Origin of the sequence: Peribacillus sp. FSL P2-0133 (genome assembly GCF_037975445.1) — a bacterium.
In the GTDB taxonomy this organism is placed as follows: domain Bacteria; phylum Bacillota; class Bacilli; order Bacillales; family DSM-1321; genus Peribacillus; species Peribacillus simplex_E.
In genome coordinates this window covers 5,127,243-5,184,913 of record NZ_CP150254.1, presented here as the reverse complement: position 1 = coordinate 5,184,913, position 57,671 = coordinate 5,127,243, and the positions used below count along the sequence as shown (strand labels likewise).

The 57,671-nt window shown below is 42.0% G+C and carries 49 protein-coding genes, 2 pseudogenes, 1 riboswitch and 1 other annotated feature (1 of these 53 only partly in view); of the genes and pseudogenes, 32 read left to right on the top strand and 19 right to left on the bottom strand.

Annotated elements, in window-relative coordinates:
* Nucleotides 1-1,130: the 3' portion of a nucleotide sugar dehydrogenase gene (locus tag MKY17_RS24945; protein ID WP_098369251.1), read on the top strand. 172 nt of this gene lie to the left of the window's left edge; the window shows 1,130 of its 1,302 coding nt (coding positions 173-1,302); the start codon falls outside the window, past its left edge; the stop codon is at nt 1,128-1,130.
* A gap of 119 nt (nt 1,131-1,249) precedes the next feature.
* Nucleotides 1,250-1,465, top strand: coding sequence for a hypothetical protein (locus MKY17_RS24940; protein WP_339201032.1), 216 nt, complete (start codon nt 1,250-1,252; stop codon nt 1,463-1,465).
* A 232-nt stretch (nt 1,466-1,697) separates the two neighbouring features.
* Here the strand turns inward: MKY17_RS24940 and pckA are convergent, their stop codons facing one another.
* Entirely contained in the window at nt 1,698-3,284 is a 1,587-nt protein-coding gene (gene pckA / locus MKY17_RS24935; RefSeq protein ID WP_098369252.1) for a phosphoenolpyruvate carboxykinase (ATP), read from the bottom strand.
* A 430-nt stretch (nt 3,285-3,714) separates the two neighbouring features.
* Nucleotides 3,715-3,876, top strand: a riboswitch (SAM riboswitch).
* Nucleotides 3,877-4,039: 163 nt separating this feature from the next.
* Here pckA and metK point away from each other — a divergent pair.
* A complete protein-coding gene (gene metK, locus MKY17_RS24930; RefSeq protein WP_096340908.1) occupies nt 4,040-5,233 on the top strand; it encodes a methionine adenosyltransferase in 1,194 nt (397 codons plus the stop codon).
* A 529-nt stretch (nt 5,234-5,762) separates the two neighbouring features.
* Here the strand turns inward: metK and MKY17_RS24925 are convergent.
* The gene (locus MKY17_RS24925) at nt 5,763-6,281 is read right to left on the bottom strand and encodes a gamma carbonic anhydrase family protein (RefSeq protein WP_053537396.1); all 519 of its coding nucleotides are present in this window, start codon (nt 6,279-6,281) and stop codon (nt 5,763-5,765) included.
* Nucleotides 6,282-6,491: 210 nt separating this feature from the next.
* Here MKY17_RS24925 and MKY17_RS24920 point away from each other — a divergent pair, with 210 nt between their 5' ends.
* Entirely contained in the window at nt 6,492-7,295 is an 804-nt protein-coding gene (locus MKY17_RS24920; protein WP_098369253.1) for an alpha/beta hydrolase, read from the top strand.
* Between the two features lie 70 nt (nt 7,296-7,365).
* Here MKY17_RS24920 and MKY17_RS24915 read toward each other — a convergent pair whose 3' ends face one another.
* The 3 genes from MKY17_RS24915 to MKY17_RS24905 all read right to left on the bottom strand — a co-directional run bounded on the left by MKY17_RS24915 (nt 7,366) and on the right by MKY17_RS24905 (nt 9,428).
* Entirely contained in the window at nt 7,366-7,761 is a 396-nt protein-coding gene (locus tag MKY17_RS24915) for a hypothetical protein (RefSeq protein ID WP_098369254.1), read from the bottom strand.
* 138 nt (nt 7,762-7,899) lie between these two features.
* Entirely contained in the window at nt 7,900-8,472 is a 573-nt protein-coding gene (locus MKY17_RS24910; RefSeq protein ID WP_141994996.1) for a class I SAM-dependent methyltransferase, read from the bottom strand.
* Nucleotides 8,469-9,428, bottom strand: a complete 960-nt coding sequence (locus MKY17_RS24905; protein ID WP_339201029.1) for a TIGR01212 family radical SAM protein — start codon at nt 9,426-9,428, stop codon at nt 8,469-8,471. The genes MKY17_RS24910 and MKY17_RS24905 overlap by 4 nt, the downstream gene beginning before the upstream one ends.
* 168 nt (nt 9,429-9,596) lie before the next feature.
* Here MKY17_RS24905 and MKY17_RS24900 point away from each other — a divergent pair, with 168 nt between their 5' ends.
* From MKY17_RS24900 to MKY17_RS24850, 11 genes are all read left to right on the top strand, one after another.
* The gene (locus MKY17_RS24900; protein WP_181762338.1) at nt 9,597-10,103 is read left to right on the top strand and encodes an SMI1/KNR4 family protein; all 507 of its coding nucleotides are present in this window, start codon (nt 9,597-9,599) and stop codon (nt 10,101-10,103) included.
* A 95-nt stretch (nt 10,104-10,198) separates the two neighbouring features.
* Entirely contained in the window at nt 10,199-10,462 is a 264-nt protein-coding gene (locus tag MKY17_RS24895; RefSeq protein WP_098369258.1) for a DUF2524 family protein, read from the top strand.
* Between the two features lie 155 nt (nt 10,463-10,617).
* Nucleotides 10,618-10,849, top strand: a binding site (T-box leader).
* A gap of 53 nt (nt 10,850-10,902) precedes the next feature.
* Nucleotides 10,903-13,317 (top strand): leucine--tRNA ligase, encoded by a 2,415-nt coding sequence (gene leuS / locus MKY17_RS24890; RefSeq protein ID WP_339201026.1) that lies wholly within the window; start codon nt 10,903-10,905, stop codon nt 13,315-13,317.
* A 327-nt stretch (nt 13,318-13,644) separates the two neighbouring features.
* Entirely contained in the window at nt 13,645-16,812 is a 3,168-nt protein-coding gene (locus tag MKY17_RS24885) for an Ig-like domain-containing protein (RefSeq protein ID WP_339201024.1), read from the top strand.
* 233 nt (nt 16,813-17,045) lie between these two features.
* Nucleotides 17,046-17,231 (top strand): hypothetical protein, encoded by a 186-nt coding sequence (locus MKY17_RS24880; RefSeq protein WP_339201023.1) that lies wholly within the window; start codon nt 17,046-17,048, stop codon nt 17,229-17,231.
* A complete protein-coding gene (locus MKY17_RS24875; protein ID WP_339201022.1) occupies nt 17,228-17,530 on the top strand; it encodes a DUF2712 domain-containing protein in 303 nt (100 codons plus the stop codon). Before MKY17_RS24880 ends, MKY17_RS24875 begins: the two co-directional genes overlap by 4 nt.
* A 70-nt stretch (nt 17,531-17,600) precedes the next feature.
* Nucleotides 17,601-18,365: a hypothetical protein gene (locus tag MKY17_RS24870; protein WP_098369261.1), complete on the top strand. Its 765-nt coding sequence runs from the start codon at nt 17,601-17,603 to the stop codon at nt 18,363-18,365.
* Entirely contained in the window at nt 18,355-19,086 is a 732-nt protein-coding gene (locus MKY17_RS24865) for a WxPxxD family membrane protein (protein ID WP_339201021.1), read from the top strand. Before MKY17_RS24870 ends, MKY17_RS24865 begins: the two co-directional genes overlap by 11 nt.
* Nucleotides 19,079-19,801, top strand: coding sequence for a DUF2705 family protein (locus MKY17_RS24860; RefSeq protein ID WP_339201020.1), 723 nt, complete (start codon nt 19,079-19,081; stop codon nt 19,799-19,801). The genes MKY17_RS24865 and MKY17_RS24860 overlap by 8 nt, the downstream gene beginning before the upstream one ends.
* 11 nt (nt 19,802-19,812) lie before the next feature.
* Nucleotides 19,813-20,454, top strand: coding sequence for an ABC transporter ATP-binding protein (locus MKY17_RS24855; RefSeq protein WP_098369264.1), 642 nt, complete (start codon nt 19,813-19,815; stop codon nt 20,452-20,454).
* A complete protein-coding gene (locus MKY17_RS24850) occupies nt 20,441-21,088 on the top strand; it encodes a hypothetical protein (RefSeq protein WP_098369265.1) in 648 nt (215 codons plus the stop codon). The genes MKY17_RS24855 and MKY17_RS24850 overlap by 14 nt, the downstream gene beginning before the upstream one ends.
* Before the next feature lie 652 nt (nt 21,089-21,740).
* Here MKY17_RS24850 and MKY17_RS24845 read toward each other — a convergent pair.
* From MKY17_RS24845 to MKY17_RS24835, 3 genes and pseudogenes are all read right to left on the bottom strand, one after another.
* Nucleotides 21,741-22,340, bottom strand: a complete 600-nt coding sequence (locus MKY17_RS24845; RefSeq protein ID WP_098369267.1) for a hypothetical protein — start codon at nt 22,338-22,340, stop codon at nt 21,741-21,743.
* Nucleotides 22,341-22,469: 129 nt separating this feature from the next.
* Nucleotides 22,470-22,961 (bottom strand): annotated as a pseudogene (locus tag MKY17_RS24840) (spore coat protein).
* A gap of 99 nt (nt 22,962-23,060) precedes the next feature.
* Nucleotides 23,061-23,963 carry a LysR family transcriptional regulator gene (locus MKY17_RS24835; protein WP_098369268.1) on the bottom strand — a complete coding sequence of 301 codons (903 nt, stop codon included), beginning with the start codon at nt 23,961-23,963 and terminating at the stop codon, nt 23,061-23,063.
* 133 nt (nt 23,964-24,096) lie between these two features.
* On the opposite strand from MKY17_RS24835, the gene gltB reads away from it, so the two are divergent.
* Both gltB and MKY17_RS24825 read left to right on the top strand, forming a co-directional pair.
* The gene (gene gltB, locus MKY17_RS24830) at nt 24,097-28,647 is read left to right on the top strand and encodes a glutamate synthase large subunit (protein WP_098369269.1); all 4,551 of its coding nucleotides are present in this window, start codon (nt 24,097-24,099) and stop codon (nt 28,645-28,647) included.
* Nucleotides 28,648-28,663: 16 nt separating this feature from the next.
* Nucleotides 28,664-30,145 carry a glutamate synthase subunit beta gene (locus MKY17_RS24825; protein WP_098369270.1) on the top strand — a complete coding sequence of 494 codons (1,482 nt, stop codon included), beginning with the start codon at nt 28,664-28,666 and terminating at the stop codon, nt 30,143-30,145.
* A 448-nt stretch (nt 30,146-30,593) separates the two neighbouring features.
* Here MKY17_RS24825 and MKY17_RS24820 read toward each other — a convergent pair whose 3' ends face one another.
* The 6 genes from MKY17_RS24820 to MKY17_RS24795 all read right to left on the bottom strand — a co-directional run bounded on the left by MKY17_RS24820 (nt 30,594) and on the right by MKY17_RS24795 (nt 36,171).
* Nucleotides 30,594-31,934 carry an MmgE/PrpD family protein gene (locus MKY17_RS24820; RefSeq protein WP_098369271.1) on the bottom strand — a complete coding sequence of 447 codons (1,341 nt, stop codon included), beginning with the start codon at nt 31,932-31,934 and terminating at the stop codon, nt 30,594-30,596.
* Nucleotides 31,935-31,939: 5 nt separating this feature from the next.
* The gene (locus tag MKY17_RS24815; protein WP_098369272.1) at nt 31,940-32,707 is read right to left on the bottom strand and encodes an amino acid ABC transporter ATP-binding protein; all 768 of its coding nucleotides are present in this window, start codon (nt 32,705-32,707) and stop codon (nt 31,940-31,942) included.
* Nucleotides 32,708-32,711: 4 nt separating this feature from the next.
* A complete protein-coding gene (locus MKY17_RS24810; protein ID WP_057279163.1) occupies nt 32,712-33,383 on the bottom strand; it encodes an amino acid ABC transporter permease in 672 nt (223 codons plus the stop codon).
* Between the two features lie 24 nt (nt 33,384-33,407).
* The gene (locus tag MKY17_RS24805) at nt 33,408-34,208 is read right to left on the bottom strand and encodes an amino acid ABC transporter substrate-binding protein (protein WP_098369273.1); all 801 of its coding nucleotides are present in this window, start codon (nt 34,206-34,208) and stop codon (nt 33,408-33,410) included.
* A 19-nt stretch (nt 34,209-34,227) separates the two neighbouring features.
* The gene (locus tag MKY17_RS24800; RefSeq protein ID WP_098369274.1) at nt 34,228-34,761 is read right to left on the bottom strand and encodes a GNAT family N-acetyltransferase; all 534 of its coding nucleotides are present in this window, start codon (nt 34,759-34,761) and stop codon (nt 34,228-34,230) included.
* An 81-nt stretch (nt 34,762-34,842) separates the two neighbouring features.
* Nucleotides 34,843-36,171, bottom strand: a complete 1,329-nt coding sequence (locus MKY17_RS24795; RefSeq protein WP_098369275.1) for an LLM class flavin-dependent oxidoreductase — start codon at nt 36,169-36,171, stop codon at nt 34,843-34,845.
* Nucleotides 36,172-36,614: 443 nt separating this feature from the next.
* On the opposite strand from MKY17_RS24795, the gene MKY17_RS24790 reads away from it, so the two are divergent.
* Nucleotides 36,615-37,757 (top strand): amidohydrolase, encoded by a 1,143-nt coding sequence (locus MKY17_RS24790; RefSeq protein WP_221413576.1) that lies wholly within the window; start codon nt 36,615-36,617, stop codon nt 37,755-37,757.
* A gap of 25 nt (nt 37,758-37,782) precedes the next feature.
* Nucleotides 37,783-38,211 carry a cytidine deaminase gene (locus MKY17_RS24785; RefSeq protein WP_179890955.1) on the top strand — a complete coding sequence of 143 codons (429 nt, stop codon included), beginning with the start codon at nt 37,783-37,785 and terminating at the stop codon, nt 38,209-38,211.
* Nucleotides 38,212-38,263: 52 nt separating this feature from the next.
* Here the strand turns inward: MKY17_RS24785 and MKY17_RS24780 are convergent, their stop codons facing one another.
* The 3 genes from MKY17_RS24780 to MKY17_RS24770 all read right to left on the bottom strand — a co-directional run bounded on the left by MKY17_RS24780 (nt 38,264) and on the right by MKY17_RS24770 (nt 40,030).
* Nucleotides 38,264-38,833 carry an MEDS domain-containing protein gene (locus MKY17_RS24780; protein ID WP_098369277.1) on the bottom strand — a complete coding sequence of 190 codons (570 nt, stop codon included), beginning with the start codon at nt 38,831-38,833 and terminating at the stop codon, nt 38,264-38,266.
* A 145-nt stretch (nt 38,834-38,978) separates the two neighbouring features.
* Nucleotides 38,979-39,614 carry a FusB/FusC family EF-G-binding protein gene (locus MKY17_RS24775; protein ID WP_098369278.1) on the bottom strand — a complete coding sequence of 212 codons (636 nt, stop codon included), beginning with the start codon at nt 39,612-39,614 and terminating at the stop codon, nt 38,979-38,981.
* 152 nt (nt 39,615-39,766) lie between these two features.
* Nucleotides 39,767-40,030, bottom strand: a complete 264-nt coding sequence (locus MKY17_RS24770) for a CD3324 family protein (RefSeq protein ID WP_076370080.1) — start codon at nt 40,028-40,030, stop codon at nt 39,767-39,769.
* A 359-nt stretch (nt 40,031-40,389) separates the two neighbouring features.
* Here MKY17_RS24770 and MKY17_RS24765 point away from each other — a divergent pair, with 359 nt between their 5' ends.
* Nucleotides 40,390-41,034, top strand: a complete 645-nt coding sequence (locus tag MKY17_RS24765) for an SDR family oxidoreductase (RefSeq protein ID WP_098369279.1) — start codon at nt 40,390-40,392, stop codon at nt 41,032-41,034.
* 44 nt (nt 41,035-41,078) lie between these two features.
* On the opposite strand, the gene MKY17_RS24760 is transcribed toward MKY17_RS24765, so the two are convergent.
* Complete coding sequence (locus tag MKY17_RS24760) at nt 41,079-41,645, bottom strand: sugar O-acetyltransferase (RefSeq protein ID WP_098369280.1); 567 nt, start codon at nt 41,643-41,645, stop codon at nt 41,079-41,081.
* Nucleotides 41,646-42,010: 365 nt separating this feature from the next.
* Between MKY17_RS24760 and brnQ the strand changes: the two genes are divergently transcribed.
* From brnQ to MKY17_RS24740, 4 genes are all read left to right on the top strand, one after another.
* On the top strand, nt 42,011-43,342 hold the full coding sequence (gene brnQ / locus MKY17_RS24755) for a branched-chain amino acid transport system II carrier protein (protein WP_339201016.1): 1,332 nt from the start codon (nt 42,011-42,013) through the stop codon (nt 43,340-43,342).
* A 522-nt stretch (nt 43,343-43,864) separates the two neighbouring features.
* The gene (locus MKY17_RS24750; protein ID WP_098369282.1) at nt 43,865-44,731 is read left to right on the top strand and encodes a MoxR family ATPase; all 867 of its coding nucleotides are present in this window, start codon (nt 43,865-43,867) and stop codon (nt 44,729-44,731) included.
* Nucleotides 44,732-44,746: 15 nt separating this feature from the next.
* Nucleotides 44,747-46,663 (top strand): VWA domain-containing protein, encoded by a 1,917-nt coding sequence (locus MKY17_RS24745; RefSeq protein WP_098369283.1) that lies wholly within the window; start codon nt 44,747-44,749, stop codon nt 46,661-46,663.
* 216 nt (nt 46,664-46,879) lie between these two features.
* Nucleotides 46,880-47,575, top strand: a complete 696-nt coding sequence (locus tag MKY17_RS24740) for a hypothetical protein (protein ID WP_098369284.1) — start codon at nt 46,880-46,882, stop codon at nt 47,573-47,575.
* Nucleotides 47,576-47,626: 51 nt separating this feature from the next.
* Here the strand turns inward: MKY17_RS24740 and MKY17_RS24735 are convergent, their stop codons facing one another.
* On the bottom strand, nt 47,627-47,746 hold the full coding sequence (locus tag MKY17_RS24735) for a DUF4023 family protein (RefSeq protein ID WP_061465287.1): 120 nt from the start codon (nt 47,744-47,746) through the stop codon (nt 47,627-47,629).
* A gap of 789 nt (nt 47,747-48,535) precedes the next feature.
* Here MKY17_RS24735 and MKY17_RS24730 point away from each other — a divergent pair.
* The 8 genes and pseudogenes from MKY17_RS24730 to MKY17_RS24695 all read left to right on the top strand — a co-directional run bounded on the left by MKY17_RS24730 (nt 48,536) and on the right by MKY17_RS24695 (nt 57,460).
* Nucleotides 48,536-49,006 carry a hypothetical protein gene (locus MKY17_RS24730; RefSeq protein WP_098369285.1) on the top strand — a complete coding sequence of 157 codons (471 nt, stop codon included), beginning with the start codon at nt 48,536-48,538 and terminating at the stop codon, nt 49,004-49,006.
* Between the two features lie 258 nt (nt 49,007-49,264).
* Nucleotides 49,265-50,641, top strand: a complete 1,377-nt coding sequence (locus tag MKY17_RS24725; RefSeq protein WP_098369286.1) for a sensor histidine kinase — start codon at nt 49,265-49,267, stop codon at nt 50,639-50,641.
* Nucleotides 50,642-50,650: 9 nt separating this feature from the next.
* Entirely contained in the window at nt 50,651-51,235 is a 585-nt protein-coding gene (locus MKY17_RS24720) for a response regulator (RefSeq protein ID WP_098369303.1), read from the top strand.
* Between the two features lie 144 nt (nt 51,236-51,379).
* Complete coding sequence (gene eutH / locus MKY17_RS24715; protein ID WP_098369287.1) at nt 51,380-52,651, top strand: ethanolamine utilization protein EutH; 1,272 nt, start codon at nt 51,380-51,382, stop codon at nt 52,649-52,651.
* 18 nt (nt 52,652-52,669) lie between these two features.
* Nucleotides 52,670-54,076: an ethanolamine ammonia-lyase reactivating factor EutA gene (locus MKY17_RS24710; RefSeq protein WP_098369288.1), complete on the top strand. Its 1,407-nt coding sequence runs from the start codon at nt 52,670-52,672 to the stop codon at nt 54,074-54,076.
* An 18-nt stretch (nt 54,077-54,094) separates the two neighbouring features.
* Nucleotides 54,095-55,459, top strand: a complete 1,365-nt coding sequence (locus MKY17_RS24705; RefSeq protein WP_098369289.1) for an ethanolamine ammonia-lyase subunit EutB — start codon at nt 54,095-54,097, stop codon at nt 55,457-55,459.
* 32 nt (nt 55,460-55,491) lie between these two features.
* A pseudogene (gene eutC, locus MKY17_RS24700) lies at nt 55,492-56,217 on the top strand (ethanolamine ammonia-lyase subunit EutC); the annotation flags it as partial.
* Between the two features lie 802 nt (nt 56,218-57,019).
* Nucleotides 57,020-57,460, top strand: a complete 441-nt coding sequence (locus MKY17_RS24695) for a cell wall hydrolase (RefSeq protein WP_098369292.1) — start codon at nt 57,020-57,022, stop codon at nt 57,458-57,460.
* The last annotated feature ends 211 nt before the right edge of the window (nt 57,461-57,671 follow it).

The window sequence follows — 57,671 nt, the reverse complement described above, 5'->3', positions numbered from 1 at the left end:
TGCTTATTTCCAATAAGTTCCGAGCTGCGTTAAGCCCGGAACATGCGGATGTTTTCATTATCGCGGTGCCTACACCAAATAAAAAGGACATACACCAATCTTGTGATTTAACTCATGTCATGGATGCAACCTCCAACATTCTTCCTTTTATCAAAAAAGGGAATGTCATCATTATCGAATCGACGATTGCACCAAGAAGCATGGATGATCATATTAAACCGATGATCGAGAGGACGGGCCTTACCATCGGAAAAGACATTTTCCTCGTTCATTGCCCGGAACGTGTTTTACCTGGAAGGATTCTTGAAGAGTTGGTTCATAATAACCGTATCGTCGGGGGCATCACGGAAACATGCTCATATAAAGGAAGTCTTGTTTATAAAACCTTCGTTCAAGGGGAGATCATTCAGACGGATGCGAAAACGGCTGAAATGTCCAAACTGATGGAAAACACCTTCAGGGATGTCAATATCGCCCTTGCGAATGAGCTGACGAAAATCTGTTTCGAGCTGGACATCAATGTTTTGGATGTCATATCGATGGCAAACAAACACCCTCGTGTCAATATACACCAACCTGGGCCAGGCGTTGGCGGCCATTGTTTAGCGGTCGATCCATATTTTGTCGTTGCAAAGGCACCAGAGTATGCGAGAATCATTAAATTGGCCCGTGATACCAACGTATCGATGCCTTATTACATCGTTAATTCCGTAAGGATGATGCTAGAGGGGATCCGGAAGCCAAAAGTAGCTGTTTTCGGTCTTGCGTACAAGGGAAATGTAGATGATATTCGTGAAAGTCCCGCCATTGATGTCGTCAATATCTTGATGGGGATGGACAACATGGATGTAGCCTTGCATGACCCTCATGTCCAATCCGGAAAGATGCCAGTCGTATCTGTGGAAGACGCTGTAAATGATGCCGACTTGATACTTGTCCTGACTGACCATGATGAATTTAAACAGATGGATTATGATAAGCTATCGAATCTCATGAGCAATAAATTGATATTGGATACACGCAATTGCATTGATGCAACTAAAACAGATGTCCCGGTGGCCAACCTGGGCAATATATATCAATACAAAACGATGTCCATGAAAAAAGCCAGGAATAAAGCGATCATCTAAAAACTTGGACAAACATCGTTAATGGAATAAGGATAAAGGGGGCGCTGACTATGACAGTGCCCTTTTTCCAATGAAGAAAAGGACCATGCAAGAGCTTGGTCCTTTCAAACTGTAGAAACGTGCCAGTTGGTTTCAGAAATCAGCTTCCTTTCCGCCGAGACTGTCCGTCTGCCAAGCCTCTCGCAGCGGGCTCTGGCGGGGTCTCGGCAAGCCCGTTATTCGACCGCAGACGCCGTCTTTCGCCATATACGGCATTAATCGACCGCAGATGCCGTCTTTCGTCATATACGGCATTAATCGACCGCAGACGCCGTCTTTCGCCATATACGGCATAATCCGACCGCAGACGCCGTCTTTTCGCCATATACGGCATTAATCGAACGCAGATGCCGTTTTACGCCCTGACCAGCACTATATTCGACCGTATACGCCATTTTTCGCCCTACTTGGCTTAAAACCATGAAGAAAAACATACTCTTGTTTTAAAATCAATATTCGGGAAGAGACATTTCCTGTCGACAAACAGAAAGGACCAAGCAAGAGCTTGGTCCTTTTGTGTAAAATTTATTAAGCTGTCGGTCCGCCAAGTTCCTCGATTTCACTTGGAACGCTTTTGAATTTCTTGAAGTTTGCACGGAATTGAGCGGCAAGGTCTGTTGCTGCTTCTTTATAAGCTGCAGGATCTGCCCAAGTCTTGATTGGTTGAAGCACTTCATCAGGAACACCAGGAACATGAAGCGGGATATCCAAACCGAAGATATCATCTTTGATCGTTTCGATGTTCGCTAATTCACCTTCAAGTGCAGCTTGTACCATTGCACGAGTGTAAGCAAGTTTCATACGGCTTCCAGTTCCGTATGCACCGCCAGTCCATCCAGTGTTGACAAGGTATACCTTTGCATTGTGCTCGTCAATTTTATCACCAAGCATCTCAGCATAGCGTGTAGCTGGAAGCGGTAAGAATGGTGAACCGAAGCAAGTGGAGAATGTAGCTTCCGGTGAAGTTACGCCTCTTTCAGTACCAGCCAATTTACTAGTGTATCCGCTTAGGAAGTGGAACATTGCCTGTTCTTTGGAAAGCTTGCTGATTGGAGGCAGAACGCCTGAAGCATCAGCTGTCAAGAAAATGATTGTATTTGGGTGTCCTGCAATACTTGGGTTCACGATGTTATCGATCGCTTGCATTTGGTAAGCAGCACGAGTGTTTTCAGTCAATGAACTGTCATCATAGTTCGCTTCACGTGTATCCGGATCAACAACAACATTTTCCAGTACGGCACCGAAACGGATCGCATCGAAAATTTGTGGTTCTTTTTCACGTGAAAGGTTGATCGTTTTAGCATAGCAGCCGCCTTCGATATTGAATACGCCGTTAGAAGACCAGCCGTGCTCGTCATCGCCAATCAGTTTACGGCTAGTGTCTGCAGACAAAGTCGTTTTGCCTGTACCGGACAGTCCGAAGAATAAAGCGACGTCCCCTTCACGTCCTACGTTAGCAGAGCAATGCATTGGAAGGATTCCAGCCTCTGGAAGTAAGTAGTTCATGATCGAGAAGATCGATTTTTTCATTTCTCCTGCATATTCCGTTCCGCCGATCAGGATGGTACGGCGTTCAAATGAAACGATGATGAAAGTTTCGGATGCAGTTCCATCAACTTCCGGGTCTGCTTTGAAGTTAGGTGCAGAAAGGATTGTGAATTCAGCTTCGTGACCTCTCAGTTCCTCTTCGTTTGGACGGATGAACAACGTATGGGCGAAAAGGTTATGCCAAGCATATTCATTAATAACACGGATAGGAAGACGTGATGATTCGTCTGCACCAGCGAAACCTTTAAAAACAAAAATCTCTTCTTTTGCTTTTAGGTAGTCAACTACTTTATTATATAGTTTATTGAACACATCTTCGGAAATTGGCTGGTTCACTGAACCCCAATCGATTTTATCTTTAACTGATGCTTCTTCAACGATATATTTATCTTTAGGTGAACGACCTGTATATTTGCCAGTTTCAGCTTTTACCGCACCGGTTGAAGTTAGAACGCCTTCATTTCTGCTTAATACTTTTTCGACCAATTGAGGAACTGAAAGTTGAGTTTGCACATTGTTTCCTGTTAATAATTGGTGTAACTCATTAGAAACGTCTACAGAATTCATATATGAGATACCTTCCTTTGTTTAAGTTTTTAGATTACAATTAGTATAACACATTCATCTAATTAGTCTATACTATTTCTTTTAATTTGTGATTATTTTCAGTTGGTTGCGTTAATCATTTTAATCCGGCAGGAACCGATTCAGGATAATCGCATAAACTTTCATGAAGAAAATTTTATTTTAATAGGAAGTAAGTAAGCAATATATGTCTAAAGGGAAAGTCAGGATGTCGTTTCTTTTCGGATGCTCTTTACATTATTATTAATGGCAATTTACAACATTTCTATTCGTATTTTGCATTGTAAACCCTTCTAGGACGTTGTATCAACATGTTTTTTCAAATGAACGCCATTCTGGGTGGAAATGTTCTTTTTAGAAAAGCATTGACAAGTTCCAGCCAGATACGATAATATCTTAAATTGTACGGATTCTCTTATCCCGAGTTGGTGGAGGGACAGGCCCTTTGAAACCCAGCAACCTGCCATATTGAACTTGACTCCAAGATCGATCGCCGAAAATAAAGCGAAGGTCTTCAAGGAATAGTGGTGATGGTGCTAACCTGAGCAAGGTAAAAACCCTTGAACGATAAGAGTGAAAGGATAGAAGACAGAATGTTAAACCTTTCCTCATTTGCCAGGGAAGGTTTTTGTGTTTTTTATAAGTAATTCTGTGTCTATAGTTGAAACTAATGAGGGAAACGAGTTCCGTAAAAATCAGGCTTTTGCCTGCAACATACTAACTTCCAAGGAGGAAATATGATGTCAAAGAAACGTCTATTTACTTCTGAATCTGTTACAGAGGGCCATCCGGACAAAATTTGTGACCAGATTTCAGATTCCATTTTAGATGCTATCCTAGCTAAGGATGCAAATGCACGTGTTGCGTGTGAAACTAGCGTAACTACAGGTCTTGTACTTGTTGCTGGTGAAATTACAACGTCCGCTTACGTGGATATTCCGCGTATCGTTCGTGATACGATTAAAGGAATTGGCTATACACGTGCGAAATACGGTTTCGATGCTGAAACTTGTGCCGTGTTAAGTTCCATTGATGAGCAGTCTGCCGATATCGCAGCTGGTGTCGATAAAGCATTGGAAGCTCGTGAAGGAAACATGTCAGAGGAAGAAATCGATGCAATCGGTGCAGGGGACCAAGGTCTTATGTTCGGATTTGCTTGTAATGAAACAGAAGAGCTTATGCCGCTTCCGATTTCATTGGCACATAAACTTTCATTCCGCTTAGCACAAGTTCGTAAAGATGAAACTCTTGCTTACTTACGCCCTGATGGTAAAACACAGGTAACTGTGGAATATGATGAAAATAACGTTCCTGTACGTGTAGATACGATCGTTATCTCTACACAACATGATGCAGAAATTACGCTTGAACAAATTCAAGCCGATCTAAAAGAACATGTAATCAAAGCAGTCGTTCCAGCTGAATTGATCGATGCCGATACTAAGTACTTCATCAACCCGACTGGCCGTTTCGTAATTGGCGGACCTCAAGGAGATGCTGGTCTTACTGGACGTAAAATCATCGTTGATACTTACGGCGGATACGCTCGTCACGGCGGCGGTGCATTCTCTGGTAAGGATGCTACTAAAGTTGACCGTTCTGCTGCATACGCTGCTCGTTACGTTGCGAAAAACATCGTGGCAGCCGGCCTTGCCGACAAAGCTGAAGTTCAATTGGCATACGCAATTGGTGTGGCAGAGCCAGTATCTATCTCAATTGATACGTTCGGAACTGGTACAGTTAGCGAAGAAGTCCTTGTTGACCTAGTTCGCGCTAACTTCGACCTTCGTCCAGCAGGTATCATCAAAATGCTTGACCTTCGTCGCCCGATCTACAAACAAACAGCTGCCTACGGACACTTTGGCCGTACAGATGTAGATCTTCCATGGGAACGCACGGACAAAGCAGAAACATTAAAAGCTCAAGCGTAATCCATATAAAAAAGGTGTCCCGCAATTAGCGGGGCACCTTTTTTATGGATTGATTTTGCCTTCACCGGGAATAATTCAAGAAATCCCAAAGAAATTCAACTTACGTGCAATACGCCGTGAGTAAGGGGCATTTACAAGTTTGTTTGGGTCAACTACGAGTGAGTTAGAGCGGTTTACTCTTGAGTTAGAGCGGTTTACTCGTGAATTAGAGCCATTTACTCGTGAGTTAGAGTAGTTTACTCGTGAGTTTGTAGCAATTACTCGTGAGTTAGAGCGGTTTACTCGTGAATTAGAGCCATTTACTCGTGAGTTTGTAGCTTTACTCGTGAATTAGAGCCGTTTACTCGTGAGTTAGAGTAGTTTATTCGTGAGTTTTTAGCCTTACTCGTGAATTAGAGCCATTTACTCGTGAGTTAGAGCGGTTTACTCGTGAGTTTGTAGCAATTACTCGTGAATTAGAGCGGTTTACTCGTGAGTTTGGAACGTTTACTCGTGAGTTTCAGTACAATACTCGTAACTTTCAGTCAATTCATTTTATTCGTTCGGCCGTTTTATAGTATTGGCCTTTTTCGGCGTATTCACGTACGATGCGTTCCATATCCTGGCGATCTTCTTCGTTGATTTCGCGAATGACTTTAGCTGGACGTCCGAATGCCAACATGTTCGGTGGTATGACTTTACCTTGGGGAACGAGACTGCCGGCACCGATGAAGGCCCCTTCGCCGATTTCGGCTTCATCTAGTACGATCGATCCCATGCCAATCAAAGCTCCTTTGCGGATTTTACAGCTATGTAAAATGACCTGATGGCCAATGGTTACTTCATCCTCGATGATCAATGGATTATTTGGGCTTTGGTGCAGGATGCTGTTATCCTGTATACTGACCTTTTTCCCAATGATGGTTGGGGATACATCACCGCGAATGACGGAATTGAACCAAATGGATGTTTCGTCGCCGATTTTGACGTCACCTGTCACGACAGCATTTTCAGCAATATAAGCGCTTTCAGCGATTTCAGGTTCTTTGCCTTTATACGGATAAATAATCATTTTCAATCATTTCCTTTCCGAAGTGAATGTTTTTATGTATTATTTTAATATACCGTATGCAAATACACTTGGCTATTTATAATAGCAATGTACAACTTGTTAGATTTCTTTTTTGTCGAAAATCACGAATATGGTTATAATTTATATATATTATTTTGACTATCATGGATCGTATACATCAAGTGAAAAGTGAAAGGGGGATTTCGTATGTGGAAATGGGAGACAGAAGGAGACGCAAAGGGCGTTATTGTCATCATTCATGGGGCAATGGAACATCACGGACGTTATAAGTGGGTAACACAAATGTGGCTTTCAGCTGGATACCATGTCGTCATGGGCGACCTTCCTGGGCAGGGTATGACAACTCGCGCCTACCGGGGACATATCGATTCCTTTGATGAGTATTTGGACGAAGTGAAAAGCTGGATAGAAGAGGCTTACGAATATTCGTTGCCGGTCTTTTTACTTGGACACAGCATGGGCGGTTTGATTTCGATACGCCTTCTTCAGGAAGAGGAATGGGACATTGCAGGGGTGATTCTTTCATCTCCATGCTTGGGCCTCGTGACGAAGCCGCGGAAGTTCCTTACAACCATCTCGCATGGTTTGAACATCATGATGCCTATGTTCAGGGTAGATTCCGGATTGACACCTGAAATGGCGACGAGGAGTGCGGAAGTTCGTGAATCCGATAGAAACGATACATTATATATCACAAAGGTTTCGATTCGTTGGTATCGGGAGCTTGCACAGGCCATGAAGGATGCTTTTGAAGAGATTCCTGAATTTCAGGATGTGCCGCTTTTGGTCATGCAGGGCGGAGATGACCGAATCGTGAATAAGAAGGCGGTTCGTGAGTGGTTTAATTATAACTTGGCCAGTGAAAAGCAATATAAGGAATGGCCGAAGCTTTATCATGAAATCTTCAATGAACCAGAGCGTGATGATGTATTTCAATATGCGCTGAGTTTTGTTGAGAACCGTTTAAAGATATTAGGGTATGTCGTTTGATCAGTACATACTGTCACGATAAATGAAAAAGCTGCCGAAGTTAGATCTCGGCAGCTTGTTTTTATTTGGTTCAGCCTGCGTTTTTAAGCATTTCGTTCGATTTGATGACCGGTGCCCAGAAAGTAACCGGATACATAAATTGGTTTAAATGTGTAAGTTCTTTTTTATTGGATAATGCGGTCGATAGAAGATAAATGGATTTGAAGGTCAAGTCATTGGCGAATAGGTCCAAAAGCGTCGCTTTCATATTCATGATTGCTTCATGGTTTTGGGTGGAAATCATTAAATCGAGCTGTGGCAGGAACTTATCAAAATGATGATCGAATTGTTTGAGGTCCTCCATGGTTTTTTGTTTTTCTGTCAACGAGTTAAGCGAGCTGACAAAATTCCCGTATTGCTCACTTGAATCCCTTTTGATTTTTTCAGTCAGTATATCCGTCAGTATTGAAGTAGGCAAATGTTCCATCTTCTGCACCCTCTTATCTATTTTCTATCATTATAATCATTATAGACGAAAAATTCAAAAAGTTATGATTGGTAATTCTGCTGCCTGCGTGGTGGGATTGAAAAAACACCGTTCGTATTGAACGGTGTCAAAAGTCTTTCATCTCTTTTCAATCGCGACAATGAATGGCGGATTGTTTGCTTGGTTGATGAACCCGTATTTCAGGATATGGGCTTTTTGTTGAGGGAAGTTCTCTACATAATCCATCAATGCATCCCGTTCTTCCGATCCCCCCGGATGACCATGGTAAATGACGAGGATGATGATGCCTTCAGGTGCCAGCAGTTCGAACAGCTGTTCAATGGCTGATATCGTCGTATCGGCTTGGGTGATGATTGATTTGTCTCCGCCAGGAAGGTAGCCTAGGTTGAAAATGGCACCTGTGATCTTTCCGGAATGTTCTTTCCTGATGTATTTGCTTATATGTTCATGCCCATCGTGAATGAGGGTGCAGCGCTCTTGTAAATTCTCCGCGTTCAGTTTCGCCGCTGTGGTTTGGATCGCTTCTTTCTGAATATCAAAACTATAGACATGTCCGTTTACACCTGTAAGCCCTGCAAGAAAGGCCGTATCAAAACCGTTGCCCATCGTGCCATCTATGGTTATATCCCCGGGGCGGACCGCTTTTTCCAGCAGAATCCTGGCGAATGGCAAAATTCGATCAAGCTTCATGATTGTACCTCCGTGTGATGATTTTTTCCCTGCCAGCTATTGCGGCGTTTCAATTCGGCGTCAATGGCATTCAAGACATCCCATTTATTAACGCTCCACATTGGACCGATCATCAAATCGATCGGACCGTCACCCGTAATGCGGTGAACGATCATTTCTGGAGGGATTATTTCGAGCTGGTCACATACCAGGCTGACATAATCGTCACGGTCAAGAAACTCGAGCATGCCCTTTTCATATTGTTTGACCATCGGTGTTCCTTTTAATAGATGAAGTAAATGGATTTTTATCCCCTGCACATCGAGTTTGGCAACTTCACGGGCTGTTTCCATCATCATGCCGTAATCTTCCTGAGGAAGGCCATTGATGATATGGGAGCATATGCGGATGCCGTGTTTGCGCAGTTTATCGACGCCTTCTTTGTAGCAATCGAAGTCATGGGCACGGTTGATCATCGTTGCGGTCTTTTCATGAACCGTCTGGAGACCAAGCTCCACCCAAAGGTAGGTGCGTTCGTTCAATTCCGCTAAATACTCGACTACATCATCTGGAAGGCAATCCGGGCGTGTCGCGATCGAGAGTCCGACGACACCTTCCTGGGTCAATACACTTTCATATTTCTCGCGAAGCTCTGCCACGGGTGCATGCGTATTCGTGAACGCTTGGAAATAGGCCATATATTTTCCATCTTTCCATTTATGATGCATCCGTTCGCTGATCTTCTTAAACTGGACGTCGAGGGGTTCAACCCTGTTGCCCGCAAAGTCACCAGAGCCTGAGGCACTGCAGAAGGTACAGCCGCCATGTGCGACGGTGCCATCACGGTTCGGACAGTCAAAACCGCCATCCAGGGCAACTTTAAAGACCTTATGTCCAAAATGTTCCCTCAGGTGGTAATTCCATGTATGATATCGTTTGTTATCCGTTGCATATATAAACGGGTTTGCTTGATTCAAATCAGCAACCTCCTAAATAAAATAAAGCGCAACATATATTATACAACATTCTCGCAGCTAGGTCTTTTTTTGAAAAATAAGCGTATACTGTATACTTGAAGGCTAAACATTTTGCTGCTATTTCCAGTATATCTTTGAATGACTATATCCAATCGGGAGCTGATGGACATGACCGGTCAAGTTGAAGAAGCAATTAATCAAATGAAAAAGAAATTAGCCGAAAATAATCAGGTGATCGAAGTAAATGAAGATGGGTTCATATACAAAGCCACTTGCACCTTCAATTCACCTGCTTCGGATGAACAAATTCATTCCTTTGAAAAGAAAACCGGACTGCTTCTGCCCGAGGATTATAAGGAGTTTTTAAAAATAACCAATGGATGCCGTCTGTTCGATAATGTGGAATCGGGTGGGGAAAATGATTTATACAGTCTGGATGATATTATTAATTACACATATGAAAATTCCTACGAGGGATGCTATAAAGTGGCCTGCATTTATCAAGATAATATCGTCATCGATGGGGAAGCCGTCGCTAAAGGCGATAAGGAGTATTTAATGGTAAAAGGCCATATCGATGATTTTGAAGAAGGCGAGAAACTCCATATGGGCTTTGCCGAATGGATCGAGCGGTTCATTTCACATCAAGGGGAAAAGTTTTGGGATAAAGGATGATTGCTCAAAAAAAATGATAATCCACTCGTTAATTGCTCAAACTAATGAAGATGATTCCGAATCATCCAAATGAGACGCGAAGGAGAGGGTTTGTAATGGCAACCAGACAATCCGTCGATCATTTTTTAGAGCAATGTGAAGGAGCTCTCCATTTTGCAGAGTATGAATTTAACGAAGCCTCACGGCAGGAGCATTATGATGATGAACAATTTCAAAATTCGCAGAGGTATATCGAAGAGGCATTGACGGATATGGAACGATTATACAACAGCGCTAATGCCCAACAACGGGATATGCTTACTCGGATGCAGCAGCAGTTGAATGAATTGAGGAATGAAATGATTTTACTGCGACATTAAAGGGAAGCAAGGGAGCTATGAATGAATAGCTCCCTTTTTTTGCACAATTTTTCTTGAATTCGCATATATAATGAAAAACCTGTCGATAATGTTTATGTACGGCTATTGCAATTATCGGTGAAATTGACTAGAATGAAATAAAATGCAATATTCTCATAAAGACTATGATGAGGAATAGTAGCGGTTTAAACCAGTAAAGAGAGTTGACGGGTGGTGCAAGTCAACCTGGGATGGTCGTGAACTCGCCTTGGAGTCCCGGGTGTGAAGGTGAAAAGTAATGCCTGGCGTTTCAATCCATGTTACGGATGTTTTAAGCTGGGCGGATTTTAGCTATCGCCAATGTGGGTGGTACCGCGGGAAGATATACATAATCCTCTCGTCCCTATTTTGGGATGAGGGGTTTTTTATTGTTTTTTATACGGAAATTAGGAGGAAATCATATGAGTTTTGACCATAGAAGCATAGAAACGAAATGGCAAAAGTATTGGGAAGGCAATAAGACATTCAAAACGGGTGAAGAAAGCGGCAAACGCAAATTCTACGCCCTGGATATGTTCCCGTATCCTTCAGGGGCCGGTCTTCATGTAGGGCACCCGGAAGGTTATACGGCAAGCGATATCCTGGCACGGATGAAACGGGCGCAGGGGTATAATGTATTGCACCCGATCGGCTGGGACGCTTTTGGACTTCCTGCAGAGCAATATGCGATCGATACGGGAAATGATCCGGCTGAATTCACGGAGCACAACATCAACACGTTCCGCCGCCAAATCAAAGCCCTTGGTTTTTCTTATGACTGGGATCGCGAAATAAACACGACAGATCCCGACTATTACAAATGGACGCAATGGATCTTCTTGAAATTATATGAAAAGGGCCTTGCATATATTGATGAAGTGGCCGTTAACTGGTGTCCGGCACTTGGCACGGTATTGGCTAACGAAGAAGTCATCGATGGGAAAAGTGAACGTGGGGGCCATCCGGTCGAGCGCCGTCCGATGAAACAGTGGATGCTTCGTATCACGGCGTATGCGGACCGCTTAATCGATGATCTGAATGATGTGGATTGGCCGGAAAACATCAAGGATATGCAGCGTAACTGGATTGGCCGTTCTGAGGGAGCGGAGGTTACATTCAATATCGATGGCTTCGATGAATCATTCACGGTGTTCACGACTCGTCCGGATACGTTATTCGGTGCAACATATGCCGTATTGGCACCTGAACATCAGTTTGTCGATAAAATTACGACGGCTGATCAAAGGGCGGCAGTTGAAGCCTATTTAGATGAAGTGAAACATAAAAGCGACTTGGAAAGAACAGACTTGGCAAAGGATAAATCAGGCGTGTTCACGGGGGCTTATGCCATTAACCCGGTAAACGGCGAAAAAATGCCGATCTGGATTGCCGATTACGTGTTGATCAGCTACGGAACAGGAGCAATCATGGCCGTTCCTGCCCATGATGAGCGTGATTATGAATTTGCAGTCAAGTTCGACTTGCCAATCAAGGAAGTCGTAGCTGGCGGAGACGTTACAAGTGAAGCATATACAGGCGATGGACTTCATGTGAATTCGGAATTCCTTGATGGATTGAATAAAGAAGAAGCCATTACGACCATGATCAAATGGCTGGAAGAAAAAGAAATCGGAACGAAGAAAATAACATACCGCCTTCGCGATTGGTTATTCAGCCGTCAGCGTTACTGGGGTGAACCGATTCCAATCATCCATTGGGAAGACGGCACGATGTCTCCAGTGAAGGAAGAAGATCTTCCGCTGATTTTACCGAAAGCTACGGACATCAAGCCTTCAGGTACAGGCGAATCACCACTTGCGAACATATCGGAATGGGTGAATGTAACGGATGAAAACGGACGAAAAGGGCGCCGTGAGACAAACACGATGCCACAGTGGGCAGGCAGCAGCTGGTACTTCCTACGTTATATCGATCCGGACAACAAGGAAGCACTTGCAGATCCTGAAAAATTAAAAGAATGGATGCCGGTCGACATTTATATCGGCGGCGCCGAGCATGCGGTGCTTCACTTGCTTTACGCTCGTTTCTGGCATAAATTCCTGTATGATATCGGTGTCGTGCCAACGAAGGAACCATTCCAAAACCTATTCAACCAAGGAATGATCCTTGGCGAGAATAATGAAAAAATGAGTAAATCCAAAGGGAATGTCGTGAACCCGGATGATATCGTTGAAAGCCATGGTGCCGATACACTTCGCATGTACGAAATGTTCATGGGGCCATTGGATGCTTCGATTGCCTGGTCCACAAACGGATTGGACGGTTCTCGCAGATTCCTTGACCGTATCTGGCGTTTATTGGTCAACGATGACGGTACGATCACAGATAAGATGACAGAGACGGATGACACGGGCAAGCTCGAAAAAGTCTATCATCAAACGGTTAAAAAAGTGACCGAGAACTATGAGGAATTGAAATTCAATACGGCGATTTCACAATTGATGGTATTCATTAATGATGCTTATAAAGCGGATTCGCTTCCTAAAGTATATGTCGAAGGCTTCGTAAAACTGCTTGCACCAGTTGCACCGCACATCGCCGAGGAAATTTGGTCTAAACTGGACCATTCCGAAAGCATCACATACGGAACATGGCCGGCTTTCGACGAAGCGAAGTTAGTGGATAACGAAGTCGAAATCGTCATCCAAATCAACGGAAAAGTCAAAGCGAAATTAATGGTGCCGACTGACACTACGAAAGAAAAACTGGAAGAAATCGCGATGGGTGATGATTCCATCAAAGAACAAATCGATGGGAAAACCATTCGTAAAGTGATTGCCGTACCAGGCAAATTAGTCAATATCGTCGCAAACTAAATAAAAATGATTGCAAGCTGTCCCGCATATTTTAACTGCTGGGGCAGCTTTTTTTTCGCAGTCATTGGCCGGCCATTAGGAAATAGGTCATGTTAGGATTTCCACCGATTTGAATCTATCAGATGTTGGCAACGACTATCGTCATGAGATGACCATCGGAACTCAAATATCTTGCTTAATTGGTACATGTGAATCATTTTTTGGCTTGATGGACAAATAAATCAAGCATTTGACATAAAAAAGGGAAAAAATTGGTTGATAAAATTTTACAGTGTGATAGTTTGGTATAGTACTGTTATTTTTTAACCAATTATTGGAGGGGAAACCGTGAAATTTAAGAATGTGAGTCGAATTACGGCGTGTGTACTAATTTTTGCACTGATTTTCAGCTTGATGGTACCGCTAAATTCTCAAGCTGCACCTGCAACACCCATTGAAAATGTAAAAACGATCAAAAATGGGGACACTCTGGACGGAAAGTTTGAAAAACCGGATGTTCAATGGTATCAAATCAGTCCCACAACAGAAGAAATACAAAAGTTCTCCCATATTGAGTTCGAAGTCAATTCGGACAAAATCTTGAATATCTCCGTATATCAAGATAAAGAAAAAGCAGAAAAAGATGAGAGCAATTATATTGTCTCTTCTTATCCTGATGAAAAAGCTGTAATCGATTTCCCATATGCTTGGGAAGGCACATATTATGTTAAAGTTGAATATTTCGGCGATACGGATGATGAGGGAAATCCGATCCCGGATGCGGAAAATGTAGCTGAATACTCCATCAATGCGCATTCAGTAACATTGCCACCATCTGCCGGGGACGAAGGGGAGGATCTCGAATCATGCCCGGTTGAAGTGAGTGTAAACGATAAGAAAACGGGAGAATCCATGTTGAAAACACTCCGCGTGTTTAGAGATGAGGTTCTCACGAAGTCGCCTGAGGGACGTACCCTTTCCTCTTTATACTATAAAGCTTCGCCATTCCTGGCTCTTCATCTTGCCGGGAATAAAACGGCAAGGGAAGCCGTTTATAATCACTTAGTCGAGGTTAAGCCCCTTATTGAGGATCTTAATGAAAATGGAGCAAGCAGTACGGCAGTCATTAGCAACAAGCAGCAAGAAGCAATTAAGGCCTTATTCAAAAAGTCGACAGACGTCGCTCCAGCCGGATTGAAAAAGGATATGGAAGCCATTGCAAAGAAAGTCAATCTTGATAAGCTTGCAGGTGAAAGAATCGTCGACATCGCAAGCAAAGCGGGAATCGAACTTCCGGCTTCGAAAAATGTAAAGAACAAATATATCGTCAAACTTAAACCAGGGAAGTCATTAAGCGCTGTCCAATCCAAGGTAAGTGGAAAAGGATATGGAACATTATCGGCACCTAAGCAACAAGAGGTTCTGTATGATGATATGTATGTAGTAGAGTTAAAGAACCAAGCTAAAATGAGCACAGCAGCACTATCCGGTATCGAAAAACTTCCAGAAGTGGAATATATCGAACCGGTAAAAACGTACAAAGCATTTTCTGCCGACATACAATCACCGTATCAATGGTCTTTAGATAATGCCGGTGGGGAAGAAGGCATAAAGGGAGCGGACATCGATAACGAAAAACTGCAGAACCTTATTAAGAAACGTAATTTAAAAGATACATTGGTAGCGGTCATCGACACAGGTGTCGATGATTCACTTGCAGATCTACAGGGTGTCGTTGAAATGGAGTCAGGTAAGAACTTCATCGATAAGAAAGAAAAAGCAATCGATGACAATGGCCATGGTACACATGTATCCGGAATCATCGCTGCCAAAGCGGATAATGGATATTCCATGCAAGGAATCAATCCAGTAGCTAAAATCATGCCTGTGAAGGTCTTGGACTCTTCAGGATTTGGAGACAATGAGAAAATTGCACTAGGCATTAAATATGCCGTGGATCATGGTGCAAAGGTCATAAACCTTAGCTTGGGCGGAGAATATAGCAGGACGATTGAATATGCCTTGAAACATGCCGCTGCCAAGAATGTAATGGTTGTCGTAGCAAGCGGTAATGATGGGATGGATGGTCTTTCTTATCCTGCATCATCTAAATACGCCATATCCGTCGGTGCAACCAATGCTCTTGATTTAGTATCCGATTATTCCAATTATGGATCGAAATTGGACATGGTCGCTCCAGGGACAGGCATCCCGAGCCTTGTGCCTAATGGGAATGTTACCTATATGGATGGTACATCAATGGCAACTCCCCATGTTGCGGCAGCTACAGCTCTGTTATTATCCGGAAACCCTGGGTTGAAAGTGAATGAAGTAAGGGAAATCCTTCATGAGACATCGGAATATGTCGCTTTTGAAGAAGAAGATAATGTAGACCCTTATGAGGACTATCAACCAGAAGATGGAGAAATCATAATCCCGGAAGAAGAACTGCCTGTCGGAAAAGATTTAGTATCTGGATATGGAAGGCTTAATGCGTACAGTGCTCTTAGCGCCGTGGATTTACAAGCTAAAGTCAATCTTGTGATGGATACGCAAACAAAACTGACTGGTTCAGCTAAAAAAGGTTCAGTAATCGAAGTGAAAAGCGGAAACAAAACGCTCGGTAAAGGAACGGCGGCAGCTAATGGAACGTTTACCGTTAGTATTCCGGTCCAAAAAGCTGCGCAGCTGCTTACTGTGAATATCTCTGATTCTTCCAAACTAGCAGTATCTTCAATCAAAGTATACGTGAATAAGGGTGCAACCCCTAACAAACCAACTGTTAAAGCTTTGAGTGACAAAGATACGTATGTAACGGGTCAATCGCAAGCGGACATGAAAATCACGATCAAAAATAGCGCAAAAAAAGTGATTGGTTCAGGTAACACGGACAGCAAAGGGAATTTCAAAGTGAAAATCAGCAAGCAAAAGGCTGGCACAAAACTTTCAGTCACAGCTACAGACTTAGCAAAACGTGAAAGCAAGGCGGCAACCGTGACTGTTCTCGATAAAACAGCCCCAGATGCACCGAAAGTGAATGAAGTAAGCGATAAAGCTACTTCAGTAACTGGTAAAGCGGAAATCGGTTCAACCGTTACCGTGAAATACAACAATAAAAACGTCGGAACGGCAACCGCTGATAAAAAGGGGAACTTCTCCATTAAAATCAGCAAGAAAAAAGCAGGGTCCGCATTATATGCCTCAGCAAAAGACAAAGCGGGCAATACAGGAAAAGCAGCAAAAGTAACGGTTAAAGATAAAACCGCTCCAGGTGCACCGAAAGTGAATGAAGTAAACGACAAAGCAACAAAAGTAACTGGTAAAGCGGAAATCGGTTCAAGCGTAACCGTGAAGTACAGCAATAAAAACATCGGAACGGCAAAAGCTGACAGTAAGGGGAACTTCTCCATCAAAATCAGCAAGAAAAAAGCAGGATCCGCATTATACGTCTCAGCAAAAGACAAAGCGGGCAATACAGGAAAAGCAACAAAAGTAACCGTTAAAAAATCTAAATAGCAGTGAAGGCCGTTTAACTTACATGTTAAACGGCTTTTTTTATGGGAAAACGAATGAAAACACCGCTCGATGATGAGCGGTGTTTTTACCATGCTTTGTTTAAGAGTATTCATCTGTGCATTGTCACTCCCATGATTTCAGATCTGGTGTTTCGCGTTTTAATTCTGAAACTTCACATACTCGCCGTTCTTATATCATTAATCTGTTCAATAATAAATTTCAGGAGGAATTTTATGGGAAAAGTAAGAGTAATAGCATTAGGTACTATTTTAGCTTGCTCAATCGGGTTAGGAACGCTTTCAGTTGAGGCTGGGAATGAGAATACGAATTATTCATTTACGATTCTGAAAGATCAAGCAAACTGTACACAGGCACAGAGTATCGCCAAACGACTACAGAACGGAATACATGGAAGGTGAGAATGTATAAATCAACAGAAGGAACTAATACGGTAACGACGTATTGGCTCGAAAAAAGCAACGGCACGAACGTATCTCCTTCAGTGAAAGTTACAGCTGGTAGCGGCGGTTTAAATAGTGGGCGCAATCATTATGTTAAAGGCAATGCAGGTGCGAATGCCGCTAATGTTAGGTTAACGGCTGAGAATAATAATGTAAGTTCTAGCAGCTATTCCGTAAACGGATATTGGGATGAGGAGACAGGGAGAATATTACCTGGACAGTATAAAGAATCTTACACCACGGAATATAATAAATAAAAAATGATGAATATGGTGAAGCCACCTTGGATGATTGTTGATTCATGGTGGCCTTATAAAGGGAGACAAAATGAATAGTTATTATTATCGATTAACAAATAATAAAAAAACAAAGTTCATCGTTTTATGTATTGTGGCGATTGTTATTATTGATATTTTTATTTTGATCGGCAATGTTTCAGAGTCATGGATCATGCCCCATCTAGCCACTTTTTTAGCGGCAAGTTCATTAGGTCATATGATGCAAATACTACTAATCTGGTTTTTGCCCATTTTTCTATTGATCATGTGCGCCGACAGCTATATTCAAGACTATAAAACAGGCTACCGTTATATCGTAGCGACCACAAAAGGGCGATATTCTTATTATAAAACGATGTTATTAGGAAATATGTCATTTTCCTTTTTAGTGATGGTTGGTTGCTTATTATTTAATATGCTCATTGCATATATGGTTTTCATGAATGGTGAATTTGACACTGGGTTGACCCCAGATTTATTCCCGGAAAATCCTTTATACACACTCGCCAACAAAATGCCTGCTGTCAGTAATGTGGTTTATATCATCATTTTTGGTTTTTTCACTAGTTTATGCGCAGGGATGGCTACTGTCCTTAGTTGGTGTTTTCCGGATATAAAGTATACGTATCCGTTAAGCTTTGTTATTTGGTTTTCACAAATTTTAGGACTGAATTATTCATTAGCAATGATCATCCAACCGTTTAACGAAGTGACCTTGGAAGCTTTCATTTTTATTTTCTTTAAATCTACCATCCTTTTTTTAGCGATTATCACGGTCGGGTTCATTTATAAGGTGAAAAGTGATGAAGTCTAATCCAAAAAAAGTGTATGTATTCAGGCTGCTTTTACTGTTATTTGGATGTTTATGGATGATCTATAATATTCATTATTTGAAAATAAAGCAACTAGACCCATCGTATCCATTGATCATTGATGTAAGTGCGAGTGTAGATGGCTATCTCTCAATTAAAAATTTACTGATCACATATATTATTCCTTTGTTACTATTTTATCGCTTTTTTATTGAAGATGAGCATCCACACATTATCGTTCGCTTAAAATCAAGAATCGACATGTACCGGAGACGGACTATCCAAGTTTTTATAAGTTCGTTTATCTTTGCGTTCAGCATTTTATTGATTAATTTCGCAGCTGTTTTCTTATTCGATAGATTTCACTTTATTTCATCAAATTATTGGAACCTATGCCTTCTTAATCTAGCACTATTAACGTGTATTTATTTCTCGATTGGAATGCTTTATTATTTTATTTTTGATTATTCCAATTTAATCATAGCGATGGCAGGAACCTTTTGTATATGTTTTCTCTTATATATGATGAAGAGTCAGCTAAATATTGCTTGGGGCCCTGCCAGCGCCGCAAATGTTATCGATCCTTTATTAAGCAGCGGAATTACAGGATATTATTCGCTAATCATGATTGGAAAAGAGTTATTGCTATCAATTGTAATGATTTTACTTGGGCTATTTGCGATCGAGAAAAAAGATTTCATGTTTGGTGTTTCTGATGACTAAACGAATTTTCTTAACCATGTTGATCGTAATATTGTTACAAATTTTATTATTTCATTATTTTGATGGCTCTAAAGCCGATCTTACGGGATATATGATCGTTAGCGGAGTTCCGATCAGTAATAAATTTGTTGTATTGGGAACATGGTATATGTTCTTTGCTGGATTGAGTTTTTTATCGTTAGGTTATTTGCGGCAGTATATTTCCGGTTATGGAATATACCTGATGATTAGGGAAAAAAGCAAGGTGAAACTTGGGTTTAGAAGAATCGGGAACTTAATGATCCTTATATCTGGGTTATCTTTAATCCAACTTCTTTTCTCTATCGTATTCGCTTATATAAATAATGTGGGTGAGGCATTTTTTTATGATGATTTCCAATCATTTATTTGTATAGCAGGTCTGTATATTATGTCCAATATTGTCCTTATTTTTATTCAAATGGCACTCGAACTACATTTTGCGGAGGAAGTATCCTTATTACTGATAAATGTTTATGTGCTTTTTTCGGTCACTTTAGGCGGAGTTCTTTTATCAGTACAAAAGCTGACGTGGATTTTATATTTTTTGATTCCCAATTTCGGAATGTATGAAAGGGTGCATTTACCTGAAGTAGGTGGATTATCGCTGGCACTTGCATATATGGTTTTAACCATAATAACAATCATTTTATGTGTTTTATCATTTATACGATTAAAGAAAATGGATTTAACTTAATGAGGTGCACAATGACAAAAATACAAATTAGCTCTTTAAATAAACGGATGAAGAAGAAGACGCTCTTACATGATATTAATTATGAGTTTAGCGGCGGGAAAATATATGGTTTGTATGGAAGAAATGGCTCTGGAAAAACGATGCTGCTTAGAGCGATTGCAGGGTTAATCATGCCCAGCTCAGGTGAAATTTCGATAGATGAAAAAATCCTTCATAAGGAAATCTCATATCCTGCTAATATTAGTGTCATTATTGAAAACACGTCCCTGCTTCACCAGTATGACGCCTATACAAATCTAAAAATTTTAGCAAAAATCAGGAACATCGCGACTGATGAGGATATCAAAATGGCGATAAAAAGAGTCGGCCTTGATCCGGATTCAAAAATGAAGACAGGAAAATTTTCGTTAGGAATGAAACAACGTCTAAGCGTCGCCCAAGCGATATTTGAAAAACCGGATATTTTATTATTGGATGAACCAACAAATGCAATCGATGAAGAAGGCGTCATTCAAGTCTATCAAATCTTGAAAGAGGAGAAAGAACGCGGGGCACTCATCATTTTGACAAGTCATCATAAACAGGATTTAGAAATGTTAGCGGATGAATATATAAACATGGATAATGGAGGAATCGTTCTTGACTCTAAATAAAAGAATGGCAGCATTAAGCTTACTCGTATTAGTAGGCGGATTCCTTATATATAAAGTGTACTTTGTTTCATCAGCAGTTAGTGCCGATAATAGAAATACGGAAAATAATGCAGCATCCTATAAGGTTTTGGAATCACAAAAAATCATTGTCGGTAAAGGTATCGATCCAGGCTATTATGATATCAAAGCCCTCGATAATGAAACGGAATTTTTTGGTGATAAAATGCACAAAAATGCCGTTTTACATGCAGAGCCCTTTCATATGAATGAAAATTTCTCGATTAAAGGAAAAATGGAATTCAGGCCTTCTGAATTTGAAAAACTAGAGAATAAGGATCAAAAAATCATCATTAAAAATCCTGGTCATTATGTGGTCGGTACAGAAATACAAGCGGGGAATTATGTACTATCAAGGACAAACGACAAAATCCGAGTGTTTGTCGATATAAAAGATGAAACGGAAACCGAAAGTTTGCAAACCATTCAATGGGAAATAGATGAAAAAGTAAAAAGGCCAATCGAAATTGAACTGAAGAATGGGTATATCATATATATTGATAAAACGGGAAAAGATGGTTATATATCAAATGAGAGTGACCTGTTATTGGAGAGAAATAATGAGGATAGTGAGTAATTTAATGGGATTAAATACTTCAGAAAATATTAGGAATCCAGCTCAAAAATGGCGGATTCCTTTTTTAAAATGCATATACCTATGACGAGATTTTCGAGGGTCCATATATCCGCCGTTTATTTGATGTCCGAGAGAGCTTGCAATGACTACTGCTGCAAAGAGGAGGATGATTTTCTTCAATTAAATATCTTCTTTCCGGTTTTTTATTTTTAAAGATTACACCCAAATGCCTCTTCCTTCAACCCCCTTTTTATGGATGTCGAATTAATTGTGACAAACATTAAATGATCTTTTTTAACTAATGTATCAAAGATAAAGTAGCTGGTATTAATTTAGAAGTGAAAGACTTTAAATAATTCACTAAAAGAGATGAGAATAATAAGAGGTTGTCAATTTATGGGAGTCAGCCTCTTGGCGGACTCTCATTTGCTTTTGGATCGCCAAATCCACCACTTCGATCTTGAATTGCTCTTAAAGCATGAGTTTTTCTCTAGCTTGATACAGGATATATGTAATTCGTCGGGCGGCTATTGGGATTACTGTAAGGCTAGGGAGATGACTGTAAGGGGAGGTCTTGATGCGGTAAATAGGGCGGAATGAAAAAAACAATTAAGGGGCAAGTTCGATTTAACTTGCCCCATAATTTTTCAGCTCATTTAGTGAATTCACTTCTCAGAAGATAGACGACATCGTATTTCTTCAACTCGTCCATATGGCCATCACTATCATCATAAAAATCAGTGGAAAGTGAATATATGCCTTCATTTCCGCTTGAATAACAAATACTCGCCAATGCAAGCTTGTTGGTGCTGTTTATTTTGAGGTTCCCAGCACTGCCCCATACGCTGGACTCCATTTCATCAATGGTTTCAGGATAAGTAACTGTATCCGTACCATCGTCGTTTTGAATGCTGATGTTGAACATCGATTGATTTTGATCAGCAACCGTTTTGGAAGTCGTAAAGATGATTGTCCCATTATCTTTGATGGCAGTTGTCATGCGTCCCATTTGAGGTTCGACAAGTTTGCCAAATTCATATTTTTCGACCCAGACGGACATCTCCTCGTATGTATCATCAACATTGAAATCGATAAGAAAGGAATGTTCACTTGAATTCTCCAGGATGGCTTTTTCCCTTGCCGTCAACTCAGGAACTGAAAGGTTATTCCCGGATTTTGGCTCATTAGCCTTACAGGCGACTAACGAAAATGAGATCAGGGATAGGATGATGGATAAAAAGATCTTCTTCATGATTTTCACCTCTTGAATACTATTTGCCTAATTAAAACCAATTCTTATATATTATAACATTATAATAAAAAACGGAATCGGAACGCGGCAAAAAGGCAAGCAATCGATATGCTTGCCTTTTTGTTGCATTTAGAATGGTTGTGAAAGAGCTTTATTGGCATCATCGACGTCATTTTGAAGCAATTGGTTCAAGTCGTATGCAGGATAGAGGTTTCGTTCATAAAGGTAGTGGAATATCTTGGCATGGGTATCGATGGCTCCATATAAATGTTTCTTAAATACTTTTCGAAGGGAAGGGGTGGCTGTTTCAGTAATGGCACCTGCATAATTTTTGATGGATGATTTGGCAAAGCCAAGCAATTCCCCGGCAGCAACGGCCGATGCGTCATCCCTTGTTACATCGTCATCCTTGCCCGTCTTAGGCGTCAATGGGTAAAGCAGCAACTCCATGATGTTTTGGGTAAGGGAATCGATCGTTTGCCTATATATCGTTTTTTAAATGGGGTCTTTTATTTTCGGATAAGCTTTTTTGAACTTCATAAGAGCATTGGACTGGGCGGCGACCAATTCATGAAGCTCGAGTGTTTCATGCCAAGCAAGATGTGAATGGGTGGGTTTCATGTATATTCCTCCTGAACGAATAATTGATACGTTATTCGAACAGTGGGCTATAGATAAGTTGCCCCATCTACCTTCACAGTTTAGAAGGATCGTCATGTTTTATTGATATTGCTCGAGAACAGAGAAGAACTTCTTGGCAAATTGGTAAAAAAGTTTTTCTGATGGTGCCAAGTCCCTGTTTTTGGGAGTGATGATGCCGACAGTCCGTTTGACTTCGGGTGTATCGATCGGGATTTTGACAGTCAGTCTTGGAATGACTTCATAAAAGGTACTGTCAGGGAGCAGACTGACTCCGATTCCGGCAGATACGAGCCCTTTTATGGAATCCATGTCTTCACCTTCCGAGGCGATGTTCGGTGCGAAACCGGCCGCTTTGCATGCTTCGAGAGCGATAGTATGAAAGATGTATCCTTTTGGAAACAAGACGAAGGGATCATTTCGCAAGTCACTTAGACGCAGACTTTTCCTTTCGGCCAATGGGTGCGTTATCGGCAGTAAAGCGGAAATATTTTCCGTGAACAGGATATGACCTTCGATATCTGGATCGTTTGTCGGGATAGGTCCAAGGAAGGCTAATCCGATTTCGCGATTTTTGACAGCTTCCTTTAAAGAGGAATAAGATCCCTGTCTTAAATGGAAGCCGATATTCGGCTGCTCATCTTTAAAAGCGGATATGACGGTAGGGAGTAAATGGGTGGAAAGGCTTGTCGGGAACCCGATTTTAATGCTTCCGTGTTCAGGGTCCAAAAACTCATCAATTTGATATTTGGCATATTCTATCGCCTGTATCGCCGTTTTTGCATGAATCAAGAAAATTTTACCAATTGGAGTTAGCTGGATATTACGGCCGATTTTCTCGAACAACAGAACGCCAAGCTCATCTTCCAGTCTGGAGATTTGCCGGCTGATTGCTGATTGTGCAATATGCAGGTGCTCTGCGGCCTCAGAGACGTGTTCCCTCTCGGCGACTTCAACAAAATAACGTAATTGTCGTAGTTCCATTTATTCATCCTCCTGGCATTCATCTCAAAGTGAGATAGATTCTACTAGAATTATATATTGTTTATATCGATTTGAAAACCTAGAATAAATGTAAGTGACATAACGGTGTAAGAATACGATGGGGGCGATTAATATGACATACAATCAAATACCAAAAGCACAAGGGCTCTACCATCCTGAATTTGAACATGATGCATGTGGGATCGGTTTATATGCTCATTTAAAAGGGCTTGCTACACATGACATCGTCAAACAAGGACTGAATATGCTGTGCCAATTAGATCATCGCGGCGGACAAGGCAGCGATCCCCTTACAGGAGATGGCGCAGGATTAATGGTGCAGATTCCTGATGAATATTTCAGGCTGGCATGCCCGGAAATGAACTTGCCGGCAAAAGGACGCTATGGTGTAGGCATGCTCTTTTTCTCTAACAATGATGATGAACGGAATGAAATCGAAACTCGTTTGAATGCATTTATCGAACAGGAGGGCCAAACGCTATTAGGTTGGAGAACGGTTCCGGTTGATGCAACGAAAATCGGGGAGGTCGGCAAGGAGACATGTCCGACGATCCGCCAAGTATTCATCGGGGCAAGCGTTGGGATGACAGATGATTTAGCTTTTGAGCGTAAATTGTTCATTATCAGAAAACAAGCTGAAAACTGGGCTCGTGAACGCGGCAATCGTTTTTATTTTGCCAGCCTTTCAAGTGCTACGATCGTATACAAAGGATTATTGACGCCAGAGCAGGTGGATGCTTTTTATCTTGACCTTCAACAAGAGTCTTTCGTTTCGGCTTTCGCTTTAGTGCATTCCCGCTTCAGCACGAATACTTTTCCTAGTTGGGAACGGGCACATCCAAACCGTTATCTGATCCATAATGGCGAAATCAATACGCTTAGAGGTAATGTGAATTGGATGAAAGCGCGTGAGCAGCAGTTTGTATCGGAAGCATTCGGGGATGACCTGCAAAAGGTCCTGCCTATTCTGGATATAGACGGCAGTGATTCCTCGATTCTTGATAATGCACTTGAATTCTTCGTGCTTGCCGGCCGTAAACCGGCACATGCGGCGATGATGCTCATTCCTGAACCGTGGACGGAGAATCCGCATATGACGAAGGAAAAGAAGGCATTTTACGAATATCATAGCATGCTCATGGAGCCATGGGATGGTCCGACGGCCATATCCTTTACGAATGGCAAGCAAATCGGTGCCATCCTTGATCGAAATGGTTTAAGGCCGGCAAGGTATTATGTGACAAAAGATGATTACATCATTTTCTCATCCGAAGTCGGCGTGATCGATGTGGAGCCGGAGAATGTATTATATAAAGATCGTTTAAGCCCAGGCAGAATGCTTTTAATAGATTTAGAGGAAGGCCGTATTGTTTCCGATGAAGAGATCAAGTCGGAAATGGCTCAGGAAAATCCATACCAGCAATGGCTGGACGAACAGCTTGTTCAATTGCGTGACGAAGAACCTGTGCTCGAAGGGGAGCTGTTGAGTGATTTGTTATTCAGGCAAAAAGCGTTCGGATACACGTATGAAGATGTCCAAAAATATCTACTGCCGGTCATTATCGAAGGCAAAGATCCACTTGGCAGCATGGGGAATGACATTCCATTAGCGGTCTTATCAGATCGCCCGCAATCGCTATTCAACTATTTCAAGCAATCCTTTGCACAGGTAACCAACCCGCCAATCGATTCGCTTCGTGAACAGATCGTCACGTCAACGATGACATTTCTGGGTGCGGAAGGAGATTTGCTAAATCCGGATGAAACGAACAGCCGCCGCATTCAATTGGATTCACCTGTTTTGACGCCAGGTCAAATGCAGCAGTTGAAAGAAAATGCCTATCCTGAATTCAGGAGCAAAGTCATTCACACTTTATTTTCAGAAGATTTAGAGAGCGAACTCGATCGCATCTGCAGTGAAGCGGAACAAGCGATCGCTGATGGTGTCAGCCTTTTGATATTATCTGACAAGGATATGAGCAAAGAAAAAGCTGCGATTCCTTCCCTGCTGGCTGCGAGTGCCCTTCATCAAGAGCTGATCCGTCATGGGAACCGTACGAAAGTGAGCATTATCGTTGAATCGGGGGAAGCAAGGGAAGTCCATCATTATGCGTCCCTGATCGGGTATGGAGTGGATGCGATTTACCCGTACCTTGCTTATGAAACATATAAGCAGGCGGTATTGGAAGGCAGTTTGTCCATCAGCTACGAAGAAACAGTAAGGAAATATGTACGCTCGTTGACAGAAGGTATTGTAAAAGTGATGTCGAAAATGGGGATTTCAACGATTCAAAGTTATCGCGGCGCACAAATTTTCGAAGCGGTCGGAATCGGTGCTGAAGTGATCGAACGCTATTTCAGCGGTACGGCATCGCAGCTTAGCGGGATCGATTTGGAAACGATCGCAGATGAAGCGTTGATTCGCCATAGGAAAGCTGCAGTCGATTCACTTGACCAAACTCTTGAAAGCGGAAGTGATTTTCAATGGAGAAAAACAGGGGAACATCATGCTTTCAATCCTAAAACGATCCATACACTGCAATGGGCCTGCCGGAAAGGCGACTATAATTTATTTAAGCAATATTCAAACTTGGCGAATGAAGAGAGACTCGGGTTTTTAAGGAATTTATTCTCGTTCGATCAAAAACGCCAAAGCATTTCCATAGATGAAGTGGAATCCGTGGAATCCATCGTCAGCCGATTCAAAACGGGCGCGATGTCATTCGGTTCATTGAGTCAGGAAGCACATGAAACATTAGCGATTGCGATGAACCGTTTAGGCGGAAAAAGCAATAGCGGTGAAGGCGGGGAGCACCCTAGCCGTTACCAACTGGATGAAAACGGCGATGACCGCCGCAGCGGAATTAAACAAATTGCATCCGGTCGTTTTGGAGTGAAAAGCCACTACCTTGTTAATGCCGATGAACTTCAAATCAAAATGGCGCAAGGTGCAAAGCCGGGTGAAGGAGGCCAGCTGCCAGGGAACAAAGTATATCCTTGGGTCGCAGAGGTCCGTGGTTCCACACCAGGTGTTGGCCTGATTTCACCGCCTCCGCATCATGATATCTATTCGATTGAAGATCTGGCACAGCTGATCCATGATTTGAAAAATGCGAACCGTGATGCCAGGATCAGCGTCAAGCTTGTGTCAAAAGCAGGCGTAGGCACGATTGCAGCCGGTGTCGCCAAAGGTGCCGCGGATGTCATCGTTATCAGCGGGTATGATGGCGGTACGGGGGCATCACCAAAAACGAGTATCAAACATACAGGTCTTCCTTGGGAGCTGGGCCTTGCCGAAGCACACCAAACATTGATGCTGAATGGCCTGCGCAGCCGTGTAGTCCTTGAAACGGATGGAAAGCTAATGACGGGACGCGATGTGGTCATGGCAGCTATCCTTGGAGCGGAAGAATTCGGCTTTGCTACAGCACCGCTAGTGGTTCTTGGCTGTGTCATGATGCGTGCTTGCCATTTGGATACATGTCCAGTCGGGGTAGCTACTCAAAACCCTGAGCTTCGCAGCAAATTCACAGGAGATCCGGATCATGTCGTGAATTTCATGCGCTTCATCGCTGAGGAAGTGCGGGAAACGATGGCTGAGCTTGGATTTAGAACACTGGAAGAAATGGTCGGCCGCACTGATGTTTTACAAGTGAGCGAGCGGGCACAAAACCATTGGAAAGCGAAGCATCTGGACTTGACGACACTTCTTTTCCAACCGGAGGGGATACGCACGTATCAACTTCCTCAAAATCATAAAATTGATGAATCCCTGGATATCCGTGAGATTTTACCGGTTGTGGAGCCTGCCTTGAATGATCAAACCCAGGTGGATGTCAGCTTCCCGATTACAAACGTGAATCGTGTGGTCGGAACGATTGTCGGCAGTGAAGTATCCAAACGCTATGGGGAAGAAGGGTTGCCTGAAGATACGATCACACTTCGTTTTACGGGATCGGCGGGCCAGAGCTTCGGTGCGTTCATTCCTAAAGGGATGTCGATGTATTTGACAGGTGATGTCAATGACTATGTTGGGAAAGGCTTATCTGGCGGAAAGATCATTGTCACGGCACCTGCTGGCAATCAGATTGAGGCTGGGGACAATGTAATTGCCGGAAATATCGCCTTATATGGCGGAACAAGCGGCGAGGCCTACATTAATGGCCGTGCGGGAGAACGATTTGCAGTACGGAACAGTGGAGTCAACGTCGTCGTTGAAGGAATTGGAGACCATGGCTGTGAGTATATGACAGGCGGACGCGTGGTCATTCTGGGCGACGTCGGCAAAAACTTTGCGGCAGGCATGTCAGGCGGCATCGCTTATGTACTTGCTGATGATGCAAAAAAATTCAAGGCATTATGCAATGGTGAAATGATAGAATTCGAGACGCTTGATGATATGGATGATGCAAACGAGGTAAAAGAAATGCTTTACAACCACGTTCATTATACAGAAAGTGCCAAAGCATCGTATGTTCTGGAGAACTGGGCGGATTTCGCTAAGAAATTCGTAAAAGTCATTCCGAAAGATTACAAACGGATGATCGAAAGCATCAATGAGCAGAAGCGTGCAGGGCTAACGGATGAAGAAGCGATCATGAGTGCATTTCAAGCAAATGCCGTTCAAGATAAAAAAATCACTAAACAAGCTGTGATGCAGTAAGGAAGGGGAGAGAAAGATGGGAAAAGCAACAGGATTTATGGATTACCCGCGAGAAAAACCAAAAGACCGGAATCCTCTCACTCGTTTAAGCGATTGGAGAGAATATACAGCTCCTTTCTCTGATGAAAAGTTAAGTACACAGGGAGCGCGGTGTATGGACTGCGCCACCCCTTTCTGCCATATGGGCATGGAATTGAACCGGGTCACAACAGGCTGCCCGATTCATAATCTGATCCCGGAGTGGAATGATTTGGTGTACCGCGGCAGATGGAAAGAAGCATTGGAACGTTTATCGAAAACGAATAATTTCCCTGAATTCACCGGGCGCGTCTGCCCGGCCCCTTGTGAAGGGTCTTGTACGGTAGCGATAAGCGATCCTGCCGTTACCATCAAGAACATTGAACGGAGCATCATCGACAAAGGATTTGAAAATGGCTGGATCACGCCTCGCATCCCTGAAAGCAGGACCGGCAAGAAAATTGCCATCATCGGTTCAGGCCCGGCAGGATTGGCGAGTGCCGACCAGTTGAATCAAGCAGGTCATTCGGTCACGGTTTATGAACGCTCAGACCGTGCAGGCGGGCTGTTGACATACGGCATCCCGAACATGAAACTTGAAAAAGATGTCGTTGCACGCCGAATTAAATTATTGACCCAGGAAGGCATCGATTTCATTACCAATACAGAAGTAGGCAAAGATATAACTGCCGAAGAACTGCAAGATCAATATGACGCAGTCATCCTTTGCACAGGTGCCCAAAAGCAGCGTGACCTGGTAATTGAAGGACGCGAGGCATCAGGCATTCACCTTGCAATGGATTACTTGACGACTTCGACTAAAAGCCTGTTGGACTCCAATTTTGAAGACGGCAAGTTTATAGACACTAAGGGGAAGGACGTCATCGTCATCGGCGGCGGGGATACAGGAGCTGACTGTGTAGCAACTGCCCTTCGCCAGGAATGTAAGAGCGTCGTACAATTCGGGAAGCATCCAATCCTTCCGACGGCCCGTACATCTGATAATATGTGGCCAGCCTACCCGAATGTATTTTCCCTTGATTATGCGTATGAAGAAGCGGAAGCGAAATTCGGTGCAGATCCGCGTCAATATTCAATCCAAACAAAAAAAATCGTAGCCGATGAAAATGGCAACGTTAAAGAACTGCACACAATCTCAATGGAAAAAATCAAAGGTGAAGACGGAATGTACATTTTCAGGGAAGTTCCAGGAACTGAAAAAGTATGGCCTGCACAATTCGTTTTCATCGCAATCGGTTTTGAAGGAACCGAAATGCCGCTATTAACTCAATTTGGCGTAGAAACAGTAAATCAAAAAATTGATGCCGTCCATGGCGAATACAAAACGAATGTCGAAGGGGTTTTCGCTGCCGGAGATGCAAGGAGAGGGCAAAGCCTCATCGTTTGGGCAATCAATGAAGGCCGTGAAGTAGCGCGAGAAGTGGACCGCTACTTGATGGGCGCAACGGTATTGCCTTAATAGAAAAAAAAGAAGTGCCATATGGTGCTTCTTTTTTTATGGTGGGAAATATGGAATTCACGAGTAAATGGTCAAAACTCACGAGTAAAACACCGAAACTCACGAGTAAATGGTCAAAACTCACGAGTAAAACGCCGAAACTCACGAGTAAATGCACAACTCACGAGTAAATGGTCGAAACTCACGAGTAAAGCGCCGAAACTCACGAGTAAAACGCCCCAACTCACGAGTAAAACGCCGAAATTAACAAGTAGGTGCACAACTCACGAGTAAAACGTCAAAACTCACGAGTAAATGGCCGAAACTCACAAGAAAGTGCACAACTTTCACGAGTAAAGCGCCGAAATTCACGAGTAAAACGCCAAAACCCACGTGTAAAAATACCGTATTGATGGTATACAAATTAGGCGAGCAGTATATAAATACTGTTCGCCTAATTTACTTTCAGTCAGCTTCTATAGTCAGCTTCTTGAAGAACGCCAAGTGATGTGTGATTCAGTGCATGGACAGCTGCTATTATTTTCTCTGTCTCTACTTCATCTCCTATGGCTTTATGCAATTTTTCTATTAGCTGGGGTTTTGTTAATGGGTTTCCAGGACTTCCTTTAGGTGTATCGATTCGTTTCGATAGTACATCCCCACTCGTTGTGGTCACGGTCACAATTGTAAATCGTCCCACTGGGAGTGCTGCTTTGGAAGGCTTGATCTTTGCATCCGTCTCCCTATTTACTTTTTGAAAAGATTTTCTCCATGAATGGGGAATAGGTTTCGATTCAAAAGAAGCAAAGGTCAGGGGTTTGCCTGTAAGCGCGAGCCATACAATATACTCAATCGAAAATCTTCCTTCTTCACCGGTGGAAGGGTTATGGTGAATCAAAGCGGAATCACCATTTGGAGGAAAGCAAACACTCACCGATTCAATATCTTCTTCCGACAAATCGTACGTCTTATGTAAAAAGACAGCTGCATCAGCGCCATGTGTCGCAGCAGAACAAAAAGGGTACTGTTTAAACCATAATCCTGGTGTTACGATCCGCCATGTCTTTCCCCAATCTTCCGTCAAATCGGGAACTCCATTTTCTGCATATACCTCAAAGAATCCATTCTTATCATTCAAAAAGTCGGGGTTGCTATGTAAACCCATCCGAATCCAATCTGCGGAATCCACAGCGTTTTTAGCAGCAATCCCTACATGGAGCGGCTTTACTACAGTGCCAAATTGGAGTCGTAAACCCGCCGATTGGGTAGCGGCAAGACTCATGGTTTCAGCTATTAAGCGTGGTGAGTATTCCCGTAAATACGCAACCGCACCAGCTGCAGCTATTACGCCAAGTGTAGCTGTATTATGCCAACCTTTTGTATAATGATATGGGTTCATTGCTTCTCCGAACCGAGCCATGATTTCCACACCAACCACATAGGCAGCTAAAAAACGTTTCCCGGTCATTTCAGGTTCTCCAACTGCTAACAAAGCAGACAAAATGACTGCGCTTGGATGACCTCGTACATCTGAATGTACATCATCATAATCTAGTAAATGAGCTTGAAAGCCATTGAAGAGTGCGGCCTGGGATCTTGTTGCATGTATGTGACTTCCAATCAAGTAACTTGTCCCATTTCCGCCTTCTTCCAAAATGATTTGCTTTAAAATCGTAATTTCCTTTTCGGATTTCGTTTGATAGGAAACAGCAAGATAATCAAGAAGTCCTTCGATTGCAGCCTGTAATACTACTTCATTTACCAACGGATTGGAATGATAAATCATTTCAGATAACCTTTCCGTGTTCATGCACTTCACTTCCTTTTTTGCCTGGCAGATCCGTCCTTTTCGTCTCCCATTTGCCGTAAAAAACGCTGAGTTCGCGGATTAAGAGAATGCTCAATCACTTGTTCTGGGGTGCCTTGTTCGATAATATGTCCGTCTGCCATGAATATGACGTGGTCAGCAACTTCCTTCGCAAATTGCATTTCGTGCGTCACGATCACCATTGTGGTATCCTCTTTCGCTAATTCCCGTATTACTTGTAAAACCTCATTAACCAATTCGGGATCTAGAGCGGAGGTAGGTTCATCGAATAAAATGGCATGTGGTTTTACAGCTAATGCTCTAGCGATACTGACACGTTGCTGTTGTCCGCCAGATAAGGTAGCGGGGTATTGTTTGGCTTGTTTTTCCAAGCCAACCCGTTTCAATAAATCCACGCCGATTTGAATGGCTTCCTCTTTTTTCACCTTTTTGCTGACAAGCAAAGCTTCAATCACGTTTTTTAAGGCCGTTTTATTTTTAAAAAGGTTATAGTGTTGAAATACCATCGCTGTTTGCTGTCTTAATTGGTACGCGTCTTTCTCTTTATATTTTTGGGTATCCAATTTTACATCCTTGATTTCGATGGTGCCGCTGTTGGGCTTTTCCAACAAGTTCAGACAGCGTAATAACGTTGATTTTCCAGAACCTGAAGGGCCAATAATGGCGACAACTTCCCCGGTTCTTATATCCAAGTCAATATCGTTCAATACTTGTTTATCATCAAAATATTTAGATAAGTTTCTTACTTTTATCATATGATCACCTTCTAAGTGGTTTGCTGAGCCAAATTTCCAGGTATTTTTGTATCCAAGAATAAAGAATAACCAATAGCCAGTAAATCAAGCCAACCACCAAATACGTCTCGAAAAAGCGCATGTTAGCGGATGCAATAATTTTTCCCTCTGCAAATAGTTCCGTAATTCCTAATGTAAAGGCAAGGGACGTTTCTTTAATCAAAGATATAAATGTATTCCCCGTTGCTGGCAATGCATTTAAAGCAGCTTGTGGTAATATGATTCGCGAGTAAATCTGCACTCTTTTCATGCCAGTTGCAAGGCCCGCTTCCATCTGCCCTTTGTCCACGGAATTCAATCCAGCTCGGAAAATTTCTGCTAAATAAGAGGATTCTTTCAAACTAAATCCAATGATTGCCGCCGTCATTGCTTCCATCGTTGACAACGACGGGAATAACTGTGGTAAACCGTAATAAATGATGAATAATTGTACCAATGTTGGCATTCCTCGGAATAAAGAGATATATAAGCCTGCCAATTGTGTGATTCCAAAAATATTGCTATTTCTTATTAAGGCTACTACAAGTCCGATAATAATGGCTAAAGCCATCGAAATGATGGCTAAAACCAGAGTGATTGGAATAAATTTTGCGATTTGCAGGGAAATTTCCAACATATATTGTAAATCAAAATTCATAATGCTTTAAAACCTCCGCTATGCTTATTCGCCGGAATTCTTGGTGATGTCTTCACCAAAATATTTATTGGACAGCTTCGCTAATGTACCATCTTCTTTAAGTTTTTTGATTTCTGTCGTGAATTCATCATTTAATTTTTTGCCTTTTTCTGTTTTGGTAAATGGATACCCTACATTTTCATAGGCCACTGGATCACCGACTAGCTTTAACGGAAGATCATTTTTCTTTATTTCTGCAACCAGGATTGGGCGGGAATTGATATATCCATCTACACGGTTGTTAATGGCATCTTGCATCGCGCCATCCCGGGTTTCATAGGTTCGTATTTTGATATCGCCATTTTTATCATACTTTTCTAGGTTTGTGACGTTATTAGACCCCAGCACACCGGAAACGGTTTTGCCTTTAAGATCAGCCAAACTTTTAATATCATCGTTTTTTGTGCTTGATACAATTTGTGCACCATAATAGCTATATGGCTCTGTAAAATTAAATTGCTCTTGGCGTTCTGGTGTTATAGCAACGGCATTCGCAACGGTGTCCAATTTACCTGATCCCAATTGCCCCATTATCCCACTGAAATCAGAAGTGACCCACTCTACCTTGTAACCTAAATTCTTGGCGATGAGTTCTGTAAGTTCTACGTCAAAACCTATTAATTTACCATCCTCTTGATAACCATTTGGATAGCTTTGGCCAGTGGACCCCACTTTAATTGTTTTTTGTTCGGAATCATTGGCAGCATTCTCTTGTTTTGAATTGCCACATGCCGCAAGTACTAATATGAAAAGTAAAGAGATTCCAAGGGAAAGAATTTTTTTCATCGTTATTTTCCTCCTATTATTAAATGGTTTGATTATGTTTTTCAGTCCAAGCTTGATATTGTCCCGGATGCAAGATTTTCCTTAAATATATTGTGAGATGACCTTTGCCTAAATCTTTTTGCCCGATCTCTTCAAATCCACTTTTTTCGTACATTTCCTTTAGCCATGGATGATTATCCGCGGTTCCGAGCGTAACCGCGGGGGCTCTCAATTGCTTCTTCAAAATTTCTTCTTCGAGCCATGACAGAACTTTTTTCCCTATGCCTTGACGCTTATATGCAGGGTTTGTAGCGAACCAGCCTATGTGTGGCAATACGAGCGGGCCAGGATTAGGGCCCCAAGGTAACCGAATCGAAACGGTCGAAATAAATGTCCCATTTTCCTCCAGAACATATACCTGATTTTCTGATATATGCTTAATCGCTTCCTCTCTCGTGGCGGTTGCCGCAGAGAAGTGAATATCCAACTCTCTTATACTCGCATAAGCATCCAATGTTAATTGGAGGAATTTATCCACATCTTCTACACGTACTTCACGAAATATTTGACTCATCTTGCGCCTCCTATACTCTATCTAGTTAATTCCTCTTCGGTTCGGTGATTCTGTCTATGAGATCAGCCAGGTGTAAGGTGTTTAAAGCTTATGGGAATATTGGTTGGCCGGTTTATCCAGGCCAAGGTTCCCTCGTAATGTGTTACTTTCATATTTAGTACGGAAAATTCCTTTCGATTGCAGTTCAGGGACAACAAGTTCTACAAAATCCGTTAAAGAATCAGGCAAGAGGGCTGGCATGATATTAAAGCCGTCAGCCGCATCTCCATTCACCCAATCTTCAATCTTATCCGCAATCTGCGTTGGTGTTCCAATTGCTATATGATGTCCACGTGATCCGGCAACCCACTGATATGTCTGACGTAACGTCAAATTTTCATTGATCGCCCGTTTAACGATCAAATCATATTTACTTTGGATGCCATCTACATGTTCTGGTAGCGAAATATCAGCAAACGGAGTATCCAAAGGGATGTTCGAAAAATCCACATTTCCAAAATACCTTCCCATAACAGCCAATCCTATTTCGGGAATGATCAGCTCCTGCAATGCCTCGTACTTTTCTTGGGCTTCCTTCTCGGTCTGTCCCACAATCGGGAACAAACCTGGCATGATGCTCAAGCTGCTTTTCTCCCGATTAAAAGCGGCCAATTGACCTTTTAACTCATGGTAAAATGAGATCGCGTCCTCCTTGTTCTCCTGGGCAGTAAAGACAATCTCTGCGTGCTTTGCTGCAAGCAATTGCCCAGCGCCAGAAGAGCCTGCTTGTACAATGACCGGATGCCCCTGAGGGGAGCGGGAAATATTTAATGGTCCTTTTACATTGAAAAACTCACCTTGATGATTGATTTCATGAAACTTGCTTTCATCAATGAATTGGCCTGTTTCTTTATCGATGACCAATGTATCGTCTTCCCATGAGTCCCACAATTTCTTGGTAACTTCAACAAATTCAGTCGCCCTTTTATAACGGAGACCATGTTCTAAATGTTCTGATTTATTGAAGTTTACTGCAGTAGAGGCAAGGGACGTTGTGACTACGTTCCAGCCAGCGCGGCCGGAGGTAATATGGTCTAAAGAAGCAAATTTCCTAGCCACATTAAAGGGTTCTTCGTAAGTGGTGGAGGCCGTTGAAACCAAACCAATATTGGAAGTCGCCGAGGCTAGATAAGATAACAAGGTCAATGGCTCGAATCGAGTCAGAATATTAGGATGCGAGTCCTTTGCAACTGACAAACTATCTGCCAAAAATAATAAATCAAATAAACCTTTTTCGGCAGTCTGGGCCAACCCTTTAAAATAATCGATGCTCATATTAGCTTTCGGATTGGCGTTAGGATGTCTCCAGGAAGCAACGTGATGTCCTGTTCCGGCCAAAAATACACCAAGCTTTACTGTTTTCTTTTTCATGCGTCAATTGCTCCTTTATGTCTTCACTTTTAAACGCAGGGGATTTATAATATAAATATCCTTACTGGTTTACTATGAATTAATGCTGAAATAAAACCCCTTCCAGTTTAGAAGAGGGTTCCTTCCGACTATATATATCCTTACTTGTTTTCTACTATAGAAATTGAATCCTTTTTTGGATTGATACGTTAATATAATATAGAAATTAAATCAAATGGTAGCATCTTATATAATAAATTGTCAATGTTAAATATTCGGAATATACACACTTATCATTTCCGGGAATTCATTGTTATGATGCTCAGGATGCGACCTAAATTAGAACTCGTTCTTTACACGTTTATCAAATAGCTTATTTGATAGCTGTTTCACTTGATATTCCTTGGCTATTAGCTTTCGTTCTTTACTATTCGGATTTTTAAGGAGATGGACAACCGTTGACCATAAGCAATGTAGAATTGGAAAATTATTTATTGGAATTCAGACGCGATCTTCATATGACACCTGAATTATCAAACCAAGAATTTGAAACGACTAAAAAAATTAAAGAAGCGCTTCAATCTCAAGATATTAAGATACTTGATTTCCCATTGAAAACTGGTGTCGTAGCTGAGATAAAAGGGAGTAAGCCGGGTCCTACGATAGCACTTCGCTCCGATATTGATGCTTTACCAATTTTAGAGCAATCTGAGGTGGATTTTCCTTCAAGGCACATCGGCGTGATGCATGCATGTGGTCATGATTTTCACACTTCCGTCATTTTGGGGACTGCTTTTTTATTAAAAAAAGAAGAAAGAGATCTTTCCGGAACGATTCGCTTGATTTTTCAACCTGCGGAGGAAACGGGACATGGAGCAAGTGCTTTAATGGAAACCGGTGTGCTGGAAGATGTGGATGTGATTTTTGGCCTTCATAATGATCCGACATTGCAAGTTGGGGAGTTAGGGACAAAACATGGCGCACTGACAGCGGGAGTCGATCGCTTTGAAGTGCATGTTAAAGCAACTGGCTCACACGCGGCCAAACCGGAAGAGGGAAATGATCCTATTATCATAACAGGACATATTATCTCAACGTTGCAAACCATCATCAGCCGCAATGTGGCACCAAAAGAGTCCGCGGTTTTGAGCATCACTCAAATTCATAGCGGTTCAACGTGGAATGTTATCCCGGATAGTGCATATTTGGAAGGAACCGTCCGCACCTTCAGTAAAACTCAACGAGAATTCATCCAGAAACGTATGAAACAAGTCCTGCACGGTATAGGTGAAACTTTCGATGCAAATGTTGAACTATCATGGCATCCTGGCCCGCCATCAGTTGATAATACGCCTGAATGGGCAGATTTGGCGCTTCAGGTTGGAGACTCAGCAGGTTACACGACAAAAACCTTGGAAGCTAGCTCAATAGGGGAAGACTTCGCTTTTTACCAAGAAAAAATACCAGGTGCTTTTGTAATGATAGGGTCGGGCGGTCCATATGACCTGCATCATCCTAAGTTTATAGTAGATGAAACGGCACTTTTTCCAGCTGCTTCTTATTTCCGCTTATTGGCTTTAGAAGCGTTAAAAAAAATCCCTGAATGAATATATTAGAAGAGAAGGAGGTCCAATCATCAAAACTTATCCATTGAACGAGTCGGATCGTGATTTAATAGAAGCTGCAAGTGCAAAAATTAGGGATCTTTACGAGGAAAATAGGCATCATGTTGGCGCTGCATTAAAAACGAGTTCAGGAAAAACCGTTGCTGCCGTACATATTGAAGCATATATTGGCCGGGTTACCGTATGTGCAGAAGCCATTGCGATCGGCAAGGCGATATCGGACGGGGAAAAGGGATTCGATACCATCGTGGCGGTTAAGCATCCCTATTCCGATGATGAAGACAGAGCTTTAAAAGTGGTTAGCCCGTGTGGGATGTGTCGGGAATTAATCTCAGATTATGCAAAAGAGTGCTTTGTCATACTGAATGTTAATGGGGAAACGGTAAAGACGAAAATCGGTGAACTGCTGCCGTATAAATACACGAGGGATTCATGATAAATGCAACGGAAAACAACACGCTTAGGAGAATTCATAAGCGTGTTGTTTATTATTTCAAACTAGATGGCAAGTATTGTTCACAGATGATGATATCATCGTCTTTTAGAACATAAGGATGTGTTTCCAACAATATGGTTTTCAGGTAGTCTGGCATCCTCTCACCTTTGTACGCACAAATTAATGGAAACGACAGCAGGTTTACAGCTTCATCTACTGTTCTCTCAAAATCCTCTATGATATGCAGCGGTTCTTCCATGGTTGCCCATTCAACATGTGCCCATGATCGGAAAGAGATTTTATTTTCCACATAGGGCTGTACCGTTTTATTAAAGTATTCTTCGATTGCAGGAGGATGATAACTGCCGCTTGAACAATAGAAATCGAAGTTGTTCACAAAGTGAATGAACTCCATTTGATCTTTCGTATACCGAGTGCTCAGTTCTTTATGAATGATGGGGTAAATACGGTCATTTTCAATAAGAATGACATAATCTCCCGCTGCGATGCCCTCTTGGATAAAATTCAAAACTTGTTTAATATAATTTTCCATTTCATTATAGGAATACAGCACATGAACGTTTTTTTTGTCTTCAAACAACTGATTCATTTTGCTTTTCAATATATCATTCCTTCTTTCATGTATCGCTTCAATTATACTTGAATTCCATAAGCAGGACAAAATGAGAATTTTTTTAACTGACGGCTTCGGTGCTTGACAAAAACAAAAAAGCAATCCTTCGCCATTGAAGGATTGCTTTTCCTAATTATTTCAGCCGCTCGATTAGGTCGGTCATTTTATCCAAAGTCGTTACGTTCTGGTTGCATTTCATACTGTCCAGACAAATATAATTACCTTTTTTTATGAATGTCCCTTGGACGGTTCCTTTTGTTTCAGACATGAACATCCCTACTTCTTCAAAGCGGCTGCATATGGCACAGATCCCTTTTTTGTTGGCAGGTTTAATGGTTCCATGCAATCCGGTGAGTTTATTATGATGGGGTGCAATGATGAATTTCTTTCCGGAACCGACATCATCCCATCCCAAGTATGAAATCTCTCTCAAATCAATGTTTTCCAACAAAGGGGCTTTTAATTTCTTTGCTTTAGGAAATAATTTTTTTATCGTTTTTTCGGTTACTTCTTTAAATGGGATTACAAATGGCTTTACCTGTAAGAGAAAGACTTCGGCTTGTGCGGGATCTTTAATGGTATCTACTGGATCCAGCAGTTGTTTTTGCTCTTCGCTCAAGGCACTGAATAAGCTTAATACTCGTTCTTTGGCGACTGTCTTCAGGGTGTTGATTACATCCTTATCGTTGGCCGTCGCGTGTCCATTTATGAGAATCTGTGTTTGGGATTTTATGAAGTTATACTGCACGCTCCTGATAAAAGGTTCCATTTTCTTCACTCCTGTTTCTGTTGCTGCGATACATATTACGTTTTTATTTACTTTACAGAAAATGCATCCTCATTAAAAGGGGGAAAACGACTAAGAAACATACTCGGCATACAAATAGCACTGATATCATTATCAGTGCTACTCATGCAATCCTATTTGGAATAAACGATTTTCTTGATGGTTTCCGCGGAGAGAAAATATTCCTCTGCTAATTGATGGATGGTATGACCGTCTTTGAATGCATATTTTATAGATGCATTTCGGTCATCGATCAATTCCCTTGATCCCGAACGGGTTCCCCATTTGTGATGGGCCTTTTCAGGTTTAGGGATATATATGGTTTCACCTTGCACATACTTTTGAATTTCAACGATCAGCTTTTCAGGCAAAACGGCCGTCGCTTTTACATATTTCATTTCTGCCAGCCCCTTATTCTTTTTTAAGAATGAAATAAGGTGCAAAGCCGAATATTAGAAATGATAAGGCGGGCGATTAAGTTTAGCTTAATTCAACCCCATGCAAAGTATCGCCTCCAATACTAGGCTTTGCATGAGATGCTGCAGAAGGTGGCATTAACATTCTTATTGCCATCTTTACACCTCCCCGTTGTGTCCCTGAAGAACACGTATTGTTCTTATTATAAAATATATAAGGGTGGTTGCCAAACTATTTCCAATGTTAAAGATGACTCGGCGGGCTGATTGTTTGATAATGTTCTGAGTCCATGAAATAATTTGAATGGAAACCAAACTAACCATTATGGGAGCTGACCTTTATGAAAGTATTCGTAGTTGGGGCAAATGGGCAGATCGGTAAATATCTTGTAGATTTATTAAAAGATAGCCCGGAACATAGTGTACGGGCAATGGTTCGTAAAGAAGAACAAAGTAGGCATTTAGAGAAAAATGGAATTGAATCTGTCGTCGTGAGCTTAACCGGATCGGTGGAAGAGATTACGAATGCGGCAAAAGGCTGCGATGCCATCGTGTTTACAGCAGGATCCGGAGGAAGCACTGGTGCTGATCAAACACTGTTGATTGATTTGGATGGTGCTGTTAAAACGATCGAAGCGGCAGAAAACTTGGGAATCAACCGATTCATCATGGTGAGTGCTTTTCAGGCCAATAATCGCGAAAACTGGAATGAAGCCATCAAACCGTATTATGTGGCCAAGCATTATGCGGATAGGGCGTTGTTACAAAGCGATTTAAATTATTCCATCATTAGGCCAGGCGGTCTGGTGAATGAACCGGGGACGGGCAAAGTGGCCGCCGCCGAAGAATTGGAAAGAGGTTCGATTGCCCGTGAAGATGTGGCTCGAACGATTTTTGCTTCTTTAACTGAAGAAAATACCTACAAGCGTTCATTTGATTTAATCTCTGGTGATACTGCAATCGCGGAAGCATTAAGGAAAATTTAACGAAAAAAAGGAGGCAGGGTCACTCAGGGGGAGTGAGCCCTGCCTTATTTAATTCCTTCAATATGCTTGATGACCTTCGCTGGGTTTCCGCCGACAACGACGCCTTCAGGAACATCCTTTGTTACGACTGCCCCTGAAGCGACAACGGAATGATTCCCTATAGTTACGCCAGGATTGATGATGGCCCCTCCGCCAATCCATACATGATCCCCGATCGTAACCGGTTTTCCGTATTCCACTCCAGAACTGCGTTCAAAGGGATCCAGCGGATGTGTGGCTGTATAGATATGCACTCCGGGAGCCAACATGCAGTCCCTGCCAATTTTCACTTCACAAACATCCAAAATGACACAATCGAAATTAGCATAAAAGTTTTCCCCGACAGAAATGTTGTATCCATAGTCACAACGGAAAGTGGGTTCAATATATACATTTAGCCCAGTGGAACCTAAAAGCTGTTTCAGCAGGGCAGTTCGTTCATCCCCTTCGCTTTCCGTTGTCTGGTTGTATAACCGGGTCAACTTTCTGGCATTTTCCCTATCTCTTACTAATTCCGGATCAGCGGCCATGTAAGGTTCCCCGCTCACCATTTTTTCTTTTTCAGTATTCATGTTAATTCCTCCTATTTTCTTGTTTTTTAGATAGTTTTAATGAATATCTGAATATTAAAATATTTTTTCCGCAAAATAAATTGCAGTACTTTTTACTCAATTTTTCCGTTGAATCTGAATGCCTCGCTCATTTTCTTAAAAAGAAGTAAGAAAAGAAAGATTTTTCCGAATAATTAATGAAATAGCTTTGACAAACTTTCTGCCTGATTTTATAGTAAGGAGAGTTATGGATGATTGATAGTTTCATAAAGGTACATTTTAACAGATAGGTAGAATACGTTCGCAGTTCTTGTCACTTTTTTTACGGAAAATTGATGGACAACTCTTTTCTTCGTTAAGATAATCAACACAATGGAGGGCTCTATATGACACAGAAAGCACCACTTTCTTTTATCATTGTAACAGGGTTAATGCTTTTTGCTTTATTTTTTGGTGCAGGAAACTTAATTTTTCCTGCCATGCTCGGGCAATCCGCGGGGACTAATTTATGGTCGGCCAGTTTAGGATTCATCATTACTGGGGTGGGTTTGCCATTCATTACAATATTGGCATTTGGTTTTTCGGGAAAAAATGATGTTCAATCGCTTGCAAGCAGGGCACACCCGTTATTCGGCATCATCTTCACAGTCGTTCTTTATTTGTCTTTGGGACCGCTTTTCGCACTTCCTAGAACGGGGAGTGTATCCTATGAAATAGGGATTAAACCTTTCCTTTCTAATGATGTCGGCTTTTTACCATTGCTGATATTCACGATCATATACTTTGGAATTGCCTGTTTATTATCCATCAATCCATCAAAAATGCTGGATATCGTCGGGAAAATATTAACACCATTATTATTGATTTTCATCGGGATCCTCATTGTGGTCGCCATCATTAACCCAATGGGTGAAATCCAGTCACCAGCGGCTGATTATTCAGATAATTCTTTCTTCAAGGGATTCAAAGAAGGATATTTGACTATGGATACGCTGGCCGGATTTGCATTTGGGATCATAGTCATCAACGCAATCAAAGATAAAGGGGTAACATCAAGAAAAGAAGTGTTAGGATTTTGTATGAAAGCCGGCTTAATAGCTGCCACTTTGTTGGTGATCGTTTATGCGTCTATAACTTATGTCGGGGCAACAAGTGTGGAAAAGCTCGGTCAGCTGGGTAATGGAGGAGACGTTTTGGCTCAAGCCTCGAATCATTTCTTCGGATCGGCTGGTGCTGTGTTGTTAGGGTTGATTGTGATCGCTGCATGTCTAACGACAAGCATCGGTTTGATAACGGCTTGTGCTACGTATTTCAATAAAATACTGCCTGCTGTATCGTATAAATCATATGTTGTCATCTTTTCTGTTTTTAGTGCGGCTGTTGCCAATGTAGGTTTGACCAAGCTCATTTCCATTACAGTGCCTGTGTTAACGGCTCTTTATCCCGTAGCGATCGTTTTGATTGTTCTAACATTCTTCCATTCCTTTTTTAAAGGGAAATCGGAGGTGTATTTAGGAAGCTTATTATTAACGGCCATCATCAGCATAATGGATGGAATAGTGGCATCAGGCATTAAAATGGAATCTGTTTCGGACCTTTTCACTCAATACCTTCCACTATATAGTGTAGGGGTAGGATGGGTGATTCCAGCCATCATCGGCGGTGTATTGGGCTATATGATATACCTAATGAAAGGTGACCCTAAGGAAGCCTATTAAGGGTCATCAGAATGAACTTCGAATAACGTTGCCTCCAGGCACTCGCTTTCCGCGGGAGGTCCGGGAGCCTCCTCGGCGCTCTTTGCGCCTGTGGGGTCTCCCTTGGACGCGCTTTTCCCGCAGGAGTCTCGAACACCCGCTTCAATCAACTGGATTGTTTTTTAAAAAAACTGTAGTCTGGTTTCATCTCGAACCTTGATTAAGACAAGGTTACACTTTTGTTTTTTTATTATTTTATAACCCTTATTGGATTGAAGTAATTTGCGACACTCTTGCCGAATAACTGGTTAGCCGAGACCCCACAGGCGCTTGCTTTGACGAGGCTTGGCAGACAGTCGGCGGAAAGGGAGCGGATTTCTGAAATTAAGCTGGAACGTCTTTTAAATAAAAAACTGCAGGCAAACTAGCTTTTCTTCTAGTTTGCCTGCAGTCTGGGAGCTGTCTTGATGCAGCTCCTTTTCTTAGTGTTTGTTTTTAATGGGAAAGAGCCTTAAAATGTTCAGAAAGGGGTGTAGGAACACAATGATCAATCGATTACCAATAGAAATCGCAAATATATTACAAGCAAGCAAAAAAAATCCTGCTCAATTCGAGGAATTGATCAGGAGCGGCGGATATCTGCCTCCCGAGATGGAGCTGATGGTGGATGCCATCACGGCCTTAAGCATGGGGAAGAATATCCTTTTGAAGGGTCCGACAGGGGCTGGAAAGACAAAGTTTGCCGAGACATTATCGAATTTATTCAACCAGCCGATGTTCAGTGTCAACTGCTCAGTCGACTTGGATGCCGAAAGCTTATTGGGCTTCAAGACATTGGCTTATAAAGAGGAAAAACAAGTGATAGAATTCGTACCTGGACCAGTGACCAATTCGATGAATCACGGTCACTTCCTATATATAGATGAAATCAACATGGCAAAACCGGAAACTCTGCCGCTTATCAATGGTGTGCTTGATTACAGAAGGACGATAACGAATCCGTTCACGAATGAAGTCATAAAGGCAAAAGATGGCTTTAATGTGATTGCTGCAATCAACGAAGGGTATGTCGGTACAGTGCCGCTGAATGAAGCGCTAAAAAATAGGTTTGTCGTAATTGAAGTTCCTTATATCGAAGGGGAGCAGTTAAAGCAATTGATAGAAACCAATACAAAGTTGAAGGATCCAAGAAGCATTGAATTGTTCGTTAAACTGTCGAGTGATTTGATAAATGCCGTGAATCAAGGGAAGGTGGCTGAAGATGCGGCATCGATCAGGGCTTTGCTTGATGCTTGCGATCTGAGTGTGTTGATCCCGCCGAAACGGGCGATTCTTCGTTCCATAGTGGATAAGTTGGACGAGGAACGGGAGCGTGAGTTTGTGAAGAACTTGGCTGACACATTATTCTAACTAGGAGAATGCCTCATGAAGTATATCCGTTTCAATGATTCAATAATAGATACGGCTCTTTTTTTACAGCTGCAGGATCTCTCGACTGTTTTATCCGGCATTCCTGAGCTGGAATTCGAATACAATTATGGTTCCTTCATTGATCTTATCGAGAATAAGGTCACAGCCAGCCATTTTTGGGAAAATGGCAATAAGGAAGTGAAGGAAGCGGGACTGAAAACGGACGTGCTCCTTAGGACGATAGGTACGCTGCATCATTCAACAATCCAGAGCATGAAGGAGTACCAGGATATCATCGGGGAAAGTTCGCTTCCGAAGTTTGCAGCCCAATTATTCGCTTTACTGGAAGACTTGCGATTGGAAGAATTGGTGAAGAAGGAAAGGCCAGGCACGAAAAAATGGTTTTCGGTAAGAGGGGCTTACCTTAAACAATATTTCGAAAGCCAATTGACGACGAATGTCACAAGAAGTTTTGCACTGGATGAATTATACTGCCTCATATATTTACTGCTTCAATCTGACAGGCCGGACCCGATTTTCCCAAGAGCCAATGTAAGGCAGCTGGAAGAACTGGAGAAACTCAAGCCGTTCATCCATTCTGTCTTTGAAGCCACTAAAACCAGTGACATCACGAGGATTTGTGAGCAAATCGTTTTCCGTGTGAACGATGGATACGAAGATACGATGAATGAATATTTCATCTTTCCCATTGCAAATGTGGAAAAGTATAAGGCAAATACCTTATTTGATGAACTGACTAGAAATGATGAACTGTTGAACGATGATACAGAAGATGCAGATGAAGAAAAAAGTGAGTTCATTGATGAAAAATTCTCGACATGGCACCGGGAGAATAAGAACGGCGAGAGTAATTCGACTTTTCTTCAATTTGAATTGGAGCAGGGAACGAAAACAAGTCTGATGGGCGGAGGTGCACGGGAAGCGGAAGATGCCGACCAAGCACTGGCTTCCATCCAGGGTTCATCAGGGGAAAGTAAACAAAAGGAATACAATCAGCAGGAAACGCTGGAGAAGAAACAAACGAATATGGGCAAAAGTGGTGAACATCCATTTGGTGAAGAAAACAAAGACGTCGTTCAGGTAATTAAGGAAGCGAAAATACCAACACTTACGGAAGAGAAACGCTACCGTGAATTTGTTGCGGATATCGAACCGTTCAAGAGAAAACTCTCCAGTACAATTGAAAAGACACTGGAAAATAAAAAGAACGCACCAAGAAAAGATTTGGTTTTTGGCCGCTTATCGAAGAAATTACTGCCGCTTGTTTTTGAAGAAAATCCTCGGGTCTTTTATAAAAAGAACCAGGATTCAAATGAAATGGATGCCGTATTCACATTGCTGATCGATTGCTCCGCTTCCATGCATAACAAAATGGATGAAACGAAACGAGGGGTCGTCCTGTTTCATGAAGTACTGAAAAAATTAAAGATCCCCCACTCAATCGTTGGATTTTGGGAAGATGCAAATGAAGTGAGAGAAGGATATCAGCCGAACTACTTCCATGTGATCCAGTCCCATTCCGATTCTCTTTATCTAAACTCAGGAGCTAAAATCATGCAGCTTGAACCAGAGGAAGACAACAGGGACGGATACAGTATCAGGGTTGCCGCAATGGAATTGGAAAAAAGGCGGGAAAAGAACCGGTTCTTGCTCGTGTTTTCCGATGGTGAGCCGGCAGCAAGCGATTATGATCAAAATGGCATTGTCGATACACATCTTGCTGTTTCGGAAGCCAGGAAAAAGGGCATAGAAGTCATCGGCCTGTTTTTAGCGGATGGAGGCATCGAGGAAAGTGAAGAACTGACGATGAAAAACATCTATGGAAAAGAGCGCCTAATGATTCCGAGTGTAGCTGAATTGCCAGAGCAATTTACACCGCTGTTAAAAAAACTGCTGCTGAAGACCATATGAGAAACGAAGTTCCCCCACTCGTCATTTAAAACGGGCAAATGCATTTGATTAGAATATTAGTAAAAAGCGCAATAGGATTCAATGGATCTTACTGCGTTTTTTTTTGTAATGGAAGTTATTTGAAGTAAGTGAATATATTGGTGGAAATTTGAAAGAACGAATGCGATTCTTTTGGCGGGATTAGGGTAAATCCTAAATGAGGAAGTGATCGTTTTGATGAATTTACTTTTTATGTTGCTTTATTTTATAATCATCGTTCTTGTTATTGAAATATCGGTTACCTTGCTGAAATTGACTGGATTAAAAAGCACAGTGGCCAGATTTCAGGTTATCTCCATGCTGACGGGTACTGGTTTTACAACTGACGAGTCAAAATCCATCATTGATCATCCCGTTCGAAGGAAAATAAGCATGTTTTTAATTTTATTTGGTGCTTTCTCACTTGCTGTCATCATTTCATCGATCAGTACATTGCTTACGGATGATCTGCGCTTGATGGAGTTAAGCATCATTATAGGAATACTGGTGGTTCTAGTCGTATTAGTGAAATCTCCATTCCTGCATAATAGAATATCGAATAAGATGAAAAGTGAAATGTACAATCATTATGAATTATGGGAACACCCGATAGAGGAGGTCCTCTTTTTAGAAGATGAAGACGTGGTCATGGAAATCGATATTTATGAGGAATCAGAATTCATAGATGTCAAAGCCTTTGATGTCATATCACAGGGAGCGGACATCAATATCTTATTTATTGAAAGCGGAGAAGTGAAAATCAGGAAAGAGTTATATGAGTATAAAATCAAATTGGGCGATAACCTCTTTTTATATGGAAATAAAAAAGAGATAGAAGACACATTCTCAAAAGAAATTGAAGAGATGAAGAAGAAAAATAGTACATCGGAGTGAAAAGAATCCCAGCCCTATGTTAAGGCTGGGATCTTTTGAAGATGGGCCTCATTAATGTTTTTTATTAGGTAATTTCTGAGCGGGATTCCCGTTGCCTTGACGGCGGAAATTGCCTTCTTCCTTTTTCTGCTGCTCTTGAATGCTTTCAACAAATTCCTTTGAACTTTTCATGGAATGTACCTCCTCTGATATTTTCTTCTTTACTATAACCAGAAGAGGTGGAATTCATGAGTATGGAAGAAATGTTGACTTTCTTATAAATAGGATAGATGGTAATGTGTGGAATTAAAATATTTTTTATGAAATGAAACCACCCCGACCTACTAGCATAGCACCAAACGAGACTTCTCTAAACCCTTCCTTAATATCCTTCGTGAATTCCTGTTACGTTTAACCCGGAAATTAAACCAACAACGATTACTATTATAAAAATATCCTGCCATTTCTAACATGAACAAACAACCTTATTCTAAAACGCCAGATACTTGTCTCAAATTTGGGGAATTAAATTTCAAAAATGAAACACCATGATGCGATTCAGATGATTTAATTGAATTATAAAAACAGGTACTCCATTAAAGCGAACCAAAAAAAATGGAGTAGACCTGCTATCTATGGAGATTCATTTGCTACCAAATTTCGAATGAAATCATAGACGGGAGCTGGAAAACTAATAAGCACAACTTATGTAACGTACTATCAAACAAAAACTTTTTTTGGAATTTTAAACTAGGAGATGAATTAGTTGAAAAAAATAATTTCATTCTGTTGGTGGTGGTCAAGGAGGAGCATTTTCTTATGGAATTTCCACAGGATCAGGTAGAGACTACGCGGACAATCCTCCAATTAGCAGTGTGAAAAGTTACTAAAAAAATTAAGAGAGAATTTACCTTTTTTACTCTTTCTTTCTCATCAAAGCTTTTATTGCAATATCTAATGGTTGAAGGGGGAGGGGGGAGCGTGCGAAAGTTAATTATTGGTACTATTATTGGTATTGTGTCAATTTCATTAATAGTATATGGATATTACTACTACATAGCTCAAATGGATAAAAAAACCAATGCAATTGAACTTAACGTCGAACAATCACTTGAACATCAATTGACAACAGACGACTATGAGAGTTTTATTTATAAAATTACCAATCATACAAATAAAAATGTTAATCTACGATTTGCTACAGGTAATGAAATAGACGTAGAAATCCATACTTTAACGGACAGTCCAATTAAAGAGGGTACTATCATTACTGTTGAACCTCAACCAACTGAAGAACACTACAAGGAATTTAGTAAAGGAGAAACATGGGAGTATACGATAAGAATTAATTCAAAGTTGCTTACAAAAGGTGACTATCAATTAACTGCCCAATTTACTCCAAGTAATGCTATATCTCATAATAAAGTTGAGCAAATAATAACTCAACCTTAACAAATATAAAAACAAACTTCACAAATATGCTACTAAGTATCCACTAGTAATGTTCACAATCAAAAAGGGACAAACAATAAAAAGACGGAATTGCTCCAAATTCGGGGAAATTCGGTCTTTTTACGTTTGGAAAATATCCCTTTAAATATCGCTATCTAATGTTAGAATACATTACGTTAGAATATTTTGAATATTGACAAAAATAAAGGCGAAATCTATAATAATATCCATGAATAAACATTTATTGGAGTTTTGCCTATGGAACGGACAATGACTGTCCGAGAATTATGTGAGATGCATACTCATTTACTGGACAAGGATATTCAGATTCTTGAAAATCTATCAACGAATTTATCGTTAATAGCTAATTTGAATAAAGCGAATGTGTTTATCGATTGTCCGGTGCTTGAAGGGAAGCATGCCATTGTCGTCGCAGAGGCATGCGGACATTCAGTGAAATCGGTTTATGATCATCCGGTTGTCGGGAAATTTGCCTATGAGGCTTTTGAACCGGCAGTATTTTATGTATTGCGGACCGGTAAGGACATGTTCGTGAATCGGGCATTGACTCAAGAGGGAGCAATGGTCCAGCAAAGTGTCGTTCCAATCAAGGGGGAATGCAATCGGGTCATCGCCGTTTTAATCATGGAAAAGGTGATTCATGAAGAACCTGAAACTTCAAAACAGTTTGATAGGCAAGATCAACAAAATTCCTTAGTTCCTGAATTTATCGAGGAGTCCATTTTCCTGATTAATAACCAAAACCGGCTTGTCTATACGAATCCAGCTGCCATTAATCTAGTATCGGATATATGTATGACGGACTGTGTTTTAGGTGAATCCATTTTCGATTATTTTCCTGGCTTTGCCGATGTTCTTGCTTCAAAAGAAGACATTTTAATGAAGGAAATGAACATTGGTAAAAAGATTTTCCAAATAAAGAAATTCCATTTGGGCAACAAGAATTCCGATGAAACGTTCATCATCATCCGGGACCTGACAGAACTGCGGGATAAAGAGAGAGAGCTGATTAGCAAGTCAGTGGCCATTCGTGAAATTCATCATAGGGTGAAGAATAATTTGCAGACAGTCGCCAGTTTACTTCGGCTGCAAATGAGGATAGGAGCCCCTGAAGAGAGCAAGCCTCATTTATTGGTCAGTTTGAACCGGGTGTTAAGCATATCGTCGGTTTATGAAATCATTTTGGCAAGCAGTCAGGTCGATCATGTGGACCTGCTGGAGCTTATTAGGAAAATTGGCGATATGATCGTTCATACGGAGGGTCATGCCCGTCAAAGCCTGAGCATTGAATATAGTGGTGATGAGCTTCATTCCATTGATTCCGACATTGGCATTTCTGTCGCGCTGGTTGTGAATGAGCTCATTCATAATTGTGTGAAGCATGCTTTCAAGGAAGGGACGGAAGGGAAGATTGCCGTATGCTTTCAAAAGGATGGTCCTGAATTGGAAATTCAAGTAAAAGATGATGGCATCGGATATTCACCGGCAGTGAAACCAACTTTAGGGCTGGATATCATCCGCATGACGGTGGAAAATGATTTGGATGGGGAGTTTTCGATTCATCGGATTAAAGAAGGTACCCTGGCTTCTGTAAGATTTCCATACAAGAGGTAGGTGGGAGAAGTGGTCAAGAGGATTTTGGTCGTGGAGGATGAATCGATTGTTCTGCTTGATATAACGATCATGCTCAAGGATGCAGGCTTCGACGTGGTAGGACATGCCCGTAACGGCGAGAAGGCGATTGAATTGGCACATGAACTACAGCCGGATCTCGTTTTGATGGATATCAAAATGCCAAAAATGAATGGGCTTAAGGCTAGTGATGTGATATCCAATACCTTTCAGATTCCGGTCCTGCTTTTAACTGCATTCAGCCAGCGTGAATACATTGACGAGGCGAAGCGCGCGAATATCGTCGGATATCTTGTAAAGCCAATTACGGAGGCGAATTTGATTCCGGCGGTGGAGATAGCTTTGCTGCAAGCAGCCAATACAAAGAAGCATCAGGAACGAAATGCTCAATTGGATGAAACGCTCACAAATCGTAAAGTCATTGAAAAGGCAAAAGGAATTATCATGAAAAGGAAGAATGTAACGGAAGAAACCGCTTACATTAAGCTGAGAAGGCTAAGTATGGATAAGCAGCTTTCCATGGAGACGGTGGCACGTCGAATCATTGCAAATGATCAAAAACAAGTAAATAGATGAAGCAATGGCGCTTTGATGGACCAAAATGGTTGAAGGCAGGCATTTCTGCCGAGCAACCTAAGTTTGGGCTATAAGAGGCGTCTTTTTTATACCCTTTTTTTAAGTCGATAGGCCAAAATAAATCGGAATTCAGGGGGAATATGTATGGAGATGGTTGGTAAGTTCGTTATTTATATCATTATGGTGTGTGCCGTTGTCGGTGCTATTGCATCGATTAAAGACAGTGAGCAAGGCTTGGGCAAACAGTTCATGGAAGGTTTGCATACCGTTGGCCATATATTTATCCCGGCAGCTGGAATCATGGCCTCGATCCCTTATTTATCATGGTTCATCGATAAAGTATGCGGCCCGATTTTCGCTGCGATCGGTGCAGATCCCGCCCTCGCCGCAACAACGATTTTGGCAACGGATATGGGGGGTTACCAATTAGCGGCCGAGCTGCAGCAATCATATGAAGGCTGGATCATGGCGATGATTGTCGGATTCATGTCAGGGGCAACGATTGTATTCTCGATTCCAATGGGACTTGCGATGCTGGAGAAGCGTGATCATAAATACATGGCACTTGGTGTCATGTCAGGAATCCTGACGATTCCGATTGGCGCTTTTATATCAAGCGTGCTGGTGGTGGCAACGAATTCGAAAATCCGAGAAGTGATTTCCACGAATGCGGATTCTACATATGAATTCGCGTTGAGCTATTTGAAAATTGCCCTGAATCTTTCCCCTCTTCTTATTTTTGTGGTCTTGCTCGCGCTAGGTCTTTATTTCCTGCCGGATTTGATGATCAAAGGTTTCATGTGGTTTGGAAAAATATTGGATGCCGCTATCAAACTTGTACTCGTGTTTTCAATCGTGGAAATTTTCACCGGACTGTTTTCCAATGTACTTGGTGCTTGGGGTTTCCATCCGATCATGGCCGATAAGGCAGACCAGTTCCGTGCTCTGGAAACGGCGGGGTATATCGGGATAATGCTGGCAGGTGCTTTTCCAATGATTTACCTGATTCAAAAATACGCAGGCAAACCGCTTGAAGCGATGGGCGGCAAAATCGGGCTGAGCAAAGCGGGGAGTGCAGGGATATTAGCCACGGTAGCCAATATATTAGCGATGTTCAAACTTGTTAAAGATATGCCGCCGAAGGATAAGGTCATAAACATTTCCTTCGCCGTGTGTGCGGCCTTCCTATTAGGGGATCATTTATCATTCACAGCCAACTTTCAGCCCTCCTTGATATTGCCGATCATTGTCGGAAAGCTATCTGCCGGAGCGATTGGAATCGGTCTTGCTTACTGGCTGTCCGTACCGAAAGCTTTGGAATTGGAGGAAAAGGATCGTGAAGCAGGAGTTATCGGTGTAAATGAATATAAAACGAAAAACGAGGAAGAAAACAGCAATGAAATCCAAGTGGTGTAAAACTGGGGTGTGATTTTAATGAATGAACAGGTGGAACGAATCATCAGTGCAGGAATTGATATTGGCACCAGTACGACGAAACTTGTCATCAGCGAGCTTTCGCTTAGGAATGTGGCGGGTGGCGGACAGGTGCCAAAAATTGAAATTACCGAAAAGAAAATTCTGTATCGAAGTCCCATTTTCAGGACCCCGCTTTTATCCGATACGGTTATTGATATACCTGCTGTTCAAAGAATGGTGGAAAGTGAATACCATCAAGCCGGGATCACGATCGATAACATACAAACAGGGGCTGTCATCATTACCGGAGAAACGGCAACGAAACAAAATGCAGAAGAAATGGTTTACCGGTTATCTAAAGCGGCGGGGGAATTCCTTGTAGCGGCAGCCGGTCCGGACTTGGAGGGAATCATTGCCGCCAAGGGATCGGGTGCCCATCAACATTCCATAAAGACAAGAAAGACTGTAGCGAACATAGACATTGGCGGGGGAACGGCGAATATTGCCGTATACCGTTCCGGCATGCTTTGCGGAACTTGCACACTGCATATAGGAGGCCGTTTGGTGGAGTGGGAGGGAGCGAAGGTGAAGGTTGCTCCTTCAATAGGGAAATGGCTGAAATCAAAGGGGCACTCTCCTATGAATGGTGATGGGGCAATCATTACAAATGAAATGGCGAAGGTGCTTTCGAGGTTTTTGGCTGGTTCATTCACAAAAGAAGATGAACTCCTTTTAGTGGGGAAGGAGCCATCATGGGAAGGACGAATCGATGTGTTGATGTTCTCGGGAGGTGTCAGTGATTGCATCTATCATCAAGAACGGGAGGACAAAAGCTTCCGGGATATCGGCATGATGCTTGCCGCCTCTATTAAGGAAAATGAAGAATTGGCTGCATGGGAGTGGGAACAGCCCGTTGAAACGGTTCGGGCGACTGTCCTTGGAGCAGGCGCACATACGACTGAAATAAGCGGTGCGACCATTGAGGTGAATGATTCTCATCTGCCCGTTCGCAATATCCCGGTCTATCGGGTCGATTTTCAAGACGTGATTGATGATGTAACCGCGAGAATGGCACATGCTGTTCAGGATGCGATCACGATATACGACGCCTTGCAGGAGGGCCTGAATTTTGCCTTTTATTTAACGAATTTACCTTATCAATCATTTCGGGACATTCACCAGCTCGCAGTCGCTTTTACCGAGGCTTTGATGCAAAAACCGAATCGGCAGCAGCCTCTGATCATTGTCATGGATAGTGATTATGGGAAGGCACTTGGTCAAACCATTCTAGCGAACCAACCGGATCTGCCGGTCATCTGCATTGATCAGACAGAAGTGGAACATGGTGATTATTTAGATATAGGAAGGCTGCTGCGGACAGGGGTCGTTCCGGTTGTAGTAAAAACGCTAACCTTTCACAGTTAGGAAAAGGAGGATTATACGATGAAATTATCCACTCAATACTTTGGGGAAATCCATCAATTCAAATCGTTGAAAGAAGTCATGGCCAAAGCGAATGAAGAGAAATCAGGAGATAGGCTTGCGGGAATTGCAGCAGATTCGGTCCAAGAACGGATTGCGGCGAAAGCGGTGCTTAGCGAATTGACCTTGGCGGACATCAGGAACTATCCCCTGCTCTCCCCGGAAGAGGATGAGGTGTCGCGGATTATAGATGGTCTCATCAATGGAACCATCTATCAATCCGTGAAGAACTGGAGCGTTGCCGAGCTGCGTGAATATATTTTGAGTGACGAAACGACCGGCGAGGATTTAAAGCGATTAAGCAGGGGATTGAATAGTGAAATGATTGCTGCGGCAGCCAAATTAATGTCGAACCTCGACCTTATCCATGCAGCCAATAAAATTGAAGTGCTCACCAAGAATAATAGCACAATCGGATACAAAGGAACGCTTGCTTCGCGCCTTCAGCCTAACCACCCTACCGACAATGTCGATGGCATGCTGGCTTCTTTAAAAGAAGGCCTCTCCTATGGAGTTGGGGATGCACTCATTGGAATCAACCCTGTCGATGATTCGGTCGAAAGCGTAAAGCGGCTGCTTCATGCGACACAGGATGTCATCCAGAAGTGGAACATCCCGACCCAAAATTGTGTGCTTGCGCACGTGACCACGCAAATTAAGGCCGTACAGCAGGGTGCGCCTGCCGATATGATTTTTCAAAGCATCGCCGGAACGGAAACGGCCAATCGCTCTTTTGGAATCAACGTACAATTGCTCGAAGAAGCTAATGAGGTCGCGAAGGCCTATGGGACCGGCACAGGCCCGCAGCATCTTTATTTTGAAACGGGGCAAGGCTCCGAGTTATCGGCTGAAGCGCATTTCGGAATCGATCAGGTGACGCTTGAAGCCAGGAACTATGGATTTGCCCGGTATTTTGATCCGTACATTGTCAATACGGTCGTCGGATTCATCGGACCTGAATATCTATATAACAGCAAGCAGGTCATCCGCGCCGGGTTAGAAGATCATTTCATGGGAAAAATGCATGGACTGCCGATGGGTGTGGATATTTGCTATACGAATCATATGAAGGCGGATCAAAATGATATCGAGGACTTGGGTGTACTTTTAACGGCGGCTGGCGTGAATTTCATCATCGCAACTCCGATGGGGGATGACTGCATGCTAAACTATCAGTCTTTGAGTTATCACGATATAGCGACTTTAAGGCAAACGATGGATAAGCGGCCTGCCCCATTATATGAAGCCTGGCTGGAGAAGATGGGGATTATGGAGAATGGAAAATTAACGAAGCGTGCCGGTGATCCAACTATATTTAACCATTAGGAGTGGATGATATGGGAATGAATAATAAGGAAGAATTGGATGCCTTGATGGCGAAAACCCCTGCGCGGATAGGTGTGGGAAGGGCAGGGACGCGGCCGAAAACGGATTCTTGGCTAAAATTCCGTTTTGACCATGCGGCGGCCGTCGATGCTGTATATGGTGAAGTCAGTGATATTCTTTTGAAACGCTTGGATTTATTCAAGGTGAAAACGAAGGCCGCTGATAAGGAAGTCTATTTACGGCGTCCGGATTATGGCAGGAAGCTTTCGGATGAAGCAAAGCGGTTGATAGAAGCCAAATGCATAAAGGCCCCAACGGTTCAAATCATCATTTCCGATGGTTTAAGTGCCAAGGCGATCGAAGAAAATGTGGAGGATGTCTATTTATCTTTCAAACAATCTTTGGCACTGGCAGGTCTGAATACGGGTACACCTTTTTATATTGAAAAGGGCCGGGTTGCCGTGATGGATGATATCGGTGAAATCCTTGGACCTGAGGTCATTGTCCTGTTGATCGGTGAACGGCCTGGTCTAGTCAGTGCTGAATCATTGAGCGCTTATATTTGCTATAAACCACGTTTGGGCACGATTGAAGCAGAGAGGATGGTCATTTCCAACATCCATAAAGGAGGGATTCCCCCGGTTGAAGCTGGAGCGCATCTCGGCACGGTCATTCAAAAGATCCTCAAATACCAAGCGAGCGGCATGTCCCTTGTGAAGAAGGAACATGAAGAAGAAAAGCGTGAAAAACTCGGCTGAGAAATAAAGATGGAGGTGCGCATTACTCCAGTCAGTTTGTAGGAAAAAGGGGGTTCGGGATGGTTCCGGATGATGACTAAGACTAGGTCGTTGGTTTCCTCTCCAGGCACTTGCTTTCCGCGGGCGGTCCGGATCGTTCTCATTTCGAACAATTATTTTAATACATGACTAGATTATCCTTCATGTTTTTTTACTGAAATCAACTGGAACATTTTTTTAATAGGCTCTGTTAAAGGATGTTGTTGATTTCCTTGATGAACTAACGGGGCAGGTTAGTTCATCAAGGAATTAAAGAATACCCATGTCTAATTATTTCCTTATATGTTAAAATAAAGAAAATGAAATTATGAAAAGAAGGGTTAGTTTTGATAAAAACTGTATTTGTAGGTTTATTATCATTTATCTGTGTAAGCATAATATTTTTATCGATCGGATATTTGTTTGATTTTAAATTGTTAATGTTTAGTTTTTACGAAGAAACTTCAACAGGGTTCGAACTTGGAGGTTCAGTACTTCCTTTTATTATCGGGATAATTTGTAGCTATTTTATCGGTAATTACTATCAAAAAAAGAAAATATAATTATTAAGCTAACGGGTGCGTTAGCTGAAGATCGGAGCTGTCTTTAAGGCAGCTTTTTCTTATTCAACTAACGGTGCAGGTTAGTTGAATAAAGGGAAAAAAGAATGCAATAGTTTTCATTTTACTTAAAAGCTGTAAGTTATTATAACTAAGCATTTATATTACATAAATAATGACATGACTGTAGGCTATTTTTCATACAATATTTTTGGGGTGAAAAAATGGCAAGAGCGAGTTACCGAAGTTCAGACGTTGACTTAATGGCAAGGATGATGAGAGCTGAAGCCGAAGGTGAAGGACAACAAGGAATGTTATATGTTGGAAATGTAATTGTGAATCGTCTTGTAGCTAATTGTTTAGACTTTAAAGGTTTAAGAACAATTCCACAAGTCATTTATCAAGTACAAGGAGGAAATTATTCTTTTGAAGCTGTTCAAAAAGGGAATGTATTTTATCAAAGAGCGAGAGGTATTGAAAGAAGATTAGCAGAACAGAATTTGAAGCACTGGAGACAGCATCCGGCTAGATATGCTCTTTGGTATTTTAATCCATATGCTCCATGCCCTCCAACATGGTATGATCAACCTCATACTGGTCAATTTAAAGACCATTGTTTTTATGAACCAAAACCTGGAACATGTGATAGTGTTTATAGAGGTTAAGCTTACTCTTTGAGTAAGCTTTTTTACATTTTTAAAATATTTATACAATATAAAACTTTTAGTAATAGTTTTTATCTAAAAAAGTAAGATTGTGAATTATTGTACTTCAGCTAACGGGTGCGTTAGCTGAAGATCGAAGCTGTCTTTTAAGGCAGCTTTTCTTTATGAAACTAAAGGGGCAAGATAATCCAATAAAAATATACACATTTAC

Coding starts and splice junctions, on each gene's coding strand:
- pckA (WP_098369252.1), bottom strand. CDS start 3,284: ATGAATTCTGTAGACGTTTCTAATGAGTTACACCAATTATTAACAGGA.
- MKY17_RS24895 (WP_098369258.1), top strand. CDS start 10,199: ATGGCAACCAGACAATCCGTCGATCATTTTTTAGAGCAATGTGAAGGA.
- MKY17_RS24845 (WP_098369267.1), bottom strand. CDS start 22,340: ATGAAGAAGATCTTTTTATCCATCATCCTATCCCTGATCTCATTTTCG.
- MKY17_RS24695 (WP_098369292.1), top strand. CDS start 57,020: ATGGCAAGAGCGAGTTACCGAAGTTCAGACGTTGACTTAATGGCAAGG.
- MKY17_RS24820 (WP_098369271.1), bottom strand. CDS start 31,934: ATGAACACGGAAAGGTTATCTGAAATGATTTATCATTCCAATCCGTTG.
- MKY17_RS24855 (WP_098369264.1), top strand. CDS start 19,813: ATGACAAAAATACAAATTAGCTCTTTAAATAAACGGATGAAGAAGAAG.
- MKY17_RS24705 (WP_098369289.1), top strand. CDS start 54,095: ATGAAATTATCCACTCAATACTTTGGGGAAATCCATCAATTCAAATCG.
- MKY17_RS24835 (WP_098369268.1), bottom strand. CDS start 23,963: ATGGAACTACGACAATTACGTTATTTTGTTGAAGTCGCCGAGAGGGAA.
- MKY17_RS24910 (WP_141994996.1), bottom strand. CDS start 8,472: ATGAAGCTTGATCGAATTTTGCCATTCGCCAGGATTCTGCTGGAAAAA.
- MKY17_RS24915 (WP_098369254.1), bottom strand. CDS start 7,761: ATGGAACATTTGCCTACTTCAATACTGACGGATATACTGACTGAAAAA.
- gltB (WP_098369269.1), top strand. CDS start 24,097: ATGACATACAATCAAATACCAAAAGCACAAGGGCTCTACCATCCTGAA.
- MKY17_RS24750 (WP_098369282.1), top strand. CDS start 43,865: ATGATCAATCGATTACCAATAGAAATCGCAAATATATTACAAGCAAGC.
- MKY17_RS24770 (WP_076370080.1), bottom strand. CDS start 40,030: ATGAAATATGTAAAAGCGACGGCCGTTTTGCCTGAAAAGCTGATCGTT.
- MKY17_RS24710 (WP_098369288.1), top strand. CDS start 52,670: ATGAATGAACAGGTGGAACGAATCATCAGTGCAGGAATTGATATTGGC.
- MKY17_RS24745 (WP_098369283.1), top strand. CDS start 44,747: ATGAAGTATATCCGTTTCAATGATTCAATAATAGATACGGCTCTTTTT.
- MKY17_RS24740 (WP_098369284.1), top strand. CDS start 46,880: ATGAATTTACTTTTTATGTTGCTTTATTTTATAATCATCGTTCTTGTT.
- MKY17_RS24900 (WP_181762338.1), top strand. CDS start 9,597: ATGACCGGTCAAGTTGAAGAAGCAATTAATCAAATGAAAAAGAAATTA.
- MKY17_RS24870 (WP_098369261.1), top strand. CDS start 17,601: ATGAATAGTTATTATTATCGATTAACAAATAATAAAAAAACAAAGTTC.
- metK (WP_096340908.1), top strand. CDS start 4,040: ATGATGTCAAAGAAACGTCTATTTACTTCTGAATCTGTTACAGAGGGC.
- brnQ (WP_339201016.1), top strand. CDS start 42,011: ATGACACAGAAAGCACCACTTTCTTTTATCATTGTAACAGGGTTAATG.
- MKY17_RS24775 (WP_098369278.1), bottom strand. CDS start 39,614: ATGGAACCTTTTATCAGGAGCGTGCAGTATAACTTCATAAAATCCCAA.
- MKY17_RS24735 (WP_061465287.1), bottom strand. CDS start 47,746: ATGAAAAGTTCAAAGGAATTTGTTGAAAGCATTCAAGAGCAGCAGAAA.
- MKY17_RS24865 (WP_339201021.1), top strand. CDS start 18,355: ATGAAGTCTAATCCAAAAAAAGTGTATGTATTCAGGCTGCTTTTACTG.
- leuS (WP_339201026.1), top strand. CDS start 10,903: ATGAGTTTTGACCATAGAAGCATAGAAACGAAATGGCAAAAGTATTGG.
- MKY17_RS24880 (WP_339201023.1), top strand. CDS start 17,046: ATGGGAAAAGTAAGAGTAATAGCATTAGGTACTATTTTAGCTTGCTCA.
- MKY17_RS24765 (WP_098369279.1), top strand. CDS start 40,390: ATGAAAGTATTCGTAGTTGGGGCAAATGGGCAGATCGGTAAATATCTT.
- MKY17_RS24860 (WP_339201020.1), top strand. CDS start 19,079: ATGACTAAACGAATTTTCTTAACCATGTTGATCGTAATATTGTTACAA.
- MKY17_RS24795 (WP_098369275.1), bottom strand. CDS start 36,171: ATGAAAAAGAAAACAGTAAAGCTTGGTGTATTTTTGGCCGGAACAGGA.
- MKY17_RS24815 (WP_098369272.1), bottom strand. CDS start 32,707: ATGATAAAAGTAAGAAACTTATCTAAATATTTTGATGATAAACAAGTA.
- MKY17_RS24760 (WP_098369280.1), bottom strand. CDS start 41,645: ATGAATACTGAAAAAGAAAAAATGGTGAGCGGGGAACCTTACATGGCC.
- MKY17_RS24810 (WP_057279163.1), bottom strand. CDS start 33,383: ATGAATTTTGATTTACAATATATGTTGGAAATTTCCCTGCAAATCGCA.
- MKY17_RS24825 (WP_098369270.1), top strand. CDS start 28,664: ATGGGAAAAGCAACAGGATTTATGGATTACCCGCGAGAAAAACCAAAA.
- MKY17_RS24920 (WP_098369253.1), top strand. CDS start 6,492: ATGTGGAAATGGGAGACAGAAGGAGACGCAAAGGGCGTTATTGTCATC.
- eutH (WP_098369287.1), top strand. CDS start 51,380: ATGGAGATGGTTGGTAAGTTCGTTATTTATATCATTATGGTGTGTGCC.
- MKY17_RS24805 (WP_098369273.1), bottom strand. CDS start 34,208: ATGAAAAAAATTCTTTCCCTTGGAATCTCTTTACTTTTCATATTAGTA.
- MKY17_RS24800 (WP_098369274.1), bottom strand. CDS start 34,761: ATGAGTCAAATATTTCGTGAAGTACGTGTAGAAGATGTGGATAAATTC.
- MKY17_RS24725 (WP_098369286.1), top strand. CDS start 49,265: ATGGAACGGACAATGACTGTCCGAGAATTATGTGAGATGCATACTCAT.